Raw genomic sequence first — 57214 nt, 5'->3', positions numbered from 1 at the left:
GCGTATTTATCTGCATTATTATAGCGCTTGATGACGGAGAAGTTCTTGGCCATCAGGAAAGCCGGTCCCTGACGTCCGTCGAGGACTTTCAGTGTAACTTTCTCATTGGCATCCGGGAAAGGACGGCCATTGGCACGAACGACACCCAGTCTCTGCCACTCGGCGGCTGAAAGTGAACCAGATGGGAATTTGCGACCGGCAGGAAGCGCAACTTCATAGCCCCATGTGCGGCCCGGTTGCCAACCATTGCGATGCAGAAGATTTGCAGCAGTACCGAGCGCATCAGGAACCGAATTCCAGATATCGCGCTTGCCATTACCGTCCATGTCGACCGCATAGGCCTGATAGCTCGTCGGGATGAACTGGGTATGCCCCATCGCACCTGCCCACGAACCGGTCAGGTGTCCACGGTCAATATCGCCGGTCTGGAGAATTTTCATCGCGGCAATGAGCTGCGTGCGGCCAAACTTGGCACGACGCTGGTCAGCATAGGCCAGTGTGGCGAGCGAACGGATCGTGTCCATCATGACATCGTCACGCTTGAGGATCTCGCCGTAATTGCTTTCCATCGACCAGATGGCCAGCAGGATATTACGGTCTACAGAGAAGCGCTGTTCGATGCGCTGGAGCCATGGACCCCATTTTTTCGCCATGCTCTGGCCGACAGCCACGGAATGCTCATTCACGCGATTGTCGATATAGTTCCAGACAGGCTCGTTGAACTCTGGCTGAAAGCGCGCCTTGCGCAGCACTTCAGGATCGGGCGAATCGACGCCCCTGAACGCACGGTCGAACGTCGATGGAGATACGCCATTCTGGATAGCTGTGGTGCGGAAACTGGAGACCCATTTTCGGAAATTAGCATTAGCGAAAGCGCTGCCTGTTGTCAGGCCAGACACGAGCATTGCCACCGCAACGGTCGCTGTAATCTTGGCGCGCATTCCTCGTCCCAGAGTGAATGGAAATCGCAGCATTCTGTGTTTCCCTTCTGCAATCATGTTTCTGCCGTGTCGAACGGCGAGTTGCCTGTCATGCCGGGCCTGCTTCAATCAGATTGCATCAAGTTGTTAATACTATCCAGTGTTGAATTTGGGGCCGACCCTTTTCAGGTTCACATTAGAGGCTTCAGGTTAGCATTTGGTTTACCATGCCGAAATCGTCGAAAAAAATGCAGAAAGTTTTGCGGAATTTTTGAATCAAGTAAGATTAAGGTAAGGTCATCGAATGTGATGGGGGAAAAGACGGAACTTCGTCATTCCTTAATGAAAACGCCCTATTTGAAATGCAATGGTTTCAATGCTTTGATAGCACAACCGCGTTAGTGAAAAAAATCGAGGAGACGAATGAGTTCGATCCGCAAAATCCGTAAGGCAGTTTTCCCCGTCGCCGGTCTTGGGACCCGCTTTCTTCCAGCGACCAAGTCCATCCCCAAGGAAATGCTCACCGTTGTCGACAAGCCTGTCATCCAATATGTGGTGGACGAGGCACGCGAAGCGGGTATCGAACATCTGATTTTCGTCACTGGACGCAACAAGGCTGTCATCGAGGATTATTTCGATGCACAGGTCGAGCTCTATTCGACCCTGGCTGAACGCGGCAAGACCGCAGAGCTTGAGCATCTGCAGGAATTGCAGCCGCAGCCAGGCACCACCAGCTTCACCCGCCAGCAAGTTCCACTCGGCCTTGGCCATGCGGTCTGGTGTGCACGCGAACTGGTCGGCGATGAGCCTTTTGCACTGCTTTTGCCAGATATGGTCATGCAGTCGAAGAAGGGTTGCCTTAAGGAAATGGTCGAGCTTTATGAGCAGACCGGAGGCAATGTCATTGCCGTGCAGGAATGCGATCCCGAGGAAGCCCATAAATACGGCATCGTCGGCAAAGGCAGTGCGATCGGCAACGGCTTTGAAATCAACCAGATGGTTGAAAAGCCTGCCAAGGGTACCGCCCCTTCCAATCTTTATATCAATGGCCGCTATATTCTTCAGCCGGAAATCTTTGAACTGCTGAGCAAGCAGGAAAAGGGTGCTGGCAATGAAATCCAGCTGACCGACGCAATGCTGAAGCTTGCCGATGCGCAGAAGTTCTTCGGCTTCGATTATCATGGCCGCACATTCGACTGCGGTTCAAAGTCCGGCTTTATTGAAGCCAATGTGGCTTTTGCCCTTTGGCGCAAAGATATTCGTCCAACAGTCGAAGTGTCGATTGCCGATCTTCTCAAGACGATCAAGCCAGAATAGGCCAACCGCATCGGCCAAAAATCGAAATCGATCTTTGAAAAGCACGATGCGTAGACTAAATAGTTTAGAGCGCCATGCCTCCGAAAGGACGCATGGCGCTCTAAACGTCATTCAGAAAAAACAAAACCCGCTTTCAGAATTGAAGGCGGGTTTTTTTGTTCAATATAGATGGTCGCTCCTTTGGCATGAAATTCGCTTCCTTAAAACGACAAGGCGAGAGCATCATCGGAACATGACAATAACAACTGATCATCTGAAAGCGCTTTCGACGCAGCGCGTGAATGGGCTGGGGCAATTGTCGCTTCAGTTCAAGGATGGCCGTACGCGGATTGCAAAGCTTTATCAGGAGGGGGCAGCCAAGATTCGCATGCCGCGAACGGCGGCTGATCCGCTCGAGGCAATCCTCATCAATACGTCCGGTGGGCTGACTGGGGGAGACCGCCTGAGATGGGATGTGGAACTGAGCGAAAACGCATCTGCTGTTGTCACCACACAAGCTTGCGAACGGATCTATCGTTCCGGCGGCGGCGAGGCTCGCATTGCAACAAGTCTCAAACTCGCAAAAGGCACGCGTCTTGCATGGCTCCCACAGGAAACCATTTTGTTCAACCAGTCAGCAATCACACGCAGGCTTGATGTCGAGATGGAGAAAGCTGCTGAGCTTCTGATAGTGGAAGCAAATGTGTTCGGGCGTCTCGCCATGGGCGAAACGGTTGAGCGCGCCTTGTTTCATGATCGCTGGCGTGTGCGACAGGAAGGGCGATTGGTTCATGCAGAAGAATTGCGCCTTGGGCCTGACGTTGCGGAGCAACTGCAGGCGCGCGCGGTAGCAAATCAGGCGTTGGCAATTGCCACGGTTTTGATGGTTTCGGATGACGCGGGCCGGCATCTTGATGCGGCGCGGACGATTGCCGGTGAGAATGGCGGTTGCAGCATCGTGGAGGCAAATCAGGCATCCAAGCTGATTGTTCGGCTCATTGCGCGCGATAGCTATGAACTACGCAAACGGTTGGTGCCGTTGTTGGTGCTGCTTAATGGAAAGGCAGGGCTGCCTAAAGTTTGGTCAATTTAAGCCGGGTGTGGCTGTGCCGCCTTTCATGAAAAACGATTTGGAACAAAGTTATGAATTTGACGCCGAGAGAAAAAGACAAGCTTTTGATCGCGATGGCCGCCGTGGTCGCACGTCGTCGTCTGGAGCGAGGTGTAAAACTCAACCATCCCGAAGCAATTGCACTCATCAGTGATTTTGTCGTTGAGGGCGCAAGAGATGGGCGCTCTGTAGCCGATCTCATGGAAACTGGAGCGCATGTGATTACGCGTGAGCAGGTGATGAAAGGTGTGGCAGAGATGATCCACGACATTCAAGTCGAGGCAACTTTCCCGGATGGCACCAAGCTAGTCACCGTACACGAACCAATTCGCTAGTGTGGTGGATTTGAAGTTCCGATCATTTGTGTTGCATCCACGTTTAGGAACTTCAAATCCGTAAACCACACTAGGTTCAATATTCTACCAGTATGACTTGGAACCCGAATTTCGGGTTCGCCATACTAGAGCAAGAAGACATAAAAGAGGGAATAAACATGAAGAAATCGATACTTCTTGCAGCAGCAATGGCGCTCACGGCAAGTCCGGCTTTTGCGCATCTGAACCCTGCGGAGCATGGCTCATTTGCTGCGGGCTTCACGCATCCCCTTTCGGGCGCGGATCATATTCTGGCAATGGTGGCCGTCGGCCTTTGGGCTGCGATGCTCGGCGGGCGGGCGCTGTTCGCTGTACCTGCTGCTTTTGTCGGCGTGATGTTGCTCGGTTTTGTTGCGGCACTCGCGGGTCTTCCGGTTCCGTTCGTTGAACCGGTTATTCTCACTTCGGTGGTTGTGATTGGTCTTTTGGTTGCTTTAGCACTTCCGGTTTCGGCTGTTGCTGGTGCCATGATTGTTGGCTTCTTCGCATTCTTCCATGGCCATGCCCATGGTGGTGAAATCGGTGGAGCGGCTTTCCTCTCCTATGGGGCTGGATTTGCTCTCGCGACGATCCTGCTTCATGCCGCAGGCATTGGCGTAGGCCTTGCAGCGGGGCGTTTGATGACCGGACAAAACGGACGCCTTGCATTGCGCGTTGCAGGTGGTGCGACAGCGCTTGGTGGTCTCATGCTGATGGCTGGGTGAGGTGAGCGATGATACCCGGAGAAATCATTACAGTTGATGGCGAGATAGAGCTCAATCAGGGCCAGCCGACGATCACTCTCAAGGTTGCCAATACGGGTGATCGTCCCATTCAGGTTGGTAGCCATTATCATTTCTATGAGGTCAATGCGGCGCTGTCTTTCGATCGCGAACAAGCGCGGGGTTTTAGGCTCGATATTGCAGCGGGAACTGCTGTTCGTTTCGAGCCGGGGCAAGAACGTGACGTCACGCTGGTGCCGATCAGCGGGAAACGCGAAATTTATGGTTTCCGTCAGCTTGTCATGGGCAGGCTCTAATCTAGGAAAAAGGGGAATCCCATGCCAGCCAGAATTAGTCGCGCCACTTATGCGCAGATGTTCGGGCCAACGACCGGCGACAAGGTTAGGCTTGCCGATACGGAGCTGTTCATTGAAGTTGAGAAGGACCTGACCGTTTATGGTGAAGAAGTTAAATTCGGCGGCGGTAAGGTTATCCGTGACGGCATGGGGCAAAGCCAGTTGTCACGCGCTCAAGGCGCGATGGATACCGTCATCACCAATGCGCTGATTCTCGATCATACCGGCATCTACAAGGCCGATGTCGGGTTGATGAATGGGTGCATTGCGGGCATCGGTAAAGCTGGCAATCCTGATACCCAACCGGGCGTGACGATTATCATTGGGCCGGGTACGGAGATTATCGCAGGCGAAGGCCGTATCCTCACAGCTGGCGCAATCGATTCGCACATTCACTTCATTTCACCGCAGCAGGTGGAAGAAGCACTCACTTCCGGCGTCACTTGTATGGTCGGTGGCGGCACTGGCCCTGCACATGGCACCCTTGCCACGACCTGCACCCCGGGACCATGGAACATTGCCCGTCTGATCCAGTCATTTGACGGCATGGCGATGAATTTCGGCGTGTTTGGCAAGGGCAATGCTTCGCTGCCGGGCGCTCTCGAAGAAATGGTGCTTGCTGGTGCGTGCGGTCTGAAACTGCATGAGGACTGGGGAACGACCCCGGCCTCTATCGACAATTGCCTTGCGGTTGCGGACCGGTTTGATGTGCAGGTGGCGATCCACACCGACACGCTCAATGAATCGGGCTTTGTCGAAGATACGCTTGCTGCTTTCAAAGGTCGTACGATCCATTCATTTCATACCGAAGGTGCAGGTGGCGGGCACGCACCCGATATCATACGAGTCTGCCAATATCCGAACGTATTGCCCGCTTCGACCAACCCCACACGGCCTTATACGGTCAATACGGTGGCCGAACATCTCGATATGCTGATGGTCTGCCATCACCTATCGCCCTCCATTCCTGAAGACATAGCCTTTGCTGAAAGTCGCATCCGTAAAGAAACAATCGCCGCGGAAGATATTCTGCATGACATGGGTGCTTTCTCGATCATCTCGTCCGACAGTCAGGCCATGGGTCGTGTCGGCGAAATGATTATTCGCTGCTGGCAAACCGCCGACAAGATGAAGCGGCAACGAGGCGCACTCTCTGAAGATGCACCAGGCAATGATAATTACCGTGCCCGTCGGTATGTTGCGAAATATACGATCAACCCGGCAATTGCGCATGGCATGTCGCATGAGATTGGTTCGGTGGAAGTTGGAAAGCGCGCCGATCTGGTGTTGTGGAATCCGGCATTCTTTGGCGTGAAGCCAGATTTCGTATTGCTTGGCGGTTGGATCGCGACTGCCCCGATGGGCGACCCGAATGCTTCTATCCCCACGCCGCAACCCATGCATTACAGGCCTATGTTCGGCTCGTTCGGCAAGGCGCGCACCAACAGCTCGGTAACATTTGTGTCTGAAGCCGCGATGAGTGCCGGTTTGCGGGAGTCGATTGGCGTCGACAAGCAGATGATTGCGGTCAAAAATACGCGCGATGGTATTGGCAAACGCTCGATGATTTTGAACAATGCGATGCCAGAGATGGAAGTTGATCCAGAAACCTACGAAGTGCGGGCCAATGGCGAGCTTTTGACCTGCGAGCCGGTCGATGTCGTCCCCATGGCACAACGCTACTTCCTGTTTTGAAGGTTTGAAATGTTAGAAGTAAAGTCGATAATCCGCGCTCATGAAGTGATCGATGCTGTCCCTGCGGGACATGTAATCCTCGAACGCGATGAGCGTCATCTGCGCCGCAAAGCCATAGCGCTTGAAGACGGTGAGAAAATCTTTCTGGATTTTGCAGAGCCGGTGGTGCTCGACCATGGCGACCGGTTGGTGCTGGAAGATGGGCGCGAGATCGAAATTCGTGCCGCCCGAGAGGCGCTTTATGAGGTTCGGGGTCGTGATGCACTCCATATAGCCGAACTTGCATGGCACATTGGAAATCGGCACTTGGAGGCACAGATTGAACCGGATCGCCTCTTCATTCTGCGGGATCACGTAATCAAGGCGATGCTTGAAGGGCTTGGCGCCAAAGTCATCGATACCGTTGAAATCTTCAGCCCATTGCGGGGAGCCTATTCGGGCGGGCATTCCGCACATGATCACCAGCATCACCACCATGACCATCACCACCACGATCACGACTGATCAGAACATTGCATTGCTGCGCTTGATGGCCTGGCTTTCGCCGGTCTTTCCGGTGGGCTCGTTCAGCTATAGCAATGGGCTGGAACGTGCGGTTCATGATGGTTTGGTCAGTGGCGTTGAGAGTCTGAGGGACTGGTTGCAATCGCTGGTCAGCTACGGGGCTGGCTGGAACGATGCGGTGCTATTTGCCGAAAGCTGGCGACAGGCTGTTTCAGGTGGCGATCTTCAGGAGGTGGCGGAGCTTGGCGCGGCACTGACAGGTTCACAAGAACGCCACATGGAAACCATGCTGCAAGGCTCGGCATTTCTGGTGGCTGCCAAAACTTGGGATTATGCAGTTTTCAGACGCCTGCCGTCTGAATGCGCTTATCCTGTTGCGGTGGGTGCAGTGTCCGGCGCGCACGGTATTCCGCTGGGATTGGCACTGAGCGCCTACCTTCAAGCTTTTTGCATCAATCTTCTGCAAGCATCCATCCGGCTTTCCGTTACCGGGCAAACGGGTGTCATAAGCCTGATGGCAGCTATGGAGCCAACGCTTGTTACGACGGCGGCAAGGGCTGTTCAATCCACATTGGATGACCTTGGTTCGGCAACATTTCTTGCTGAAATCATGGCCATGAAACATGAAACACAGCATTCGAGGCTTTTCCGCTCATGACACAGAAAAACGGACCTTTGCGCGTTGGTATCGGTGGCCCCGTTGGCTCGGGAAAGACGACTTTAACGGAAAAACTCTGCAAGGCCTTGCGTGAGAAATATTCGATCGCAGTCATTACAAACGATATTTACACGCGGGAGGATGCGCTCATTCTCGCCAAACATCAGGCCTTGTCCGAAGATCGCATCATGGGTGTGGAGACAGGCGGGTGTCCGCACACGGCGATCCGCGAAGATGCTTCAATCAATCTTCAGGCGATTGCCGAGATGAACAAGCGGTTTCCTGATCTGGATATCGTTTTCATCGAATCTGGTGGCGACAACCTTGCAGCAACATTCTCGCCCGATCTCGCGGATCTGACGCTTTATGTGATTTCAGTTTGTCAGGGCGAGGAAATACCGCGCAAAGGCGGACCGGGCATTACGCGGTCTGACTTTCTCGTCATCAACAAGAGCGATCTTGCGCCCTATGTTCATGTTGATCTCGATATCATGAATGGCGACGCTGTGCGGATGCGTGGCAAGCGTCCTTATGGATTTACCGATCTGCATCGCGGCAAGGGCGTGCAGGAGGTTGTGGATTTCATTCTGGAGAATGGCAATCTTTAGAGCCCCATGCGTCGGCACATGGCGATGAAACTCTTAACCGCCTGCGATGCCTCGCTTTTACGGAAAGCCAGTGCCACATCAGATGTGGTTGGAATACCTGTCACATCAATATATCGGATGCCGGGCAACCCTACTGCGCTGAGCGATTTTGGTGCCAGTGCAACTCCCATCCCAATGGAAGCGCGGCTCGCAATCTCGGTAAAATCGAGTGCCTGCGCACTGATATTGGGCTCAAAACCGGCACTATGGCAGGCTTCGATTGTCGTGCCATGAAAGCCTATATCAGCAGGCTGGCGCGGGGTGATGAAAATCTCGTCTTTTAAAGTTGGCAGTTCGATGGTGGATTGGTACGCGAGCGGATGGGTTTCGCTGAGCACTGCAACAAGCGGCTCCTTTCTTACCACAAGGCTCGTCAGTCCGGGCAGAAGAAGAGCGGGCCAGCGTACAAAACCTATATCGAGCAAGCCCTCGGAAATGCGCGTTAGTTGCATCCGCAGCTCCATCTCGACCAGATTGACGGACACGCCGGGATAATCCTCCTTGAATTTGCGAATGGTCTCGAACACGACGCCGGAATACGCAGCAGAGGCGACATAGCCGATGGAAATCTGGCCGATTTCCCCCCGTCCGGCTCGATTGACTGCAATCATCGTCGCATCCACTTGCATGAGGATTTTGACGGCCTCACGGTAAAGCACTTCGCCCGATTGTGTGAGTTGAACAGCGCGGCGAGAGCGGTCCAGAAGCGGCGCTCCCAAAATAGCTTCCAGAGCCATGATTTGCTGGCTCAAGCCCGGTTGTGCGATGCCGAGTTTTGCGGCCGCGCGTTCGAAGTTTTTCTCCTCAACAAGCGCACAGAAATAGCGCAAATGACGCAGTTCAAAGGATTTGGACGTGAGGAGCTTGCTGCGGGGATCGGGCATGGCTGTTTCTTTGAATAATTCAAAACAATGGCGGCTTTGATTATCATAATTCGTACTTATGAAAAATGCGCTCTTGAATTATTGGATAGATTGGGAAAAGATGATTATTAGGGTCCAGTTTAAATTTTGAGGGGATCAAAGTGAAAATTCTGGCCCGAAACCGCCACGCATTATCGGTTGTCATGCTTTCCGGCGCGACGGTTGCCACCATTGTTGGAGCACGTGCGCAGGAAACCACGAGTCCCACCGTGCTTGCGCCGATTGTCGTGAACAGCGGCTCGGAAGATCCCACAGCTCCCGTCAAAGGTTATGTCGCCAAAACCAGCATCAGCGCGACCAAGACCGGCACTCCGCTGGTCGAGACCCCACAGTCTATTTCGGTTATTACGGCGGATCAGCTAAAGGCGCAGGACGCACAGACCCTCGGACAGGCACTTGGCTACACACCGGGCGTGGTTTCAGAGCCCTATGGTTCTGATCCGCGGTTTGACTCGCCGCTGATCCGTGGTTTCGATGGTCGTCAGGCGCAGTTTCTCAATGGTCTCCGCCTGATGCGCACGGCGGGTGCTTCAGCGGTTGATCCTTATATGCTTGAGCGCATCGAAGTTGTGCGTGGCCCGGCTTCGGTGATGTTCGGTCAGGGCAATCCCGGCGGTCTCATCAATATGATCAGCAAGCGCCCGACCTTTGAGAAATTCGGCGAGATCGGTGTGCAGGCTGGCAGCTATAACACCTACGGCACCTTCTTCGATGTGGGTGGCCCGGTTATGGAAAGTGACCAGTTCGCCTATCGCTTCACAGGCATGGTGCGCAAGGCTGGCACGCAGACGGACGATCTCGACAATGATCGTTACTTTATCGCGCCTGCATTCACGTGGAAGCCCGATGAAGACACTAAGCTCACGATCCTCACCAGCTTTCAGCATGACAACCCAAGCTCACCTTCGGGGCTGCCACCACAGCTTACGCTGAACGCGACCAGCTACAGCCTGCCGCGAGATTTCTCTGTTGGCGATCCGAGCTATGATGATTCAAGTCGTAACGTCGTCAATCTCGGCTATGAGCTTGAGCATCGTCTCAATGAAACGTGGACCTTCCGACAAAATACGCGCTACACCAATCAGCGCTGGGATTATACTGCGCTTGGTATGGCGTCGACTGGGCTTGCCAAGGACGGTCGTACCATCAACAGGACTGCAACTGTTCAGAACGAGCGTTTGAACACGTTCAACATCGATAACAATCTTGTCGCCGAGTTCGATACAGGTCCGGTGGAACACAAATTCCTTGTTGGCATCGACTACCGCTACTTTGACAACAATGCTGGCACCCAGTTCTGGAGCGCGACGCCACTCGACGCCTTCAACCCTGTTTATGGCGGCCCGATCAAGTATCTGACGGCAAAGCCAACCGTGAACACGCTTGTCGATTCCCGTATGACACAAGTCGGTATCTATGCACAGGACGAACTCGTCTATGAAAACTGGCGCGCGACTGTTGGGTTACGTCAGGATTGGGCATCGACACGCGGCACCTCGACCAACCGAAACACCAATATATCGCGACCACTTGATCAGGATGATCAGAAGCTGAGCGGTCGCGCAGGCCTCGGTTATGTGTTTGACAATGGCATCGCGCCCTATGTCAGCTATGCAACCTCGTTCGAACCTGTTGCTGTCTCGGCGACTGCTGGCGTGCTACAGCCGACCACCGGGAAGCAATGGGAAGCGGGCGTAAACTACCAGCCAAATGGCTGGGATGGTTATTTTGCAGCAGCCGTTTATGACCTGCGTCAGCAGAATGTACCAAATACCGTCTCTCTGCCCAACGGTACAACCACTACTGAACAGATCGGTGAAGTACAGGTTAAGGGGCTGGAACTTGAAGGTGTGGCCAGTCTTGCCCAAGGCCTCGACCTGCGCACAGCTTATACATACATGAAGGCGGAAATCGTTGGCGTCAAGGATGACGGAAATCGCCCCGCAAACGTTCCAGAACATGCGGCAAGCGTCTGGCTGAATTATGCCTTCCAGGAAGGTTCAGCGCTTGAAGGTTTTGGTGTTGGTGGTGGTGTGCGTTATATCGGCCAGCGTTATGGAGATACCGCAAACACCTATGATCTGGATGCGGTCACTTTGACTGATGCTGCGATCCACTATCAGAAGGATGGCATCAGAGCGTCGCTGAATATCAAGAATATTGCGGACAAGAAGTATGTCGCAAGTTGCAGTTCATTCGGATGTAACTATGGTGACGGCAGAACCTATATGAGCAAGCTGACATTTACATGGTAACAGACCCGCAGCGCGGATCGATATTCTCTGATTTGAAACTAAGCCGCCGGAAAGCTCTTGGCCTTCTGGCGGTTTTGGCTTTGCCGAATGTGGCGCGCGCCAATCCATTTGCACGCATTGCGGCAATCGATTGGGCCATGCTCGAATGTCTGGTGGCATTGGGTGTCACGCCGATTGCAGCAACCGAGCTGATCCGGTTTCGTGAAGATGCGGTTGAGCCGCAATTGCCTGCTTCGGTTGTCGATCTTGGTCTGCGTGGCTCACCGAATTTCGAGCTGCTCTATCTGCTCAAGCCTGATCTGATCCTGAGTTCCCCTTTCTATACCCGGCATGAAGAGGCGATGAAATCGATGGCGCCGATCATGACGTTGCCGTTTTACGTGCGCGGCGAGGGGCCCTATGAGAAGTCGCTGCAAGCTGTAACGGCGCTAGGCGATAAGCTTGAACTCAGCGCCAAAGCTTCAAGTGTTATTGAGGCTCAGGCGAAGTTTATTGCCGAGACCAAAGAGACGTTAAAGCCTTTTGCATCGCGCCCGACCTACCTGATCAATATTGGCGATGCGCGCCATTTCCGCGCTTTCGGCAATGACAGTATGTTTGGTGATGTGCTGGAACGGCTTGGTCTGCCAAACGCCTGGACGGATCGCTCGCGCTTTACATTTGCGGCCCCCGTTCCGCTGGAAAATCTGGCAGCAAACCCTGATGCTCGCATCGTCATTATCTCGGATATTCCAGTTGAATCGCGCAACAGCCTGCGCAACAGCGTGATATGGCAGTCGCTTAAGCCGGTCCGAGAAGGCCGGGTTTATATGCTTGATAATATCAATCCCTATGGCGGCATAACTGCGGGGTTGCGGTTTGCCCGGCTTCTGAAAGAAGCCTTGCAGGCAAGTGGGGAGACATCCCTGTGACCATTGGCAAACTCACTTCGAGCGCCGTAATCGGCGTTGCTATTGCTCTTGGATTGTTTCTCTGGAACGCCAACGCCTTTCTTCCATTTGGCGAGTGGCCTGCGCTTCCATTTGATCCGCAAAGTATGAGCACCGAGCAGGTCATTCTGGCCTATGCATTGTTGCCACGCGCATCGGTGGCGATTTTTGCTGGTGCAGCTCTGGGGTTGGCTGGTGCCTTGTTACAGCGGCTTTTGAACAATCCGATTGCGGACCCCTCGACCCTGGGTGTGTCATCGGGTGCGCAGCTGGCGATCGTAACTGCAACGCTTTTCTTCCCAACCGTACTTGATCAGTTTCGGTGGATAGTGGCGCTTTCCGGTGCAGGCGTGGCCACTGCAATCGTGTTTCTGCTAGGCTGGCGCAATCGGCTTGAGCCGGTCACGATGGTCGTTTCCGGTCTTCTGATTGGCGTCACGTGCAGCGCAATCTCCGCAGCAATGACGCTATCGCAGGGCCAGTATCTCATGTCGCTGGTGACATGGAATGGTGGTTCGCTGAGCCAACAGGATTGGTCATCGACCATTGCGCTTGCGCTGCAATTCTTTGTCTGCCTCATTGCTGCAATCATGCTGAGCCGCCCGCTGACACTCGCAGGCCTTGGCGATAGCAGCGCTCGCTCGCTGGGCGTTCCGTTGGCATGGCTTCGCGTGACGGTCGTTGCGGTTGCCGTGATTCTTAGCGCGAGTGTTGCTGCCAATGTCGGTCTTGTCAGTTTCATCGGTCTTGCGGCGCCAGCAATCGTGCGTGGCTTCGGTGTCAGAAAGCCGAGTTCCATTCTGCTGGCCTCGCCCTTTGCAGGCGCGTGTCTCCTCTGGATTTGCGACGGTGCGGTGCAGCTTTTCGGCGCTAATCTTGGCGAAACTTTCCCGACAGGGGCAGTTACCGCGCTCATCGGCGGGCCTTTGCTATTGTGGCTTATTCCGCGTGTGCGGACGGCCTCGTCGCAACAGTCTTCGCCTGCGCAAATCGTCAAGCGTGCATCCAATGTGAAACTTGTTGTGCTACTCGCAGCACTGCTGGTTGCTGCCTTTCTTGCTCTCGCACTGGCGCGGACACCGCAGGGCTGGTTGCTTCTGACGGGCGAAGACTTCGGTGAGATTTTACCTTTACGCTGGCCCCGTCTTCTGGCCGCCGCTGCTGCCGGAAGCCTGCTCGCCATGGCAGGCGCAGTTCTGCAGCGCCTGACCGGTAATCCGCTTGCAAGCCCTGAAGTGATCGGCGTCAGTGGTGGTGCAGGCATTGGCTTTGCCATAGCACTCACAATTTTTGCGGCACCGAACAATGCGCAACTGCTGCTTTGCGCTGGTATCGGCGCATTGATTGCCATGCTTGTGGTCTTGAGCTTTGCGAGCCGCAGAAGGTTGTCATCCGCACGCTTGCTCCTCGCTGGTATTTCGGTTGGTTCGCTCGCTTCAGCCATTCTGAGCATCTTCCTTTCCATCGGCGATCAGCGCTCATGGCAAATCCTTTCATGGCTTAGCGGCTCATCGGCCACGGCAACGCCTGAAAGTGCGATCTTTCTTGTTGTGTTGACGTTTGGTGTGATTGGGCTGGCATTGCTTGCTTCCCGCTGGCTGACGATCCTGCCGTTGGGACAGACCATTCCGATCTCGCTCGGTTTACCCGTGCGTGGGGCGCGGATGCTCACAATTTTTCTGGCCTGTATTGCAAGTGCGGCTGCATCATTGCTGGTCGGGCCTTTGAGCTTTGTGGGTCTGATGGCGCCGCATATGACGCGTCGTATGGGCTTTGATCAGGCCCGTTCGCATGTGATCGCCTCGGCGGTGCTTGGTGCGCTATTGATGGTGATTGCCGATCTTGGTTCGCGCAATGCGACCTTCCCCTATGAATTGCCTCTTGGCCTTTTCGCAGCTCTGGTCGGTGCACCCTACTTGGCCTGGGCATTAGGCCGAAAGGGATAGTCTGATGAGCACGAAAGCGCCGCTTTGGATCGATTCACCAGAGCGCTACGGACTTGTGAGCCGTGCTCTGCATTGGGCCATGGCCTATATTCTGCTCTGGCAGTTCGTGATGATCCTGTCGTGGAAACTGGTTGGCCCATCGCCTGTGCTTGATGTGATCAGTGGTTTCGGTCCGGGGCATGGGACTGTCGGGCTTCTGACGATTGTGTTGGTTGTTGTGCGGGCCGTCTGGACTTTTATCAATCGCAACCAACGTCCTCCGCATGCAGCAGGACCCATGGGTAAATTGGCGCGTGTCGCACACAATGCATTCTATGTACTGTTGTTTGCCATTCCAGCACTCGCGCTGTTTCGCGCTTATGGCAGCGGCAAGGGACGCGAGCAGTGGGGCATCAATATCGTGCCTGCGACTGGAGAGAAAGTGGAATGGATGATGGCACCTGCAAACGCGCTGCACAGCCTGCTTTCATGGGGTCTGTGCATTTTGATTGTCGCGCATATATCGGCCGCGTTGTTTCACCGCTTGGTGCTTAAAGACGGTATTCTTTCGCGAATGGCTGGCCCGATGCGATCCAAAATCAAAGTTTTGCCGCTAGGAAATCGATAAAGGCGCGGATGCGCGCGGCAAGGTGAGGGTGGCCGGGAAAAACCGCATGGATTTTCTCAGGCTCGGCAGGCGACCATGCCGCAAGCACCTCCACCAGCTGCCCCGATGCAAGATCATCCGAGACGGTATGTTCACCCGTTTTCATCAGTCCGCCGTCTTCGATGCAGATACGTCTCAGGATCGTGCCGTCGCTGCCGAGAAAGTTTCCAGAAACCACCTGTCGAACGATCTGGCCGGTTTGCGGGTCCGCGAACTCCCACTCGCTTGGCTGAAAATTATAGCGTAGGCAATTATGCGCTTTGAGGTCTTCTGGCCTTTGAGGCGTGCTGTGTTTTTCCAGATAGCCCGGGGAGGCCACCACGAGCCGTCGCATCAGTGTGATGGGACGGGCTTTCAAAGCCGAATCCTTCAACGCACCTGAGCGGATTGCCAGATCGGTGCGTTCCTGCCAGAGATCGATAATGCTGTCGTTGAGCGTTATGTCGAGTTCGACCTCTGGATAAAGCTTCAGAAACTCCGGTACCAGTGGCATAATCACGGTAGCACCGAAGCCGACCGTCGAACTGACCCGTAATGGGCCACGCACTGCCGCTTGTGCACCATCGGTAATCCGAGCTTCCATCTCCGTGAGTTTGTCCAGCAGGCCGCGCGCTTCCGCCAGATAGACCTCGCCTTCCGGTGTGGGTGTCAGGCTTCTTGTGGACCGCACCAGCAATCGCACCTGCAAGCGATCTTCCAGCCGTGAGACGAGACGGCTTACTGCGGACGGCGTCATGTTGAGCTGGCGGGCGGCAGCAGAAAAACTACCCGTCGCTACAGCACGCGCGAAGACTTCCATTTCACCGAAGCGATTATCCAAACGATCACCTGTGAATCTAATGAACAGCTGTATTTGATATTATCAGTCTTATCATTTGGTATCCAGAGAGCGATATCAGGGCAACAACAATTTCAGGAACCCCTCCCATGCCTGTTGCTCTTATCGCGCTTACGATCGCGGCCTATGCGATCGGGACAACCGAATTTGTGATTGTCGGTCTTCTGCCGACGGTCGCTTCGGATTTGCATATCACTCTTCCACTCGCCGGATTGATCGTCAGCGTTTATGCGCTTGGCGTTACCTTCGGCGCTCCGATCTTGACCGCTCTGACTGGTCGTCTTGAACGCAAGCCACTGTTGCTTGGCCTCATGGCACTGTTCATTGCAGGCAACATGGTTGCAGCCTCGGCACCAAGCTATGAAATCCTCATGATTGGACGCGTGCTTTCGGCGTTTGCCCATGGTGTCTTCTTCTCAGTCGGTGCAACCATTGCCGCCGATCTCGTGCCTGAAAACAAACGCGGTTCTGCCATCGCCATGATGTTCATGGGTCTGACGGTTGCAATCGTAACCGGCGTGCCGCTTGGCACCTGGATCGGCCAGAATTTCGGCTGGCGCGCAACCTTCTGGGCTGTTTCGGCAATTGGTATCGTCGCACTTGTCGGTATTGCGGCACTTCTGCCGCGCACTCTTCAAAAGGCTGAACCTGCATCGCTCATGGATCAGCTGCGTGTGCTTGGCTCAGGACGCCTGCTGATCGTCTACGGCATGACCGCGCTCGGTTATGGCGGCACATTTGTGGCATTCACCTACCTGACGCCGATCCTGCAAGATATTACCGGCTTCTCGGAAGGTTCCGTCAGTTACATTCTGATGTTCTATGGCATTGCAATTGCTATCGGCAACATCGTCGGTGGCCGCATTTCAAATGACAATCCGGTTCGTGCACTGACCGTACTGTTTGTGTTGCAGGCGATTGTGCTGGTGCTGTTCAGTTTCAGCGCGGTTTCGCCGCTCTTCACGCTGATTACACTTGCCGCTCTCGGCTTCTTGCAATTCGCGAATGTTCCCGGCCTGCAGCTCTATGTCGTGCAGCTCGCCAAGGAACACCGTCCCGGTGCTGTCGACGTCGCTTCTGCACTCAATATTGCTGCCTTCAATCTGGGCATCGCGCTTGGCGCTTGGCTGGGAGGTCTGGTGGTGGAAAGCCAGCTTGGCCTTATAGCCACCCCATGGGTTGGTGCAATTCTGGTTGGCGGTGCTTTGGTTCTTACAGTTCTAAGCGGCGCGCTTGATCGCCGTTCCGAAACCCGCATCGCTACCGCATAAAAATCAAGGGAAAAACAAACAAATGCATAACGTAACAACAAATGGTGCCACCATTCCCGCCCTCGGCCTAGGCACTTTCCGTATGCCCGGCGAGGATGTGCTTCGCATCGTCCCATACGCGCTCAAGGCTGGCTTCCGGCATGTCGATACCGCGCAGATTTATGGCAATGAAGCCGAAGTTGGTGAGGCAATTGCGACGTCCGGCATCCAGCGCGGTGACATCTTCCTGACCACAAAAGTCTGGGTTGATAATTACAAGCACGATGCTTTCATCGCGTCTGTTGATGAAAGCCTTGCCAAGCTCAAGACCGATTATGTTGATCTGCTGCTTCTGCATTGGCCTAATGCGGCTGTGTCGCTTGCCGAGCAGATCGGTGCGCTCAACGAAGTGGCAAAGGCTGGCAAGGTTCGTCACATTGGGGTATCGAACTTCAACACTGCACTGATGGCAGAAGCGAAGGCGCTTTCCGATCTGCCGCTGGTGACGAACCAGATCGAATATCACCCGTATTTGAGCCAGCGTGCCGTGATTGAAGCGGCTCACGCTGCAGGCATGTCGATCACCGGCTATTATGCGATGGCTGACGGCAAGGTGTTTAGCGATTCAGTCCTCAAGGACATAGCTGCAGCGCACGGCAAGTCGGTCGCGCAGGTGGTTCTTCGCTGGCTGGTCCAGCAGGATAATGTGATAGCGCTGTCCAAGACGGTTAGCGAAGCCCGCATTCGGGAAAATCTTGCCATTTTCGACTTTGCATTAACTGAGCCGGAAATGCAGGCGATCCACGCGCTTGCCAAGCCCGAGGGACGCATTGTCAGCCCGGATGGGCTCGCCCCTCAGTGGGACTAAAAACAGCAAGGACGGCGAAAGCCGTCCTTTTTTCTTGTTCGTGTTTAGCGTTGCACTTTCATGCCGACATAAATGCTGTTGGCATGATATTCACGATCCGAGATTTGACTGGTCTGAAACTCGTGACGCAGTCGCGCATCGATGCCGACAAAACGATTGATCCAGTAAGTCGCGCCGACCTGAGCGCCGATTGTATAGTCGGTACCTGTGCCATCCTTGTTGTCGCGGACATTAAGATCAAGCTTACCGTTGAAGCTCAGGTCTGAACGCACCTTCCGCGTGACTTCGAGGCTCGCAAAATGCAGAAGCGCACCAGAAACGCCCGGTGTCGTAGAGGTATCGACCATGGTTTGCGCATAAAGTTGCACATCAGTTCCGCGTAAAGGCGACCAGTTGATGGAAGCTGCAAGCGATGGCCCACTGACATCGCTCAGTCGGGAATCATCGCTATTGGCGCGCATGAAACCCGCAGAGAATTCACCGTTGAACTTTTCACCCCGGTCGAACATCAATCCGCCGCGCACCGCATATTGTGAGCCACTGCGTTCATAGCCGTTGCTGTCCTGGCGTTCATCGAACATGCGCTTGCCCAGCTCAACTTCGGCAAAGGGCTTGAGTGCGGGTGAAATGGCAAAGCCACCGCGCAGCGTTATGCTGGCATAGGTGTTGTCGCGATCTTTCTGACTGACGGTGCCACCCGAAGATAGTTCTGCATCGCCATACATTTCATGTTCGACACGACCCGTTGCGCGACCAAAAAGCAAACCGGTGTCGCGTTCAATACCAAGGCTACCATTGATGGTGTGAACAAGCGGGCGTTTGAGAGCATCGGTTACACCGTTAGGGCTTGATGCACTTTCGCGGCGCAGTTTGTAGCCCGCACCCGCATTGACTGTTGTCTGGTCACTGAGATCAAAGCGAAGATTGCCCTGAACATCGACGCGTGGCTCCGACACGTCCTGACCGGAGATCGACTTGCTCAAAGTGCCTGAAGCGTCCAGCGCTGCCTGATGACGCCCCCAATCGGATTCTGCATTGAGGCGCAGCGTTGTTTCCGAGAGGATGGCGCTCGAACCGGTTGAGCTGTTATCGCCATTTGTTGTCGCGCGAATGCCCTGTTCAAGTGTCGGGCGCAGCACGAATGTGCCTACTCGAACACCTAAGGGTGCAAAGGGATCAGCTTCAGGCGTTGCACGGCGACCTTGCTCTGGAATGGCGGGCAGGTTTTCGCGACGTGCGCGACCGGTGTCATTCTGTTCTTCCGTTGTAACCGCACCGACGCGCATATTGTCCGTCGAAAGGAAGGGCTGAACTTCCCCGTCCGCAACTGGTGCTGCCTGTGCTGGTTCGGTGGACTGTGGCTGGGCAGTGCTGTCGGCAGGTGGCGTGTAGGAACTATCCGCGAAATCAGCTGATGCGGGCGCGTTCGGGTCGACTGGGTCAATATCGCGATTTGCGGTCTGGTCGGGTGAAGAAACGGAGAGGTTATCTTCATCTGTGCTGCCGCGCAGCTGGGTATCCTGAGAAAAGGCCGTCGAATTGCTGATTACCAAAGCACACCCAGCCAGCAGCAGGCATCGCAACCTGCGGGCAAAAGGCGATGATCCGCCGGATGGGGAATTGGCAAAAAGCATATTGTCTTCAAACCGTTGCAACGTGGTAAGTGAACGGTAAACGGACATGGTTAATTCTTTATTGATAATTGCCTTTTGAGTGTTGGTAATGTGCGGCAACAAATGCTTGGACAAGCAGCAATGAAGGCGCTAACCGTTTGCGTCATGACAAAGCTCGATACGACACAAGAAGCCGCGCCTGCGGAGGATTTGATTGCCTCGGCTCTGCGCACGATCCGGACCGAAAATGCGGGCCTTGTGGCGCTCGAAGAAGCGCTGAACAATGGCCTCTCTGCCCCGTTCGCGGAAGCAGTCAGGACGATTGTTGCCTCAAAGGGCCGTCTGGTTGTGACTGGTGTTGGCAAAAGCGGCCATATCGGCACCAAGCTTGCTGCCACGTTTGCCTCCACCGGGACATCGGCCTTCTTTGTGCATTCGGCAGAAGCCAATCACGGTGATCTTGGGATGGTTGGCCGTGATGATGTGATCCTCGCCCTTTCATGGTCGGGCGAAACGGCTGAACTCAAAGGTATCGTCAATTATTCGCAACGCTTCCGCATTCCGCTGATTGCCATTACGGCGGGCGAAGAATCCGCGCTTGGAAGGGCTGCAAATGTCGCTTTGATTTTGCCAAAGGCACAGGAAGCCTGCCCGCATGGTCTGGCGCCGACGACATCGACAATGATGCAGCTTGCCATTGGTGATGCACTGGCCATAGCACTTCTTGAAGCACGCGGTTTCAGCCCGACAGATTTCAAGACTTTCCATCCGGGCGGTTCGCTTGGCGCGAGCCTTACCCATGTTCGCGAGATCATGCATAAGGGCGAACGTCTGCCGCTGGTCACAGTAGGCACATTGATGCCAGATGCCATGAAAGTTCAGGCTCAAAAGAGCTTTGGCTGCGTGATCGTCGTCAACGACGACGGTACGTTGGCTGGAATTGTCACCGATGGTGATATTTCGCGCAATCTGAGCCGCAATCTTTCGGAACTTTCTGTCGATGATATCATGACACGCAAGCCCCGGACGGTAGATCAGAATCTGCTTGCCAGCGCTGCCTTAAGCATACTCAACGAGCACCATATTGGTGCACTGATTGTGGTTGAAGACAATCGACCGATTGGCCTCGTGCACTTCCATGATCTGCTGCGCATTGGGGTGGCTTAAAGCATTTCCGGCAAAAGTGGGAACCGGTTTTGCGTTCGGAAATGCGTAAAAACAAATAGTTATAGCGGTTCGAACGATTCAATATTAGAGCGCACCCCAAAAAGTGTGAAACGGTTTTCGGACAAAGATGCGCGTTAAAACAGATAATTAGAGCGCCGATCTGATCCAATCAGATCGGCGCTCTAACTGGAACCGCTTAAAGGTTAGGGGAATAGGGCAGTTTGTTTTGCTGTGGATGCGATCACATCCCGTAGCATTTAAACAACAGGCTGGATTCTTAGCCTTACTGCCTTAAATTGTCACTTCAACTTCCAGAGTAATCGGATCAAAGGACACGACGCGCACTTCTGTGCCTGCGGGGAGGTCAGGGCCTCTGACGCGCCATGTCGTGTCGTTGATATGGATACGCCCGCGTCCATTGACGATAGGCTCATTCAAAGTCGCACGCTGACCGACAAGCTGGTCGCCACGACGGTTGAGCAGCGGCTCTTCCTGCTGATCATTGAAGCCGAAAAAGCGTCGGCCTGCCAGCACGAACGCAATGGCCAGAATGAGAAACAGCACAGTCTGCACTTGCCAGCCAAAGCCGATAATTGAGCCGAGCAGGAAGGCGAGCCCACCTGTGACAAGTGCGGCAAGGCCGAACCAGATGAAGAAAAAGCCTGGCGCCATAATTTCCAGAATGAGCAGGACAAGTCCTAAAACGAACCAGCCCCAAAGCCCAAGCTGTGACAGGAAATGAATAATCATGACGCCCTGCCTGACTAACTGCGATTGGTGGTTGGTACGCTGCGCGAGCGCGGAGCAGATGCAGCAGGCGTTGGATCAACCGGATTGTTGCTGGGGCCAAAGACCTCCTTGGCGATTGCTCCGATACCGCCCAGAGAGCCAATAAGTGCACTCGCCTCAAGCGGCATCAGAATGACTTTCTGGTTCTTGGCGCTCGCGATATTGCTAAGTGCCTCTGTGTATTTCTGTGCCACAAAGTAATTGAGCGCCTGAACATTGCCATTTGCAACCGCTTCGGAAACCATTGTGGTCGCCTTGGCTTCAGCTTCAGCCAGACGTTCACGAGCTTCAGCTTCGCGCTTTGCTGCCTCAAGCTTGCCTTCTGCTTCCAAAATCTGCGACTGCTTCTGACCTTCAGCGCGCAAAATCTGCGCATTGCGGTCACCTTCTGCTTCAAGAACCTGTGCACGCTTGTCACGTTCGGCCTTCATCTGGCGGCCCATCGAACTGATAATATCGGCAGGTGGATTGATGTCTTTGATTTCGACGCGGGTCATTTTCAGACCCCAAGGGTGTGCGGCTTCATCGACAACACGCAGCAGGCGATCATTGATTGCATCACGGTTAGAAAGCAGTTCGTCCAAATCCATCGAACCCATAACACTACGAATATTGGTCATGGTGAGGTTGAGAATTGCATATTGCAGATCCGATACCTGATAGGCGGCCTGAGCCGCGTTCAGCACCTGATAAAAGGCCACGCCATCAACACCGACAATGGCATTGTCGCGTGTGATGACTTCCTGTGTCTGCACATCAAGCACCTGCTCCATCATATTGAGCCTTGCGCCGATCCGGTCGAAAAACGGAACGATCAGGTTAAGGCCCGGCATAAGCGTGCGCGTGTAGCGGCCAAAGCGTTCCACCGTGTAGTTGTAACCCTGCGGCACCGTCTTGATCCCTGCAAACAGCGTTGCCAGTACAAGTGCGGCCAAAATCAATAGCGTGATATCAAAACCAGTCATTATGTAGTCCCCTTAGTAAAGGCATAAGTAAACATACTGACTTATTCACCTATTGCCCTATTGCCTTGCAGCGGTTCCAGTTAATATTGAATGGTTGGAACCGCTGTAACTATTTGTTTTTACGCATTCCCGAACGCAAAACCGGTTCCCACTTCTGCTGGAAATGCTTTAAATCAAACCCAGCCCTGCAATTCGCGTCGTACGAGCGTTTCGATAACTTTCATGCCCTCAACGCTGTCGTTGAGGCATGGAATGTGGCTGAAATTTTCGCCGCCTGCCTCATGGAACGCTTCGGCAGCTTCGTGGCCGATTTCATCGACGGTTTCCAGACAGTCTACCACAAAGCCAGGATTGAGAACGGCAACTGATTTGACGCCTTGCTTGGCCAATTCTTCCAGCGTCTCATCGGTATAGGGCTGGAGCCATTCTTCCGGCCCGAAACGGGACTGGAAGGTCGAGCGGAACTGCTTGTCATCCATACCGAGGCGTGCGCGCAAAAGCCGTGATGTTTCAAGGCATTGTGCGCGGTATGGATCGCCCTTGTCAGAATAGCTTTTCGGAATGCCGTGATAAGATGCGAGGATCACTTCCGGTTTGAAATCGAGCGTTGCCAGATGCTTCTCAATCGACTGTGCGAGCGCCTCGATATAGACGGGCTCCACTTCATAGGAAGGGATGGTGCGCACGGCTGGCATGAAACGCTTTTTCATCAGCACTTCAAAGAATTTGTCATTCACAGTGGCGGTTGTTGTCGCCGAATATTGCGGATAGAGCGGGAACATCACGATGCGTTCGCAGCCCTGCTTCAACAGACGATCGGTTACTTCTTCAATCGAAGGTTGGCCGTAGCGCATGGCCCATTCAACAATGACATTTGGATGGTCTTTGAGTGCAACAGCGAGTTTTTCGCCTTGCGCACGCGTATAGGTACGCAAAGGCGATTCATTCTTCTCGCGGTTCCATATACGATCATAGAGCGCGCCGGAGCGCTTCGGGCGAGTATTGAGAACGATGCCATATAGAATCGGATACCAGAAAAGGCGCGGCCATTCGATGACGCGACGGTCGGAAAGGAACTCGGCCAAATAACGCCGCATCGGGACGTAGCTTGTGCCATCGGGCGTGCCAAGATTGACAAGCAGAACACCCACTTTAGGTTGCTTCGTACCGCTGGTGCTCAGATTGGCGGTCACTTTATCCGTCTCACTCATATTCCGACTCCTGCTTTGCCGGAAAACTAGACAAAAATAGGCAAATTACAATCCTAACAATAGGCACGGCAGTCGAATTGTCGGGTAATCGATAAAACAACCCATAAAAAAAACGACACACGCTAAAAGCGCATGCCGTTATTGTTGTCACTCCGGTGCGTCTTACAGCGGTTCCAGTTAATACTGAATCGTTGGAACCGCTGTAACGATTTGTTTTTACGCATTTCCGAACGCAAAACCGGTTCCCACTTTTGCTGGAAATGCTTTAAGCGCGACGGCTCAGCGAGAAACGCGAGCCCGCCGACGAAGTGCAGTTGAGCTGGTTTTGTGAAACGAGCGCACAATTCACCCGCGAAGAGGTGCCGCGCACGATCGAACGCATATCGATCTCAACCAGCTGAGGCGACTGATAGCGATAGTTACCCTCTGCCAGCTTTTCGTTGGTGTCGGTTGAGCGGGTTTCGAAAATGCCGCCGTTGAAAGAGGAAACGATACCGTTTGGATCAGCCCATTTGCCATCGATACCGGCCGGTGCACGATCAACGACAGGGACATTACCACCACCGCCAGGGCCGGTCGCAACACATCCTGCAAGCGCGAGCGATACGATTGCCGTAGAGCCAATGATGCGGAAGCGTTTCATGTCCATCTTCTCCGTTAGAATGTTTACCGTGTGATGTATGGAAATTTACACGAATACAAGCCCCTTTGCAGAGGATAGCAGGAATGTTGCGAAACTGCCGCATTCGAGATTGCCCGACATAGAGGGTGTCGTTTTTACCTGACACGCTTTATTCTTGGTTTTTCAACATGTCTCCCAAAACCGATCTCCAGTTTTGAGAGATATGTTTTACGCCGGGCAATCCAATTTACAGCGGCTCCAGTTAAGACTGAATCGTTGGGACCGCTGTAACTATTTTTTGCGCATTATCCAACGCAAAACCGCTTCGCACTTTTTACTGGAAATGCTTTAATCAGCGTACCAGAATGTTTCGGAACTGCCAGGGGTCCTTGGTGTCGATATCTTCTTCAAATAGTTTGCCCCGGCCTTCAAGCGGCGTCCAGTCGGTATAGTAGCCCTTGACAGGACCAAGATACGGCAGCTGGACTTCGAGGCAGCGACGGTAATCGATTTCGTCGGTTTCAACGATACCACTCTCAGGATTTTCCAGTGCCCAGACCATGCCGGCTAGAACCGAGGATGATACCTGCAGCCCTGTTGCATTCTGGTAGGGGGCAAGTTTGCGCGCTTCTTCGACGCTCAGCTGCGAGCCAAACCAATAGGCGTTCTTGTCGTGACCATAGAGCAGCACACCAAGCTCATCCGAGCCGTCGAGAATTTCGGATTCATCCAACACATGCTGTGCTGGTTGTGCTTTGCCGTTAGCGCCGAACATTTCATCCAGCGACAGGATAGCGTCGTTGCAGGGATGATAAGCATAGTTACAGGTTGGGCGGTATTCGAGCTTGCCCTTCTTGTTGCGAACAGTGAAAAAATCCGCAATTGAAATTGCTTCATTGTGCGTAACGAGCAAACCAAATTGCGCACCATGGGTTGGGCACCATGTGCGAATGCGAGTGCTGCCGCCCGGTTGCTCAAGGAAGATAGCTGCCTTGTTGCCCTTCTTCTGCTTGCGGGCATTCTTCGGCTTCCAGTTTTCATGGCTGCCCCAGCCAAGTTCGGCAGGCTGCAAACCTTCCGCTATGAAGCCTTCGACGGACCAGGTGTTCCAAAATGTATCGAACGGCTTTGGTTCTTTGGCGCGCTGAGTATCGCGTTCGGCAATGTGAATGCCCTTCACACCGGCCTTTTTCATTAGCTTCGCCCAGCCCTGACGATCATCAGTCGCCGGTTCTTCAAAGTCGAGCTTGAGTTCGGTTGCGAGATCGATCAGCGCTTTCTTCACAAACCAGGACACCATGCCGGGATTTGCGCCACAGCAGGAAACGGCTGTCGGACCGCCCGGATGTTTACGCTTTTCGGCGCGGACGGTTTCGCGCAATGCATAGTTCGTGCGCGAGGCATTGTCGGCCTCTGCGTCGAAATAAAAGCCCAGCCAAGGTTCGACGACCGTATCAATGTAAAGCGCACCCTGTTCGCGGCTAAAGCGCAGCAAATCAAGCGAGCCGGTATCAATCGACAGATTGACGATGAATGGCTGACCACCTCCGTCCTTCAAAAGCGGGCCGAGGACGTCCTTGTAATTTTCAGGTGTGATCGCTTCGTTGATGAAGCGGATCTTCTTTTCGTCGAGAATTTTACGGTTTTTCTCGGATGGGTCGATAACGACCATACGGGATTTGTCGAATTTGAAGTGGCGTTCAATCAGCGGCAGGGTACCGCGCCCGATCGAGCCAAAGCCGATCATGATAAGAGGGCCGGTAATTTCGCCATAGACTGGCCATTTCGCTTTCGCCATTTTCTTTCTCTCTCCTGCTGCAAGGGTGCAGCGCTTGGCATTGTCACGAGTTGGACAATGCTAATTTGCCACGATAGCACAGGTTCATAGAAAGAAAGAAACGTCACAAGCCTATGACATGAATACGTGTTTAACGAATTTACATCGTGACCAGTTGCGCGCGGATCATTCCTCGCAAGGAGTTGCCAATAAGAATGTTGCGGGCATTGGCAAGTTGACCGACCTTGATTGTACCTTCCTGAACAACTCCATTGTTCAGAAGTTCGCGTCGCAGGACACCATCAAGAAGTCCGCAGGAAAGTGCAGGGGTGACGCATGTGGTGCCCCCGATATCGAGAAAAATGGAGGTGATTGTGCCTTCGCAAACTTCATCACGATCATTGAGGAGGATCACTTCATCGACTTCCGCTGTCGAATATTCTTCCCGGGCCGCGATATAGGCCTGACGTCGTGTCGTCTTGTGGCGAAGTAACGGATCATCATGGTTGAGACGTGTGCGTGCAACCGCAATGCGCCAGACACTCTGAGGCTGCAGCGGCACGTAAGGGAGAGATGCAATCGTAACCATCCCATCAGGCGCCAGTGTAAGCCGCAGTTTGAGTGGGTTTTCACCTGCACCGATTTCTGCGATTTTTTGATGCACGGTCTCCATTTTGTAATGGAAACCGAGCTCACGCGCTGAGTTCTCAAGTCGCGCCATATGCAGATCGCAACGCAGGATGCCGGATAACGGCTCCCAGCGCATTGTTTCGATCAGTTGATAATCGGGTTGCGCTTTGCTGGCACTTGCCCCGTCGCGAACCGCGCTTTCAGAAGACATTCCTCATACTCCGCTTGCGCTGTGGAATCGAAGACCACGCCGCCCCCGACATTGAAAATTGCATGATTTTGGCTGTGAAGCGAGAGCGTTCGGATGGCGACATTGAATCGCATCCGTCCGCTCGGTTCAATCCAGCCCAGTGAACCGCAGTAAATATCGCGCGGACTGGTTTCCAGTTTACGCAGAATTTCCATGGCGCTGATTTTGGGCGCGCCAGTGATGGAACCGCATGGAAAAAGCGCTTTAAAGAGCGAGCGTAGTGAAACATTGGACTTCAACTTTGCCCGCACACGGCTGATCATCTGATGAACGGTTGGATAGGTTTCCACCCTGAACAGTTCCGGCACATCAAGCGATCCTACTTCGCTCACCAGTGAAATGTCATTGCGCAAGAGATCGACAATCATGCGGTTTTCCGCCTGATTTTTTGGATCATGCATCAGAAACTGGCGGTTGGCCTCATCTTGTTCAGAGGTTGCACCGCGTGGCATGGTGCCCTTCATGGGGTGGGTTTCTATCCAACCGTCATCATCGATTTCAAAGAACAGTTCCGGCGAGCGCGATAAAACAATCGGACCGCCCAGATCGCAATAGGTCGCATAACGGACAGGCTGCCGCTTTGCGAGCGCGTTGAACAGCACGAGCGGGTCGCCATCCCATTCAGCATAAACGGGGAAAGTCAGATTGCCCTGATAGCAATCGCCTTCTCGTAAATGCTGGTGGAGCCGATCAAACTTTGGCGCATAGTCTTCAAATGACCATTGGGCGACCGGCTCGCGGAGATAAGTGATGTTGTCGCCTCCGCGATGATGCAAGCCTGTATCTGCCGGACCATCAAAGACACCAAAGCACAGGAGTGGCGCTTTCCGGCCATCGGGCAGCAGCGGCTTTAGTTTTGGTTCAAGCAGATATCCGGCCTCATAGGAGAGATAGCCTGCAAGCCATTTTCCGTCTTCATGGGCGTGTTGCATGGCTTCCCATGCTGCGTCGAACTCTTCGGGTTCATCGGCGCGGATGATTGCAGAAGGGGTCGTGAAGAAAACTTCACGACCCGCTTTGTCATCTCGAAAGAGAATAAACGGCTTGTCTGAAACCGACAGTGTCACGTCAGTGCTCAGTCTTCCATGGCTTCGAGTTCATCGATGATGCCTTCGATCACCGAGAGGCCCTTACTCCAGAAATCCGGATCGGTTGCATCCAGACCGAATGGTGCCAGCAGTTCCTTGTGATGCTTGGTGCCACCGGCTTTGAGCAGATCGAAATATTTCTGCTGGAAGCCCTTTTCCGAATTCTGATAGACGGCATAGAGCGAGTTTACCAGACAATCGCCGAATGCATAAGCATAGACGTAGAACGGCGAATGGATGAAGTGCGGGATATAGGTCCAGAAGGTTTCATAGCCCGGATTGATGCGGACGGCATCGCCGAGACTTTCGCGCTGCACATCCATCCAGATTTCACCGATACGCTCTGACGTCAGTTCGCCTTCGCGACGCTCGGTGTGAACGCGGCGCTCGAACTGATAAAAGGCGATCTGGCGCACAACCGTATTGATCATGTCCTCGGCCTTTTGTGCCAGCATAGCCTTGCGCTCGCGCTTGTCCTTGGTGCGCTCAAGCAATGAGCGGAAGGTCAGCATTTCGCCGAACACCGATGCGGTTTCCGCGAGCGTCAGCGGCGTGGACGCCATAAGCGCGCCCTGTCCACCAGCCAGCACCTGATGCACGCCATGGCCAAGCTCATGAGCGAGCGTCATGACGTCACGCGGCTTGCCCATATAATTGAGAAGCACATATGGATGAGCAGAAGGGACAGTTGGATGTGCAAACGCACCTGGCGCTTTGCCGAGGCGAACCGGCGCATCGATCCAGTTTTTGTCGAAGAAATCTCGAGCAATATCGGCCATTTCAGGCGCAAAGTTGCCGTAGGCGGAAAGCACGGTTTCGCGTGCCTCGTCCCATGAGATTAACGCCTGCGGCGTTTCAGGCAGGGGCGCATTGCGATCCCAGTTTTCGAGCTTTTCAAGGCCGAGCCACTTGGCTTTCAAGGCATAATAGCGATGCGAAAGGCGCGGATAGGCGTCTTCGACCGCCTTGGCCAAGGCATCCACCACCTCGCGCTCAACGCGGTTGGCAAGATGGCGGCTGTCGGCAATATCTTCAAAACCACGCCAGCGGTCGGAAATTTCCTTGTCCTTGGCAAGTGTGTTGGTGATCAGCGTGAAGGTGCGCAGGTTTTCGCCAAAGGTCTTGGCCAGGGCCTCCGACGCCTTTTTTCGGACTGCACCATCCGCGTCCTGAAGCAGATTAAGCGTCTGCTCAATCGCCAGTTCTTCGCCATCAATATCAAAACGCAGGCTCGACATAGTTTCATCGAACAGACGGTTCCAGGCGCTGTAACCGGTGATCGACTTTTCATGGAACAGCTGCTCGAGCTTGTCTTCCAGCTCATACGGCTTATCAAGACGCAGATCTTCCAGCCATGGACGGTAATGACCGATCGCCGGATTGGCGGCTATAGCCTTTTCCAATACCGCATCGTCAATACGATTGATTTCGAGACTGAAGAAAATGAGCGGTGTGTTGGCGTCTGTCAGCTTCTGTTGCACATCGCCGAAAAGCTTCATGCGCTTTGGATCGGTCGTGTCGCCGTAATAATAAAGGCCCGCGAAGGATGCGATGCGGCCCATCAGTTCGCTTAGCGCTTCGTATCCCTTGATTGCATCGGCGAAGTCACCGCCATCGGATTTCGCAGCCTCAATTCCGAGTTTGCCTTTCCAGCGGGTTTCAAAGCTTGCAGCATCCTTGGCAGCTTTTTCGAGATCGGCTTTCAGCTCGGCGCTATCGGCAGAAGGATAAAGGTCGGCCAGATTCCATTCCGGCAATTTGCCGAGATCCGGCTTTTTGGCGGCACCGGTGTCACCGGCTGGCAGATGAAGAGCAGCGTCAAACATGGCTGGCTTTGAAAAACGGTTCATCGCATTGGTCATTGGCATTCTCCTGTTGCCCCCTTCTCGCATGTCTTTTTCGTGACGCCAAGAGGGCGCGCATGAGCTCAAAGGCCTGACTATTCTGAGGATGATGCGTGAATGTCTGGGCAACGGGCTTGCTTTCATGAGGAACGATGCCCCAAATGACGCGCCTGAAATATGACACATACTAGGCTCAGGACCTGATAATTTGATGGAAATGGCACCAGAAATGACAAAAGCTGCAAGGAGAAACGCGAAGAACGGGGTGGTTGCCTCGGCTGAGCGGTTCGACACAGCAGATAGCCAGTCATCTCGGTGTCCGGACGATGTTGTCCATCCGTCCGGCTACTTCGTCGAAAAGGCTAGAAAATGAACCACATTTCCGTCGCCTTTTCTCCTTGTATGCAAACGGATGGCCTCACACCATTTTCGTCAAATTAACAGGTCCTGAGCCTCAATATTGGGATGTTCCGGCACATACACCACTGGTAGTGAAGCACCCATGAGTACGCGTATTCTTATAGCGGATGATGATCCGATCCAGCGCCGGAGCCTCGAAGCGGCAGTCTTACGTATGGGGCATCGAACCATCCTTGCAGATGGTGGCATAAGTGCGCTCAACTTTATCGGCAATCGCAAGGATATAGCTCTCGTTCTTCTCGATCTGACAATGCCGGATATGGATGGCTGTGCTGTGCTCGCGAAAATGCGGGAAGCAGGTATCAATATTCCTGTTATTGCTCTTGTGCAGAACGATGACATGGAAAAGGCCATGCAGGCGATCAGGCTCGGCGCGGTTGATTTCATGACCAAGCCTGTCGTCTTGGAACGTATGCAGGTTTCCGTCGCCAATGCTTTCAAGCTTGATTCGCTGACGCAGGAACTCAAGCGGACCCGCTCTTCCCAAAAATCCCATATCCTGCTTTCGGAGATGGTGACAAAGAGCCCGGAAATGGAAAAGGTGGCAGCCCTTGCACGCCGCGTGACGCCACTCGATACGCCATTACTTATCGAAGGAGAGGTCGGAACGGGCAAGGAAACGCTGGCTCGTGCCATCAGCAGCGGCGGTACACGCTGGCAGGGCCAGTTTGTGGCTATCGATTGCCGCTCTCTTGCGAAGGGCAATGCCGATCAAGTTTTGTTTGGACAGCTTGCCAGTCAAAGTTCTTTGAAATCAGACAACGCACCGATCCAGATCGCAGGAAAGGTTGTGGAAGCGCAGGGCGGAACATTGTTCTTTGATGAGGTGAGTGCTTTGCCTTATCGGACCCAGCTTCGCCTTTTTGAGCTTATGCAGGCATCGCAATATGCGATCGCTGCAGAGGGCGATGTACCGCTTTCCGATACCCGCATCGTTGCGTCGAATAGCCATACCTTGGCCGAGCTTGTGCATATGGGTCGGTTTCATCCCGGTCTGTATCATCTGATTTCGTCGTTTTCGATTGAAATGCCGCCGCTGAGAAATCGTCTCGAAGACATTCCAATTCTGGCGCACCAATTTCTGATGCATTTTGCGAGCGAAGAGCGGCTTGGACATATCACGGGCATTACGCCCTATGCCTTGGAGAGCCTCAAGAGCTACGATTGGCCTGGCAATGTGCGGGAGCTGAAGAACGCGATCTATCACGCAGTCCTTTTGTGCGATGAACATGCGCTGACGGTCCGCGACTTCCGTCATATGGGCGAAGGAAGAGCTGCCGCGTCTGGCAGGAGTACGGCATTAAATCCGATGTCCGGTGACAGCCTCCCGATTCAGATCAAAGAAAATTCTGGTGTTGGATCGATCAGCGGCATCACGCTTGAAGGGGAAGTTCGCACGCTTGCGGCTACCGAAGAGGAAATGATCCGCTTCGCAATCGCGCATTACGACGGCCAAATCAGCGAGGTCGCGCGCCGTTTGGGCATCGGAAGAACCACACTTTATCGAAAATTGAAGGAATATGGCATCGATGTGGCATCTATAGCCGGCAAGGGTCGCTTCGATGCAGATGACGATAATGATGCCGATCAGGACCGTGTTGTAAACGGGTAAAATACCCTTAACTTATTGAAATTTAGTAACTTATCAAACATTGCCTGTCGGTGTTGCCAGAATGTAAGCATCGACGAAGATTGTTAATAGTTTTTTTACCATGACGAAAATAGATGCGCCTGTGTGGCTTTTTTGCCATGGTGTTTCCTCATTTGTTGTTCACTAAGCGTCCATTAACCATTAAATCCGACAATCAGGGCTCACGCATATTCGTTTCTACGATCTCTGATACGGCCCTTAGGGCGGACAACACGGTAAGGCGATATAATTCAATGAGCAGGATATCGACCATTAAAGCGCGCTTGACGAAAGTCTGGACTGGACTGTCTGCTTCCGTATGTCGAGCTCGTTCTTCTGTTTCCGTATCTTTGGTTGCAGCCGCTGTCGTGACAGCACTCGCGCCGGCGCAAGCCTCGGCAGAAACGCGCACGCTCAAGCTTTATTATGTCCACACCGGCGAGAAGGCCGAAATCACCTTCAAGAAGAACGGCCGTTTCCTGCCTGATGGTCTGAAGAAGCTGAACGTGTTCCTGCGTGACTGGCGTCGTAATGAGCCGACCAAGATGGACCCGCGCCTGTTCGATTTGGTCTGGCAGGTTTATCGTTCTTCCGGTTCCAGCCAGTATATCACTGTCGTTTCCGCCTATCGTTCGCCTGCAACCAACAACATGTTGCGCTCGAAGACCAGTGGTGTTGCCAAGAAGAGCCAGCATACGCTGGGTCGCGCTATGGACTTCTTCATTCCGGGTGTTCCGCTTGCCAAACTGCGCGGCATTGGTATGCGCTACCAGATCGGTGGCGTCGGCTATTACCCGCGTTCCGGTTCGCCGTTCGTACACATGGACGTGGGCAATGTCCGTTCCTGGCCTCGCATGAGCCGCCGCGAATTGCTGGCGCTGTTCCCGGATGGCAAGACTGCTCACCTTCCAGCCGATGGCAAGCCATTGCCGGGCTATGAGCAGGCACTTGCGATGATTGAAAGACAAAAAGCCGGTGGCGGCAGCGTCATGATGGCCAGCAACTCGGCACCACGTAAGAGCAAGACGCTGTTTGGCGCGCTGTTCGGTGGTGGTGGTGCTGACGAAGAAGAAGATAACGGCAATGATTCCGCGCCAGCTCCGGCGACGGTTCGTCCTGCCCGCGCTGCTCCTGCTCGACAGGCTCCAGCGGTCGTGCCGCCTGCTGCTGTTCAGCAGCCTGAAGCCATGGTTGCGTCCTTGCCGACCCGTGAGGCGCCGGTGCCGATGCAGGCTCCGCGTCCTGAAGCCGTGGTCGAAGTGCCACAACAGGCTGAGGAGGTGCCCGTCGCTGCCCTCAATGTTCCGATTCCGGCTCGTAAACCGGCCAATGCTGCTCAGGACGCGATCGCACTTGCGGCCGCCCAGCCTGCTGACGCGACAATGCAAGAAGTCGCCGACGCTACTCCCAACCCACTCATGACCGGTTTTGTTCCAATTCCGTCCATGCGTCCACAGCAGGAAACAGCGACGCAAATTGCTGCCGCCGCAGTCCCTAGTGCCCGGCCTGAACGTGACCAGCTGAACCCGCAGGATGCAATTGCGCAGATTGTGAATAACGCTCCTGATAACGCAACAACTGTTGCCGATGCTGGAAATGCAATTCAGCAGGGTGCAGCCGCAGCTTATCCTGTGCCAAAGGAGGCCCCGCGCGCCAATACGCAACTGGCCATGGTCTCCAAAAAGGATGAAATCGGTGAGCTGATTGCGCCGCCGGATGACGATTTCGATACGCAGCCTCTCGCCTCTGCAAAACGTGAACCTGCAAAGATTGAGCCTGTTAAGACGGCTTCGGTTGCGAGAACTGTACCGGCTCCAGCGCGTCAGCGTGTTGCGGCCAGTGGTCATGGAACCAAAAACAGTGCTCGTTCTTCGGGTAAAGGTGATCGCCATGTAGCCAAGGCAAGTGCGCGTCCAAGCCCGGTCGTGCAGCCTGCAGCAATGCCAACTTCTGCTGTGGCTATGTCGACGGAATCTGTTTCGCAAACCGCACCAGCAACCAATCCGGTTCTGCGCAACGATGCAATGCGCTCGGCACCTGCAATGGTTTACACGACTGGCTTCCAGCGCGGCGACCTGCCAAGCGAACGCGCAAATAAGTTCACCGGCAATGCCGTTACATTCCTAACGGTAGCGAAGTTCACCGAAACGAACTGATCGTTCGAGAGACAAAGAAAAGGGGCCTTACAGCGGTTCCAGTTAATATTGAATCGTTGGAACCGCTGTAACTATTTGTTTTTACGCATTTCCGAACGCAAAACCGGTTCCCACTTTTTCTGGAAATGCTTTAAAGGCCCTTTTGTGTTTCTTCTATTTTTGACGATCAGCCTTTCAAGCCAGCGGCTTCGCTTGCAAGCTTCGTGATGCCGTCCCAATCGCCCGCTTCTACCAATTCCTTTGGTGCAACCCATGAACCGCCGACGCAGATCACATTTGGCAGCGAGAGATAGGTTTTGGCATTGGCAAGGCTGATGCCGCCTGTCGGGCAGAAGAAGGTGCCAGCCAATGGAGATGACATCGCTTTCAGGAAAGATGCGCCGCCTGCCTGTTCTGCCGGGAAGAATTTGAGATGCGTGTAACCTTCTTCGCGCAGCGCCAGCATTTCACTTGGTGTGATTGCCGCTGGCAACAGTGGCACGTCGCTGTCGTTGGCTGCAGCAAGAATATATTTCGTTGCGCCGGGGCTGACGATAAAGCGTGAACCTGCCTTGGCTGCATCTTCATAATGCTTTGCATTGAGAATGGTGCCAGCACCGACAATAGCCTCCGGCACTTCTGATGCAACGGCGCGGATGGCGTCGAGTGCTGCAGCCGTGCGCAGGGTGATCTCGATTGCAGGTAACCCACCTTTAGCAAGTGCGCGCGCCAGTGGAACGGCGTGCTCGACCTTATCGATCAGCAACACCGGAATAACTGGCTGGCCTTGCAATACGGGGACGAGAAGATCGGTTTTCTGCGGCATGGGCTTGCTCTTCTGCTTGGAGATTGAATGGCTAAAATCGATTTAAAGTGCATGGCCTTGTTTGTCTACCGTAGCTGCTAGAATGATGCGCATCAAAACCGATGCATGGGGATACTCAGGCGGCTTTCAGCATGTGGCTTAAACTTCGATTCCAACGTCCAAACGCTGCGGCCATGCGACTGTCATATTGGTTGCGCGCAAATGCTGGTCCATTGTAGCGACGGGCAAAATTGGGCCAGTCACATGTTTGAAGTGTCTCTTTCAACCCGGCCTTTTCAATAAAACGCAGCATCAACTGAATTTGGCCTGTAACACCGCTGCGTGCTTCTGCCACGAGTTCATCGACATTGCGATAGCCAAGCCATTCCCAATGTGCGCCCATCACTTGGCCCAGACCCCAGGATGTAGATTCAAGCGCCGCCTTCTTTTGGATAGACACGGCTCTTTCAAGCAGAAGCCAGCGTTCCCGCTGTGTCTTGGGATTGCGAATGCGCCCCGCCTCATAAGCTGATAGCCCTGCCTGACGCGCCTGATCGCGAATACGACCTGAAAGCCTGCGGTCGAAATAATGCCCTTCGAAGCGGATGGCCGGTTCCTTTTTACCATTGATATCAAAAAGGGCACGGCCACCGCTTTCCACTTCTGCGACGGCCAGAAGGGCAGCCGGTTCGATCTCCATTTCACCGGCCAATGAAATGATTGCTGCGAAAGTCTCAGTGTCGAACATTTGGTTTCTCCTCTTGCAACCCGTGTTTATCGAGGCCGGATTTTCGCTCGTCTTGAGAGGAGGGGGATAAATAACTTGAATTTGCCGCGTTCGAGGACTAGTTCGAAGGAAATTTGGAAGAGATCGAACGATGAGCAATCTGCCTTTTACTGTTGCTGCCCTCTATTGCTTTGCGCGTTTGCCGCAATATGAAAGCCTGCGCGAGCCGCTGGCCGAACTTTGCTGCGCGAACGGGATCAAGGGGACACTGCTGCTTGCAGGCGAGGGCATCAACGGTACGGTCGCAGGAACAAAGCCTGCGATTGAGAAGCTTGTCGCTTACATCACTGCGATCCCTGAGCTTGCCAATCCGGAACTCAAATATTCACATGCCAGCGAGATGCCTTTCTATCGCATGAAAGTGCGGCTGAAGCGCGAGATCGTTACCATGGGTGTCGATGGTATTGATCCGCTGAAAAGCGTTGGCACTTACATCGCGCCCAAGGATTGGAACGCGCTGATTGCCGATGAAGACACTGTTGTCGTCGATACGCGCAATGATTACGAATATGCGATCGGCACGTTCGAGGGCGCGCTTGACCCGAACACCAAGACATTCCGCGAATTTCCGGAATGGGTTGAGCAGAACCGCGACAAGCTGGAAGGCAAGAAAATCGCCATGTTCTGCACCGGTGGCATTCGTTGTGAAAAAGCGACCGCCTTCGTCAAAGGTCTTGGCTTCGATGATGTGTTCCACCTTAAGGGCGGCATTCTGAAATATCTCGAGGAAGTGCCGAGCGAAGAAAGCATGTGGAACGGTGAGTGCTTCGTGTTCGATGAGCGCGTAGCAATTGGTCATGGCCTGACCGAAAGCGACATAGAGCTTTGCCGCGCCTGCCGTCGCCCGATCACGGCTGAAGACAAGCTCTCCCAGTTCTTCGAGGAAGGCATTTCTTGCGCTGGTTGCTATGACGAGCGCACGCCGGAAGACCGTGCCCGCTTTGCCGAGCGTGAAAAGCAGGTCAAGCTCGCCAAACTGCGCGGCTCAAGCCACAAGCATATCGGCCGCTAATAATATGAGATGATGCGGTTCTTTTGCCGCATTGTTCCCGTCAGGACTAGCCAAAGCTAAAACACCTCTTTAAGGTGGCCTCGTTTCCAGAACGATATGAATTCGTTATGGAAATTTGGGCGGCTTTTGCATGGACGCCCGTGTGAAAAGGGTCTGACGGCATCCGGGTCGCGTTTGCCTCCATCATACCCATCATCGCAAGTGAGAGCATCAAACGAAAACTGATGCTCGAGTAAAACAGCGTCGGATTTCTCCGGCGTGTGATGATGTTTGCCCGAAATTGCGGGCACTATGGAGGCCAACAATGAAAAAACTTATCGCCGCGTTTCTTATTACGGTTGCAGTCGGTACTGCCTCGGTTGCTCATGCTGCCGAGAAGGTTACGGTGTTTGCTGCAGCCAGCATGAAAGATGTGATCGAGGAAGCAGCCAAGCAGATCAAGGCCAAGGACGGCACGGAAGTCGTCGCTTCCTTTGCTTCGTCGTCTGTTCTGGCAAAGCAGATCGAGCAGGGCGCTCCGGCACAGATTTTCATTTCCGCTGATCTTGATTGGATGGACTATGTTGAGAAAGCCGATCAGATCGACAAGGCTTCGCGTAAAGTGATTGCCGGCAACGCGCTGGTGATTGCGACGCAGAAGGAAACGCCAAAGGGCGAGGCCAAGGAACTGTTGAGCGCTGGTCGTTTCGCAATGGGTGATCCATCAAATGTGCCTGCAGGCAAGTATGGTAAGGCAGCTCTTGAAAAGCTCGACATCTGGAAAGACGTCGAAAAGAACGGCGTTTTCACAGAAAATGTCCGCGTCGCACTGCAGTATGTGAGCCGCGCGGAAGTGAAGGCAGCGATTGTCTATGCGTCTGATCGTGCTGCTGCACCTGAACTCGTTGAAGCCTATCGCTTCCCGGCTTCGAGCCATGCGCCAATCCTTTACCCTGCTGCATTGATTGCAAAGAACGAAAGCGATGCTGCGAAGGCATTTTTGGCTTTCCTTGAAAGCGATGCCGGACAGGCTATCATCAAGGACAAGGGCTTTGTTGGGGCCGCGGAGGCTGCTCAGTAAATGATGGAAGGTAATGTCTGGCAGATTGTTGCTCTGTCGCTCCGGGTTGCCGGAATAGCCATCATTGTCGCTCTGCCAGTCGCCTTTATCGTTGCGTGGATACTTGCCCGGTTCAATTTTCCGGGCAAGTCGTTTGTGCAGGCCATCGTCACCATGCCGCTGGTTCTGCCGCCGGTGGTGACGGGCTACCTGTTGCTGGTTCTGTTTGGATCACGCGGAGCACTTGGTGCGCCCTTGCAGGAATGGTTCGGCCTTTCCTTTTCCTTCCGCTGGACCGGTGCAGCCCTTGCTGCCGGTGTCATGGCGTTTCCATTACTCGTTCGCCCTATTCGCCTTTCGATTGAGGGGCTTGATCGCGGGCTTGAAGAAGCGGCACGCACGCTTGGCGCCAACCGGCTCGTTGCATTCTGCACGGTTATTCTGCCGCCGTTGCTGCCTGGCATTCTTGCCGGTGCCGTCTTGGGCTTTGCCAAAGCGCTGGGCGAGTTTGGCGCGACTATTACCTTTGTTTCCAACATTCCCGGCGAAACACAAACACTCTCGCTGGCGATTTATGCCTTGATGCAGACGCCAACAGGGGATGCGGAGGCTTTCCGTCTGATAGCAATTTCGGCAGCCATTTCCATTACCGCTGTGATCTTGTCCGAGTGGTTGCAGCGCAGGCTTGCGGGGGAAGCGAAATGAGCGGTCTTGAAGTTTTTGTCGCTGGCCGCAATGGCAAGTTCGAGGTCGAAGCCGATTTCTCCGCTCGATGGGGTGTAACAGCCCTGTTTGGTCATTCAGGTGCCGGGAAAACAACGCTTCTAAAGATGATTGCCGGGACGTTGCGTCCGGAAAGTGGCCGTATCGCAGTCGGTGATTTCACGCTGTTTGATGCCGAAAAGGGTATCAATCTGCCACCTGAAAAACGCCGGATCGGCTATGTTTTTCAGGAGGCGCGTCTTTTCCCGCATATGAGCGTGAAACGCAATCTGACCTATGCACGTTGGGCTGGAAAACGGCAAAGTATCCGCAGCTTCGATGAAGTGGTGGCACTGCTGGGCATTGCGCATCTTCTGGATCGCCGCCCGGCGACGCTTTCTGGTGGTGAGAGGCAGCGCGTGGCGATTGGTCGGGCGCTTTTGTCCGATCCGGCATTGCTGTTGCTTGATGAGCCGCTTTCCTCGCTCGACCATGCGCGCAGGCAGGAAATATTGCCTTTCATTGAACGTCTTCGCGATGAAAGCCACGTGCCGATTGTCTATGTCAGCCACGAGATTGATGAAGTTGCGCGGCTTGCAGACGAAATCGTCCTGTTGGCGGGCGGCAAAGTGCAAGCAAGTGGCGAAGCCGCTGAAATTTTCCCGCTGATCGATGGTGACGGCGAGGGCGCTGGCGTGCTGCTTGAGGGTACGGTTGCAGCATATGATGACCGTTACAAACTGGCTGAGATTGATCTTGGCGGAACGACATTTCAGTTAAGCGACGCGGGGCTTAAACAGAACATGCATGTGCGTCTTCGGGTCCGCGCGCGAGACGTTTCCATTGCACGTAATGCGCCGGATGCGATCAGCATCCGTAATCTGCTGCCGGTTTCCATTGTGGCGATTGAAGCGGGAGAGGGCCCGAATGCCCATTTAGCACTCGACTTTCAGGGCCGTCGTCTTGGTGCGCGGCTGACGCGGCGTTCGGTCGACGATCTGGGCTTGGCGGTAGGCGATCAGGTCTTCGCGTTGGTCAAGGCTGTTTCAGTGGATCGCGCCGCAATAAGAGAAAAATGACGCAGAGACAATAATCCGGTTTTAGTCACGCGCCTTTTATGCTCCTTGTGTTGATAAATGGGAGCATTGAAATGACTGATTTGCAGAACTGGACCCCTCGACCGAGGCCTGAACGTAAAACGCTCGAAGGCCGCTATGTCCGGCTTGAACCGCTGGATGCGAGCAAACACGGCGACGAGCTTTTTGCAGCCTCTTCCGTAACGGATGCAGATCAGCGATTTACGTGGTTGTTCGAGGTCCCGCCTGCAACACGCGAGGCGTTTGAACCCTGGCTTGAAAAAGTTTCAACAAGTGAAGATCCGCTGTTCTTTGCAGTCATCGATAAGGCAAGCGGCAAGGTCGCGGGCCGTCAAGCGCTGATGCGTATCGATCCTGTTCATGGCGCAATCGAGATCGGGAACATCTATTGGGGGCCGCTCATTTCGCGTAAACCGGCTGCAACCGAAGCGCAGTTCCTATTCATGCAGTATATTTTCGATGAGCTTGGCTATCGGCGCTATGAGTGGAAGTGCAACGATAACAACGCGCCTTCCAAGCGTGCAGCGGAGCGTTTCGGCTTTAAATTTGAAGGCACCTTCCGTCAGCATATGGTGACGAAGGGTAACAATCGCGATACATCCTGGTTTTCCATCATCGACAGTGAATGGCCTGCGCTGAGACACGCCTATCAGGCATGGCTTGCGCCGGAAAACTTTGATAGTGAGGGGCAGCAGATTAGAAAATTAGAGGATTTTCGTATTGGTGGCTGAACCGAAGAAGAGCAATCCGGCAATTGCTGCGGCGATCATCCTGATAAGCTTTGGCGTGCTCGCCTATTTCGTGCCGAGTATCATGATCGCGCTCGGTAAGCGCTCGCATGTGGCGGCGGCAATTTTCGCGATACTCTTTGTACTTGGTTTCTTTGGCATATTCTGGCTGCGCTCGCGCCGCCAGAACAGAGATTAACCCACGAGCGACGCGCTGAGCAGCAACGCGCCAGTCAGCGCAATAAACAAGGCGGCACCCACTTCAATCACCGCCTTCAAGCGGCCTGACATGGCGCTGCTGCCTGCGAAACGCAATGCCGTGTTCTTGGCGGTCACGGCAAGTGTGGCGAGAAATGCGACGGTCAGGAATGTGCCGAAAGCCATCGCAAAGACCGAGAGCAATCCGCCAACCAACAAACCATTGAGAAGTGCGAAGGTAAGCACGATCAGTGCGCCCGAGCAAGGACGCAGGCCGACCGAGAAGATCGCTGACCAAGCAGTTTTCCAGTTGAAATCGTCGCCAAGTGTCGATGGATCGGCAATATGGGCGTTGCCGCAGTCAGCGCAGATATCGCCTTCGCCGATAAAGACGTGATCCGCTGTGGCGTTCGCGGGCTTGTAGTTGAGCTTGACCGTGCTGCTTGATGCGAGCGCTCGGGTGCTTTGCGAAACGCTGCCTTGCCAAGCCAGTCCACTGGATGCACGACCGCTGGCCATTGCCGTTTGAGGCGCTGCTGCAAAAAGAGCGCCTGTCGGTGACGGCTCGGCACTGTCTCGCTTCTTGAACAAAAGCGGCAGTTTGCGCGCCAACAGCCACAGACCGAAGAACAGCACCAGCGCGAAGCTTGTAATCTCCATATAGCGTGCGGTCTGGTTCATGGAAATTCCGGTGCCGCGCAATACGAGCCATGCCAGTGCTACAACGAAAACTGCCATGAGTGCCTGCAGAAGCGATGAAATGAACGACAGGAAAATGCCGCGTCGAAGTGCAGTTTCATTGGCGATCATATAGGACGAAATCACCGCCTTGCCGTGACCGGGGCCTGCCGCATGGAAAATGCCGTAAACGAATGACAATCCGATAAGCACTGATGCCTGCCATGGATCATCGCGCATTGCTTTAAGCGCGGTTGTCATGGCGAGATAAAATGTGCGCTGCTGTTCGTTCATCCAAAGAATGATATGTGCGAAAGGTCCGGTCGGTTTCATGGCGACTTCATTGGCGCCGATCCCCAGAGACGATTGTGCCAAGGCATTGGCAGTGATCATCACAAGGGTAGCGGTAAGAATGAAACGGACCGTTTTCTGCATCAGGCTGTCTATCCTTTTGGCGCGCAGGTCACTTCAAGACGGGTGGCAAAAATCTTTGACATATCTGTGCCAGCTGGATCGTTGAAGAAGGCGTCAGTCAATGTCGCCTGGTTCTGGGCGAGGGCTTCGTCCGGATTGGGGCGGATGACTTTGGAAGTGCATCCCTCCGGCAACCCTTTGATGACCAATTCACTATCATTCACATAATCGATAGCCGTGTAAAATGTCGGATCGTAAACCCCGAAGCTCACCGTATGGCCGGGTTCAAGCTTCAACGGTTTTTCAGGCTTACTCGTGAACACAATCAGGAGGTGATTGTCTGTAAAATCTGCCGCCAAATCCTGCGGGCGAGCCATTTTGACGTCTTTGCCATCGGCAAGCACAGTCTGGAAGTATTTGAACTCGGCTATGGAGCTGTTAATGACATGGCCAAGATCAATCAGTTCATTCTTGTCGAGCTGTAAATCACCGTTCTTGTCAAACTCCATCAGAACGGTCGAGGAAAATACATCATCGAAACGCCAGATATGGGCGAGCTTTTCTACCGTGCCATCCGGCTTAATCGTCAGCTCCAGCCTTGCGTCGGCAAAGACATGTGGATGAGCCTGAGCAGCCACGGGCGCGAACACTGCCGTCAGAGTTACGGCAAGGCCTAGAGGGCTTTTCAGCCATGTGCGCAAATCAGGCATGAACGAGTTTCCGTGAATGATAGTGCATCCCAAAAGTGTGAAGCGGTTTTCGGATAGATGCGCGCGAAAACAAAAGCTCAAGGGCAAGGCATAAGGGTGAAGGCGGCGAAAGTGGGACCAAACCCATCATTTATTTCGACTTGCTTATAGTTTTGTATTTTCGCGCATTTCGCGTTCCTTGAACCATTGGGTCAGGAAGTCGACAAGAGCACGGATTTTGGCCGGCAGATAGCGACGATGCGGATAAACCGCATAAATGCCGCCGTCCTTGACGGTAAATTCGTCCAAACATGGGATGAGCCGGCCGCGTTCGATCTCTTCCTCGGCGATGAAGGCTGGCAAAGAACAGAAACCGAGCCCGGCAATAGCGGCTGTTTTGGTGGCGACGGGGCTATTCACTTCAATCGGGCCATGCACGTTGACGGTCATCATTGAGCCGTCCGTATTGCGGAAATGCCAATTGTTGCGTGAGCGTGCATTGGTATCGATGATGCACGGCTTATCCGCAAGATCTTCGGGACGCTCCGGCTTGCCCACGCGCGCGATCAACTCAGGAGCGCCACATAACACTGAATGGAATGGCGAAAGCCTTTTCGCAATCAGAGAGGAGTCCTGCAGGCGCGTGATGCGAATTGCGAGGTCAAAACCTTCTTCCACCAGATCTACAAAGCGATCATCGAGCCGCACATCGAGAACAATGTCCGGGTGTGCGAGACAGAAATCAATCAGCGATTGCCCGATAACCGCGTCAGCAAAGGTGCGGGGGGCAGAGAGCTTTATGCGTCCGCGTGCATCGGAGCTGGTTTCGCTGACGGCATCCTGAAGCGCGTCAATCTCGCGAATGATCTCGATGGCGCGGTGATAATAGGTGTGACCGGCTTCGGTGAGCGAAAACTGGCGCGTCGTGCGGTTGAGAAGGCGTGCACCAAGTTCGTCTTCCAGTTCGCGCACATATTTGGAAAGCAGTGCCTTTGAACGTCCAATTTTTCGTGCAGCAGCGGAAAAGCCTTCCGCTTCGACCACGTCGATAAATGCACGCATACGTGTGAGGGTGTCCATGGCTCAGCCTTGTGTCTGAATAAGAATGTTTTTAGCGAGTGTAATCAGCCCGCGATCACTGCCGCGGGGCCCGATGAAAGAAATGCCCATCGGCGCGCCGTGAACCGTGCCGAGTGGCACCGTGATCTGCGGTAAGCCTGAAAGAACGGAGAGGCAGAGCAGGCGCAGCGCCTGTTCGCGATAGGCCTGCAGTGTCTCAAATGGCTCTTTGGCAAAAGGCGCGGCACCTGGTACGGTTGGGAGCGCCAACACCGCATTGTCACCGATGATTGTTTCCAATTCCTGGGTGAAACGCGTGCGGCGGATGCGATGGTGCGCCAGAGCTTCATCGGTGATTTCTGACCCATAAGCAAAACGGTCGGCGACGCCGGGTCCAAGCTGGCGATCGCCTGACGAAATCCATGCGCCATGAGTTGCCCAGGCTTCTGCGCCCTGTATCTGGCGGAAAGTGATATACAGCTCATCTATTGAAAGTGTCGGTTGGCTCGCCGCTTTGAGGCTTGCAAAATGCGGACGCACTTTAGCGAACATAGCTCTGTATGCGTCGGTTTCCGGATGGTCGAGCAGCAGATGCTCCAGCAGCGGCATATAAAGAAGCTGCGAGAATGCAAATGCCTGCTCGTCCTCGCCGAGGAGGACTTTGCCGACGCTTTCATAAAGAGCGATATCGCGTGCAAACCAACCGATCGTATCGAGAGACGGCGCAAGCGGCATGATGCCTTTAAGCGGAATACGGCCATGAGTGGTGCGCAGACCAATAAGACCGCAGAAGCTGGCTGGTGCGCGGATTGAGCCACCCGTATCGGAGCCAAGTGCTATATCTGCCAAGCCACTTGCAACAGCTGCCGCCGAACCGGACGATGAGCCACCCGTAACCCTTTCAGGGGCAGACGGATTGATGGGGTAGGGGTAATGTGAGTTCTGTCCCATCAGTGAAAAAGCCAGCTCGTCGGTCTGGGATTTGCCGATGAAGGCCGCACCTGCTTCAAGCAGCTTTTCAACCGTCGGTGCCGATCTGGTTGCGACAAGTGATTCGGCTAAAATCTGCGGATTTCCGCAACCTGTTTTCATTCCTGCGACATCATAAATGTCTTTGACTGCCAAAGTTGCGCCCTGAAGAGCGCCATTGACCGAAGGTGCAGGTGCGATTTCAGCTTTTGTGATGAGGGCGTTGAAGGAATCGAGGCGGGCCATTGTTCACGACTTGCTGCCGAAATCAGCATTTATGGTTAAAGAAAGGGAAATTAACGCGGTAGATTGTTTCACTAATGTTGAACAATGGCAAGCGCACAGAGCGGCAAGTCAGGGGTAAAAATAATTTTGGCCCAGCCGATATTTGTCATTGAATGGACACATGTTTGCGCTTATATCGCCCTTGCCCAAAGTCGCACGTGCCTGTGGGTGTCCGCCGATCCTCGAATGGTGAGGAATTCGGTACGGTACCTGGACCTAACCGCTCCAGTTGATCTGTAGGCCAACCGCCAGATCAAGGACATCTTGAAGCAACGACGGTGCGGGCCTTTCTAGTGTCTTTCGGCTGTCCAAAAGCCGGAATTACTGAAGAGGCACACCTTCATTGCCAAAAGTGCGGATGCGGTTCTCCAATTCCAATCCAAGGCAGACAAAGCGGAGTAACGCGGGTTTAGCGTTGTTCCACCGCCGCATGAGTTTTCGCGTGACCTCAGCATCTCCAAAGGCTGGCCTCACCGCGGATGCGCTTATGCATACTTTGTCTCTTAGAGAATCTCGTGGCCCATGGTGGGCTCGGTCAGATTCCCTAAGTGTTTTTTCTGCGCAGTCTTTTTCGGGATTGCGCTCTAGATGCGGCAGATCAAGCCGCGCGGGAGAACGACCATGGCAACGCAGCGTATCATTGACTTCCTCAACACCCGCCGTCCCGATGGCCCTTGCCTCGTCGTCGACACCGATGTCGTGCGCGAAAACTATCAGAATTTTGAAAAGGCATTGCCTTATTCGCGCATTTTCTATGCTGTGAAGGCAAATCCTGCCCCTGAAGTGCTGCGTCTTCTTGCATCGCTTGGCTCGTGCTTCGATACGGCATCGGTTGCCGAAATCGAAATGGCATTGGAAGCCGGTGCAACGCCAAACCGCATCTCTTATGGCAACACCATCAAGAAGGAGCGCGATGTTGCGCGCGCTTTCGAGCTGGGCATTCGCCTCTATGCAGTTGATTGCGTTGAAGAAGTCGAAAAGGTTGCTCGTGCTGCTCCAGGTAGCCGCGTGTTCTGCCGCGTTCTGACCGACGGTGAAGGCGCTGAATGGCCGCTGTCGCGCAAGTTCGGTTGCGTGCCTGCCATGGCTATCGACGTGCTGCGTCATGCAAAGTCGCTCGGCCTCGACTCCTATGGTGTGTCGTTCCACGTCGGCTCGCAGCAGACGGACCTCACCGCATGGGATCGTGCACTTGGCGATGCAGCATCGGTATTCCGCACACTGGCTGACGAAGGTATCGTTCTGCGCATGGTCAACATGGGCGGCGGGTTCCCGACACGTTACCTCAAGGACGTACCGACCGCTCAGGCTTACGGCATGGCGATTTTCGATGCGCTCTCGAAGCATTTCGGCAACCGCATTCCGGAAACCATCATTGAACCGGGCCGCGGCATGGTTGGCAATGCAGGCGTGATCAAGACCGAAGTGGTTCTGGTTTCGCGTAAGTCGGACAACGACAATGTGCGTTGGGTCTATCTCGACATCGGCAAGTTCGGCGGTCTGGCCGAAACCATGGACGAGGCGATCCGCTACCAGATCGTGACTCCACATGATGGTGGCGAAACCGAACCTTGCGTGCTGGCCGGCCCAACCTGCGACAGTGCGGACGTTCTTTATGAAAAGACGCCGTATCCGCTGCCGGTTTCGCTGACCATCGGTGATGAAGTTCTCATCGAAGGCACAGGGGCTTACACCACCACCTATTCGGCGGTGGCATTCAACGGCTTCGAACCGCTCCGATCCTACGTCATCTGATCAATCGGGTTTTCCCGGTCGATCCTCTCAATCTGCCTGGCGCTGCAAAGCGCTGGGCAGGATGTGCGGCTGCCCATGCTTGGGGTGAGATGTCATGAATGCAAATCTGGAAATTCAGGAAAATATCGTAACCGGCCTTTCGCAGCGCCTTCAGACAGCTTTCGCTGTCGTCGGCGAAACTGGCGAGCACGTTGTTGCGCGTGAAGCACTGCTCGACCGCGCAATGGGCGAAGGTCGTCGCAGAAAGTCTTCTGAAAAGCTGCGTCGCGGTCGTCAACCCGCCGAAGGTCTGGCGTTTGCTGCCACTGGTGCGGACGGATCGCTCGCGGGCACGGTGCGGCTATGGAATGTCCATGCCGGGCTTGATGGTTTCGGTTTTCCGGTTTCAGCTTTGCTGCTCGGCCCGCTCGCGGTTGATCCGTCGACTGCAGGTTGCGGTATCGGTTCGGCATTGATGCAACACTCGATTGCCGAAGCCAAACGGCTCGGTCACGGTGCTGTTCTGCTTGTCGGTGATCCAGAATATTATGAACGCTTCGGCTTTTCAGCGGAAAAGACCGGCGAACTTGCCATGCCCGGGCCGTTCGAAAAGCGTCGCTTTCTGGCAATTGAGTTGAAGCCTGGCCATCTCGATGGAGCACAGGGAATTTTGCGCGCCAGCGGCCGCAAACTGCCGCGTGTTGAAACAACTACGCGGCAGACAGCCTGACGCATAGTCGTTAGATTTACTCTAAAGCGTGTCACGCTTAATGGCACCCATAACGCTCGCTCTAGATTCCTTAAATTGCCGCATGTTCGCGAACGCTAAATGAATCCATTTGAGCGGCGACATGCTTTAGGACAAACGCACCAGTCGTCCGAAGTTGCGGACGGCTGTAATAGCAAGGCCTGCCAGAAAACCTGCGATCAGTCCTGCAATCACAATCAGCTTGCGCGACGATCCGGCAGGATCGAGCGGCGGGCGTGCCTCAGAAATTACACGTACGTTGGTAGTCGTAATGCCTTGCTGCTCGGTGGTTTCGCGCGAGCGTAGCAGGAACGCTTCATATACGGAGCGCAGCGTTGAAGCTTCGCGGTCCAGTTCCCGCAATTTCACCCGATCATCATTGCTGTTGGCCTGTTGCGACTTGAGTTGTGCCAGGCGTGTGCTGAGATCACGCTCCTGCTGGGCAGAGCGCTGCACTTCAACTTGCAAGGAAGCGCGGATGCGGCGTAGTTCGGCATCGATATCGTTCAGGACAGTCTGCTTTTGCGACTGCAACTGAATGAGTTGCGGGTGGCGTGGCCCAAGTTGAGTGGACGCCCCGTTCGCATTCTGGCTGGCCAGCGCAAATTGTGCACGCAGTGCCGTCAGCGTGTTGGAACGCAAATCTTCCGGTAAGGTACCGGAAATAACGCTGCCCGTTGTCGCATCGTTGAGAACCTGCACACGCGCCTGAAGACGCATGGTTTCAGCGCGCTGATTGGTAAGCTGGTCATTCAGGCGTGTGAGATCATTATCGCTGATCAACTTGCCATCAACATCGACAAGATCACGCGACGCGCGGAAATCTGCTGTAGCCTGTTCGGCTTTCTCAACGCTTGCACGCATATCGGCGAGGCGTTTCGAAAGTTCTTCTGCATTGCGGCGGGCGGCGTCCGACTGAAGAGAGTCCAGCTCTGTCTGGAACACGGAGCCGACGAGATTGGCAATCTCGGCTGATTTCTCAGGGCTGCGTGTTTTGACCGAAATCGAATAGATGAAGGTCTTGGCGTCGCGCCCGATCGTAAGGCTGTCGTAGAGATTATATAGAACGCGGGTTTCAAGTGCCTGACCCTCGCTCGCGGTATTTGGCTTCATCATGCTTTTAAGCTGCGCGAAAAAGCCAGCAATGCCTGTGGGTACAAAACTGCCGTTGAATTCCGGATCTTTGGTCAGATCGGCCTGATGAATGACCTTGAGCAAAACACTGCTGGAATCGAGCAATCGCGCCTGACTTTCAGCAATCGCCAGCGATGCATCGGTTGGTAATTGTCCCGGGGTCAGTTCGGTGCCCACGGTCTTGATGCTGCGCGGGTCGACCAGAATGTCTGTCGATGCCACATACATTTGTGGAATCGTCATGGCGTAGAGAGCTGCTGCAATGCCGCCGATCAGCGTTGTTGCGATCAGCAATTTGCGCGAACCTTTGACGACTTCAATCGCTATGCGCGGATCAATAAGTGGCTTCCATTCGGTGTTCGACGCTTCGCGCTTAGCGGGCCATGTATCGTCCGTGACAATTGCTTTCGGTTCCGATGTGCTGACTTTGGCCACCTCATCCTTGGACGAATTGGCGCTGTGTTCGCGCTCTGCAATCTTGCGTTCAAGCTCTGCCTTGATCGAAGCCATGCGGCTGCGAAGCTCGGAGACCTCTTCTTCCTTGGCGGCCTTATTTTCCTGCTGCGAGCGGAAAAGTTCTGCGCGTTCCTCAGGAGTGGCGGGTGGGGTCCACGGTGGAGTTATGGGCGGGGTAATAGATTGAGGCTCACGTTTGGACGCGTCTGATTCTTCGCGGCTCGTCTCAGGCGCGTCTGAAAATGCAAGAAGAGGCTTTTCTTCTCTTCCTTTATTGCGCTTGTCGTCACCGCTCATCGTCAAAGATGTCCGTACCCCAGAATAGTCTTCATGCTTCCGACTATAGGTTTTTTATGGAGAACAAATGGTTAAAATGCGTATCGATAATCGCGTTAGTGCTTTTTAATTAAGTCTTTTTCGTTAAGTATCGGTCTACGGTCGACATACACGGCTTAACAAGCAACAGGTAATATAAAGACGAGGCCCTTGGGTGATCGCGAAAGCATTCAAGAAATTATCGGGTAGCCGCGGTGCCGTGGTGCGGGACTATTTCTCGCTCTTCTCTGGTTCTGCCGGAAGACTGGTTGTTTCGCTTCTTTATTTTATCGCGCTTGCGAACACATTGCCGACGGGAGACTTCGGTATTTTTGCCACATCGTCGGGTACCGGTGTGGTGCTGTCACGGCTCGTTTCGCTGGGGTTCAGCTCGCCGCTTTATCGTATTTCTACCGTGAAACCGCTTTTGCTTGGCACATATACAGCCGGCTATTTGGCGGCGGTTCTTGTCTCCCTACCGCTTTTTGCGATCTGTTCGTGGCTGGTTTACTTCGTCTTCTTCAGCCGCGACATTTCATTTTTGCCGTTTGCCATTGTCGTCATTGCCGAAGCGCTTCTGTGGCGCTCGACGGAGATGATCATCATCGTCAATAATGGGCTGCGGCGGTTCGGTATTTCAGCTTTGCTGGTGATTTTCGGAACCGTAACGCGTGCGGTTGCTGCAGTCTTGTTCATGTTTCTGGCGGCAACGCACGATGTCGCGCATTGGGCATGGTGGTATCTGGCTGCAAATGCCGCAGCACTGATTGTGGCGCTTCGATTCTATCCACGGGTGAAATTGCGCTTTGAGCCGCGCCTTTATGCCCGGCGCATATCTGATTCCATCGCTGTGATGGGCGCTGAACTTCTGTTCTATATTCAGAGCGAGCTCGATAAGCTTTTGGTGCTGAGCATCGGCGGACCAACAACGGCAGGCATCTATGCGATCATCATGCGCCTGGTCGATTTGACTGCACTGCCGATCCGTTCCTTTAATATGATGCTCGTACAGAAGCTTATGCGTACGCCCGATATGCTGGCGTCGCTGCGTATCAGGGCTGGGCTGGAGTTTGCGGTCTTTGCCATATCGGTAGCAGGTTTGGGCGCAATGGTGATCTTCCTGCAATTTTTCCCAAAGGCACTTGGCGCAAGCGTTGCACCAATTGTCGGGCTGTTGCCTTTGGTGTTGCTGGTGCCGGGTTTCCGCAACTTGATCGAGTATCAGACCGAGATTCTCTACGCGCGTGGTCAGTCTGGTCTGCGTACATTGAACATGGTGCTGATGACTGCAGCCAAGGCTTTGTTCGTGTGGCTTCTGCTGATTTATTATGGAAACAGCAATGACTGGATTGCCGGCCTCAATTTCGTATTTGCGGGGATTTATATCCTGTCGCTGGTTTTCACCTATACGAGCATCAAGCGGCCCGCGAAGCGGGTCTAAAACCCAGAGCGCCGCAATTCGGCGCTCTGGGTTTTGACGATCTCAACCACCTATGATGCGGCGAATATCATTGACCGACAGGCTGAGGAAGGACTGCATGCCGATGGCGACCTGATGCGGTTCCATTTCGGCAATGAAAGTTCTGAATTCTTCTTCCGTTGGCGGTGGTGCAAACCACTGCATGCGGCAGAGATCGTGTGTATCGTGAAAGTGGCCCGCGCCTTCCAGAACATCATCGACATAATGGCCGTAGATGAAACATTCGGAGAAGCGGCGGACGTTGCCGATAGCCGCTACCCAATGCTGGCCGGTATGTTTCTCGATACGCTCACACATGCCGACGACCGAATCCCTGCGCCATGAAACGAGCTGGCCGATATAATCATTCAGTGCGCTTTTGCCGTTCGGGACACCAAGAAGTTTTCCTGCATTTTCAGCCCAAACAGGGTGTTCCGGCCATTCGGGATTGGCAAGCGCATTGGGCCGGTAGAACAGGCGCAGTTTGTCACCTTGCCAGAGCGTGCTGCAATCAAATGCACGCACGAAAGCAGTGTCGGAATCGGTGTAGAGAAGACCGTCTTCTTCCACCTTGCTTGCCAGTGCAATACGGCGCAATTGCTGCACATGCCATCCGCGCAATGGCTTGGTTTTGAACGACAACCAGACGCGACGACGTCCGAGATAGGTCGGATCGGGAAATGCGCGCAGCCATGAGGGCAGCAGATCGCGTTCATCAATCACGATGCGATTGGCGCTTTCTATCTGCCGGAACAGTGCCACATCTTTGCTGTCGACAAGTATGTAATGCTTGGTGAAACCGGTGACATGTTTGTCCATGGTTTCACACAGGAGCTTGCAACGCTCAAAGTCCTGATCCCAGCTTGCGGTGACGATAGCTGTCTTCAAGGTTTACCCCCTGACAGCTTTTCCTTGGCCACACGCCAGAGAAAGACCGGATTGCCGACGAGATAGCGCTTTGCCAGACGGCGCGGTTCTTGCAGCAGGCGGTGTACCCACTCCATCTTGAGTGTGCGGACCCAATGTGGTGCGCGTTGTACGCGGCCGGTATGCAGATCGAACAGAGCACCGACTGCGCTTGCAATCGTGCAATGTTCCGCTTTGATGTATTTATCGATGAACAGTTCCTGCCGCGGGACGCCCATGGCGACGAGCAGAATATCGGGATGATAATCGGCCAGCTGACCGAGAATGCCATCAAGATCGGCTGGTTTGAAATAACCGTCTGAAATAACGCGAAAATCATGTTGCGGTATTTGCTGTTTGAAAAGTTCTGCTGCTTCAGCAGCAACACCCGGACCGCCGCCCAACAGGGCGACCTTCATTGGACGCTTGATGTGCTGCATCAGGCCCGGAATAAAATCTGTGCCGTTGAGATTGGCTGGGAATTTCGCACCATAGGCTGCTTTGCTGGCAATATCGACGCCGATACCATCAGGCAGAATCAGGAAATCTTTCAGCGCGGCCATATAGGCTGGGTCTTCATGTGCAATATTGGCATTGTTGGCATTGAGCCAGCCCTGCTTCATGAATTCACGGTTCTCGATCCGTTTTTCAAAATAGGCGAACGAACTGTCCCAGTCGAAACAGACAACCTTGATGCCGAGAATATTTCGATATTCGAGTTTTGCGGGTGCACTATTCGTCATGTCAGTTTGCTTTTCCTGTCACGTCCTGAAGTTTCTTTAAGCCTCGGGCGATCGCGCTGTCCATGCCTTTGATTTGTGCCTGTTTGAAGGCTTTGCCATCCAGTTTTTGACGGTCCCCATCGTTTATTGCTTTTAGACGCTCAACAACAGCTGCCGCAAATTCCCCAGGCTTATCAGCAATCGTGCAATTTGCGGGAATATTGCCGATTCCACGAACCGAATGTGCAGTCGCGACACTTGGCATGCCAAGTTCAAACGTCTCGATGGATTTGAGCTGAACCCCAGTGCCGGCCCGGCTGATCAGCGGCACAAGCTTTCCACTTTCTACAAACTCGGTTGCATCCGGCACTTTGCCGACGAAATTGACGCCCGGCCATGCCGCAATCAAATCAGCCGGTGTATTACCAGCGATGGCTATTGAAATGTCTTTCGGCAGCAAAGGTTTTACTTCGCGCAGAAACCATTCAAGCCCGATGCGGTTCGGGTGCCATGTCCATGTTCCGATCAGCGCCAGATCGTATTTCGCTAAAGGCGCCTTTGTAGCCGCATTATTCCCCGGCATGACAAGCGGTAGTGTTGCAAACTTATCGTTGTTAAGGCCCAGTGCCGGACCGTCGTCTTCCGCAAATGTGAAAACGAAACTTGCCTGTTTGCACAGTCTGTTTTCCAACTTTTTCAGAATGCGTGCTTCGCGGCCGAACAGGAATTTCTGTACTTTACCTTTGGCGTCTGCGGCATTTTCTTCCGCAGAGCGATATTCGACATTATGCGCAACGAACAGCGATGGCTTGTTCTTGAAAATTTCTTCAAACGCTCCGGGCAGCGTGACACCGTTGAGAACATAGGCATCAAAGTCACCAAGTTCGGTGATTGCATTATGCAGCTCGATAGCAGGGATCACGCGCAGTTTTGCTGAGGAAACCGTCAGCCCTGTGAGGAAGGATTTCAGCACCCATCCGATCTTGCGCTTGATGCCTGCACCTTCCGTGCGTACTTCCACTTCGCCAAGGACGATTGTGTCGGCACTTTCAGCAGCTTTATGTCCCGGCCACGTAAAACCCAACACGGTCACATGCGCGCCTGCGCGACGAAGGCCATCAATGACGGCTGCGTTGGCAACTTCATATCCGGTTGAGGCGACGGCATGGGGAACAAGTGACGTCACGAAGACAAGACGAAACGGTTGCAATTCAACTCCTGACGGCTCTTAATGAATGTTTATTGAAGTTAGTGTCTACAGCCATGCGGTGAACTTTTCTTTAAGCGTTTATCAATAGTGGCAAGATAAACATAAAATCATAATTCTCTGAAATAATCGGAAGCTGAGATGCCAGATTTACCGGATCATATTGAAGTAATCGCTAAAACACCTGGTCTCGCCTATGACGAGATCGACATCGTCGTTTCGCTCCCGACATTTATGCGGCCCGAGCATCTGATACGCACGCTCGACACGCTGAATGCGCAGACCACCAAGCGTAAATGGGCTGTCGTTGTGATCGAGAACGAAACCGAAAAGAAGGAAGGCGCAACCGTTGCTGCCCCGCTTTTCGAAGCCGGCAAATATCGGGGTATGCTGATCGGTGAATCCCATCGCGGCAACTGCAACGCCTATAATGCTGGCTGGCTGACCGCGACCAAGTTTTTCCCGAACTTTCAATACGTCATCGTGATCGACGATGACGAGCTGGCTGATCCTGACTGGATCGAAAACATGGTTTCGACCGCTGAGCGTTATGACGTCAGCCTGGTTGGCGGTCCGCAGTATCCGATTTTTGAAAAGCCGAATTCGGAACAGTGGGCAAAGCATCCGGTCTTCCTACCGCATTATACTAAGACAGGCCCGGTTCCGATTATCTATTCGTCGGGCAATCTGCTGATTGCGCGCCCTGTGCTTGAAGCGCATGGTTATCCGTTTATGGATCTGAAGTTCAACTTCACCGGCGGCGGCGATTCTGACTTCTTGTCCCGCTCAATCGCTAAGGGCTTCAAAGTTGCCTGGTGTGCGGAGGGTATCGTGCGCGAAACCATTCCGGCACGTCGTCTCGAAAACGACTGGATCAGATCACGCGGCTTGCGCAACGGCGTTCTTTCGACCTTGATTGAACAGCGCAAGCGCAAGGACGAACCATTCGGTCAGGTGCGCGTGTTCCTGAAAAGCCTCGCGCTTCTGGCTTATTCGCCGATCAAGGCTGTGAGAAGAGGTGTTGCCGCTGGTTTTGCACCTGTTGGTACCTACTTCATCCATATCGGTCTGGGCCGGGTGATGGCGCATTTTGGATATTTGAATGAGCAGTACCGCAACCCGGACAAGAACTAATCCAAGTTCGTCCGATCCGATGCGGGTGACGATGCGCCAGATAGCGCTCGTCACCGCGACGGTTATATTCTGCATTCTGTTGATTTCTTTTCGCCCGTTTTCACCGGCTGTTCCTGCTGATGGTCAGCAGGCGGGTGATGCCGTCAATCAGCTTGGCTTTGGCCTCGTCGGGGCCATAGCATTGGCGTCGCTTGCAATGTTCGCCGAACCTGGCAAGGTTTTGCGGCTTGTCAGCCTTGGTTGGCTGCTGATGTTCGGCCTTTTGTTGGCTTCAGCTTTCGTTAGTCCCGATCCATCGACCGCCATTCGTGGCATCATGCTGACGCTGATCGGTGTGCTGGCCATCGTCGCTGTCCTTGCCCTGCCGCAAGATGCCGATGGTTATTCGTGGATGCTGCTTGTTGTGGCGTCGATCGTTATTTTTATCTCCTATGCCGGTGTGGTGCTTTTGCCTAATCTTGGCACCCACGGTGTAGATGCTGGCGAGCCGCAGAATTCATTTCTTTGGCGGGGTGTCTTCACCCACAAGAATATTGCCGGGCCTGTCATGGCGATTTTCGCTTTTGCGGGTATTTATCTTTGGCGGCGCGGCTGGCGGTTCAGCGGTGCGCTGATTGCGTTATTTGCATTGTTCTTTGTGGCGCATACAGGTTCGAAAACCACTGCCGCATTGGTTCCATTCGCCATGCTTTTGGTCATCGGTCCCGGCATGTTTGGTATGCGCGGACTGGCACCTCTGATGATCTTTGCCATTCAGGTTGTGTTTGCGCTTTTCACCATTGGCACAGTGCTATTTGAGCCGTTGCATCAGATTGTTTTGCAATTCTCGGTCGATCCGACATTTACAGGACGCACCTCGATCTGGGCCTTTGCGATTGATGCGTTGCACAACCGTCCATGGATCGGATTTGGTTATGAGAGCTTCTGGGGGGCTGAGCGGGTCAAGGAAGCCGCCAACCCCTATTATCTCGACTGGGATGTGCGCGGCATCGTGCATGGCCATAACGGCTATCTCGATATCACGCTTTCGATGGGGCTTATCGGTCTGATCTGCGCAATAGTCGTGATCATCATCATGCCGCTGGTCAACTATATGCGATGCAGGCCAACTCGCGAGAACCTGCTTCTTGCTGATTTCTTCCTGATGTTTGTGTTTTTCGGCACGCTCAATGCGATGCTGGAAAGCTTCTTTTTTCGCCGCATGGATCCTGTGTGGCTCATGCTTATCTTTGCGATCTTTGGTCTGCGCATGACGGCCAAAGTCACCATTCCCAAGCGGGCTATCTAGAGCGTGTCGCGCTTGTTCGTACCCGCTGCGCTGACTCTATCTTCTTGTTTTCACGCATGTCGTTGTCGGAAAACCGGTTTCCACTTTTCCGCGACATGCTTTAGCCGGAGTTACCATGAATATCGCTATCATTGGCACGGGCTTTGTCGCCGATTACTACATGACCACGCTGCGCAATTACCCGCAACTCAAGCTGCTCGGTGCCTTCGATCGATCGCCGGAACGGATCAAGGTGTTTGCCGCACATTATAATGTGCGTGCTTATGAGAGCTTTGAGGCCGTGCTGGCTGATAAAGACGTGCAGATTGTCTTGAACCTCACCGCACCGGAAAGCCATTTTGCCATTTCGCGCGCAGCGCTTGAAGCTGGCAAGCATGTCTATTCCGAGAAGCCTTTGGCAATGGATTTCAACGATGCCAAAGCGCTGGTCGATTTTGCTGCCGCCAATGGTTTGACGCTTGCTGCGGCACCCGCCAATGGCCTCAGTGACGCGCAGAGGCTCGTGTCAAACTCAATGAGCGAAATTGGCACGCCGCGTCTGGTTTATGCTGAAATGGAAGACGGTCCGGTATTTCGCGATAAATGGGCGACATGGCGCTCACAGTCGGGCGCACCATGGCCGGGTCTGCATGAGTTTGAGATTGGCTGCACGCTGGAACATGCGGGCTATGCGCTCTCATGGCTCGTGTCGCTTTTCGGCCCAGTTGAAAGCGTGACGGCTTTCTCTTCGATCACCTTCCAGAATAAGGGGCCGGGCACCGAACATCTGCAAATGGCACCGGATTTTTCCGTGGGGTGCCTGCGCTTTAAATCTGGCCTTGTTGCGCGTCTGACTTCGGGCCTCGCAATGCCGAAAGATCGCAGCCTGACGATTGTGGCCGATAAAGGCTCGATTACGGTCGATGATCTCTGGGATAACCGTTCTGCGGTTCGGCTTGAATCGACGACCAGAAAACGCTCCATTCTGTCGCGTGTGTTTGGACGTCTTGAAGCCAAACTTGGTAAGACACTCGCATGGAAACCGGCAGTTGGCAGCAAGCTTACCTATCCAAAAGGCGATACGGTGAGCCTGCCGTCATTCCCATCGCAAATTGATTTCATGCGTGGTGTTGCCGATCAGGCGCGCGCCATCGAAACCGGTGAGACGGCCTTTTTCTCAGGCGCTGTGGCATTGCACATTACCGAAGTGGCTCTTGCACTTAACAATGCTGGCGAGAATGCTGCGCCTTATAAGGTGCAGAGCAGCTTCTAATCGGGTTTCTTTGCAAGCACAGTGCTGACGATGTTTGCGACGGCAGCACTGTGTTCAAGCGGCATGATTGGACTGGAAATCTCGCCACGTGATACGGCATCGCGCACGGCTTGCGCCTGAAACTGAAGCCCGTTGCCTGCAAAGCTGTGATGCTCGACCGTTCTTCCCGGCAGTGGCAAGCGATTGAGAACCTTGCCGATTAATCCGCCTGGACCTTTGGGGCCGATGGCAGAGCTTATTGCTTTTGCAGAAAAGATTGTGAGGCGCTGTGCTTTGAGGAACGGTGCGTGCAGCAGAATTGCTCCGCCTGTGCCCTCAATCAGCATCTGGTTTTTACCG

Annotated in this window: 53 protein-coding genes (2 of these 53 cut by a window edge); 30 read left to right on the top strand and 23 right to left on the bottom strand. The window is 53.9% G+C overall.

What is annotated here, in order from left to right; translation table 11 throughout:
- On the bottom strand, positions 1-974 hold the 5' portion of the coding sequence (locus tag QBD00_RS09880; RefSeq protein ID WP_318579339.1) for a lytic murein transglycosylase. It extends 265 nt beyond the left edge of the window; the window shows 974 of its 1239 coding nt (coding positions 1-974); the start codon lies at positions 972-974; its stop codon lies beyond the left edge, outside the window.
- A 369-nt stretch (positions 975-1343) separates the two neighbouring features.
- Here QBD00_RS09880 and galU point away from each other — a divergent pair, with 369 nt between their 5' ends.
- The 9 genes from galU (at position 1344) to ureG (ending at position 8223) form a co-directional block, all read left to right on the top strand.
- Positions 1344-2237, top strand: coding sequence for a UTP--glucose-1-phosphate uridylyltransferase GalU (gene galU, locus QBD00_RS09875; protein WP_151093067.1), 894 nt, complete (start codon positions 1344-1346; stop codon positions 2235-2237).
- A 232-nt stretch (positions 2238-2469) separates the two neighbouring features.
- Positions 2470-3309, top strand: coding sequence for an urease accessory protein UreD (locus tag QBD00_RS09870; RefSeq protein WP_318579338.1), 840 nt, complete (start codon positions 2470-2472; stop codon positions 3307-3309).
- Between the two features lie 50 nt (positions 3310-3359).
- The gene (locus QBD00_RS09865; RefSeq protein ID WP_318579337.1) at positions 3360-3662 is read left to right on the top strand and encodes an urease subunit gamma; all 303 of its coding nucleotides are present in this window, start codon (positions 3360-3362) and stop codon (positions 3660-3662) included.
- Positions 3663-3820: 158 nt separating this feature from the next.
- Positions 3821-4405 carry a HupE/UreJ family protein gene (locus QBD00_RS09860; protein WP_318579336.1) on the top strand — a complete coding sequence of 195 codons (585 nt, stop codon included), beginning with the start codon at positions 3821-3823 and terminating at the stop codon, positions 4403-4405.
- 8 nt (positions 4406-4413) lie between these two features.
- The gene (locus QBD00_RS09855; RefSeq protein ID WP_151093059.1) at positions 4414-4719 is read left to right on the top strand and encodes an urease subunit beta; all 306 of its coding nucleotides are present in this window, start codon (positions 4414-4416) and stop codon (positions 4717-4719) included.
- Between the two features lie 21 nt (positions 4720-4740).
- Positions 4741-6453, top strand: a complete 1713-nt coding sequence (ureC, locus tag QBD00_RS09850; RefSeq protein WP_318579335.1) for an urease subunit alpha — start codon at positions 4741-4743, stop codon at positions 6451-6453.
- A 9-nt stretch (positions 6454-6462) separates the two neighbouring features.
- Positions 6463-6957, top strand: coding sequence for an urease accessory protein UreE (gene ureE, locus QBD00_RS09845; protein WP_318579334.1), 495 nt, complete (start codon positions 6463-6465; stop codon positions 6955-6957).
- Entirely contained in the window at positions 6929-7615 is a 687-nt protein-coding gene (locus tag QBD00_RS09840) for an urease accessory protein UreF (RefSeq protein ID WP_318579496.1), read from the top strand. Before ureE ends, QBD00_RS09840 begins: the two co-directional genes overlap by 29 nt.
- The gene (ureG, locus tag QBD00_RS09835; RefSeq protein ID WP_151093053.1) at positions 7612-8223 is read left to right on the top strand and encodes an urease accessory protein UreG; all 612 of its coding nucleotides are present in this window, start codon (positions 7612-7614) and stop codon (positions 8221-8223) included. The genes QBD00_RS09840 and ureG overlap by 4 nt, the downstream gene beginning before the upstream one ends.
- Here ureG and QBD00_RS09830 read toward each other — a convergent pair.
- Positions 8220-9146, bottom strand: coding sequence for a LysR family transcriptional regulator (locus QBD00_RS09830; protein ID WP_318579333.1), 927 nt, complete (start codon positions 9144-9146; stop codon positions 8220-8222). The two genes, ureG and QBD00_RS09830, sit on opposite strands and share 4 nt — an antisense overlap.
- A 182-nt stretch (positions 9147-9328) precedes the next feature.
- On the opposite strand from QBD00_RS09830, the gene QBD00_RS09825 reads away from it, so the two are divergent.
- Genes QBD00_RS09825 through QBD00_RS09810 form a run of 4 tightly spaced genes read left to right on the top strand, consistent with a single transcriptional unit; the run spans position 9329 to position 14922 of the window.
- Positions 9329-11440: a TonB-dependent siderophore receptor gene (locus tag QBD00_RS09825; protein WP_412535012.1), complete on the top strand. Its 2112-nt coding sequence runs from the start codon at positions 9329-9331 to the stop codon at positions 11438-11440.
- Positions 11434-12351: an iron-siderophore ABC transporter substrate-binding protein gene (locus QBD00_RS09820; protein WP_318579331.1), complete on the top strand. Its 918-nt coding sequence runs from the start codon at positions 11434-11436 to the stop codon at positions 12349-12351. Before QBD00_RS09825 ends, QBD00_RS09820 begins: the two co-directional genes overlap by 7 nt.
- Positions 12348-14315: a Fe(3+)-hydroxamate ABC transporter permease FhuB gene (gene fhuB, locus QBD00_RS09815; protein ID WP_412535008.1), complete on the top strand. Its 1968-nt coding sequence runs from the start codon at positions 12348-12350 to the stop codon at positions 14313-14315. The genes QBD00_RS09820 and fhuB overlap by 4 nt, the downstream gene beginning before the upstream one ends.
- A gap of 4 nt (positions 14316-14319) precedes the next feature.
- Positions 14320-14922 (top strand): cytochrome b, encoded by a 603-nt coding sequence (locus tag QBD00_RS09810; protein WP_318579330.1) that lies wholly within the window; start codon positions 14320-14322, stop codon positions 14920-14922.
- On the opposite strand, the gene QBD00_RS09805 is transcribed toward QBD00_RS09810, so the two are convergent.
- Positions 14894-15781 (bottom strand): LysR family transcriptional regulator, encoded by an 888-nt coding sequence (locus QBD00_RS09805; protein ID WP_318579329.1) that lies wholly within the window; start codon positions 15779-15781, stop codon positions 14894-14896. The two genes, QBD00_RS09810 and QBD00_RS09805, sit on opposite strands and share 29 nt — an antisense overlap.
- A gap of 107 nt (positions 15782-15888) precedes the next feature.
- Here QBD00_RS09805 and QBD00_RS09800 point away from each other — a divergent pair, with 107 nt between their 5' ends.
- Entirely contained in the window at positions 15889-17070 is a 1182-nt protein-coding gene (locus tag QBD00_RS09800) for an MFS transporter (protein ID WP_151093041.1), read from the top strand.
- 22 nt (positions 17071-17092) lie between these two features.
- Positions 17093-17917, top strand: coding sequence for an aldo/keto reductase (locus tag QBD00_RS09795; RefSeq protein WP_318579328.1), 825 nt, complete (start codon positions 17093-17095; stop codon positions 17915-17917).
- Between the two features lie 44 nt (positions 17918-17961).
- Here QBD00_RS09795 and QBD00_RS09790 read toward each other — a convergent pair whose 3' ends face one another.
- A complete protein-coding gene (locus QBD00_RS09790) occupies positions 17962-19599 on the bottom strand; it encodes an outer membrane beta-barrel protein (protein WP_412535007.1) in 1638 nt (545 codons plus the stop codon).
- Positions 19600-19695: 96 nt separating this feature from the next.
- Here QBD00_RS09790 and QBD00_RS09785 point away from each other — a divergent pair, with 96 nt between their 5' ends.
- The gene (locus QBD00_RS09785; protein WP_151093204.1) at positions 19696-20697 is read left to right on the top strand and encodes a KpsF/GutQ family sugar-phosphate isomerase; all 1002 of its coding nucleotides are present in this window, start codon (positions 19696-19698) and stop codon (positions 20695-20697) included.
- Positions 20698-20988: 291 nt separating this feature from the next.
- Here the strand turns inward: QBD00_RS09785 and QBD00_RS09780 are convergent, their stop codons facing one another.
- The 8 genes from QBD00_RS09780 to QBD00_RS09745 form a co-directional block, all read right to left on the bottom strand.
- Complete coding sequence (locus QBD00_RS09780) at positions 20989-21447, bottom strand: NfeD family protein (RefSeq protein ID WP_318579327.1); 459 nt, start codon at positions 21445-21447, stop codon at positions 20989-20991.
- 14 nt (positions 21448-21461) lie between these two features.
- A complete protein-coding gene (locus QBD00_RS09775) occupies positions 21462-22451 on the bottom strand; it encodes an SPFH domain-containing protein (RefSeq protein WP_151093035.1) in 990 nt (329 codons plus the stop codon).
- A 173-nt stretch (positions 22452-22624) separates the two neighbouring features.
- The gene (gene hemH / locus QBD00_RS09770; protein ID WP_191792946.1) at positions 22625-23662 is read right to left on the bottom strand and encodes a ferrochelatase; all 1038 of its coding nucleotides are present in this window, start codon (positions 23660-23662) and stop codon (positions 22625-22627) included.
- A 265-nt stretch (positions 23663-23927) separates the two neighbouring features.
- The gene (gene omp10 / locus QBD00_RS09765) at positions 23928-24305 is read right to left on the bottom strand and encodes an outer membrane lipoprotein Omp10 (RefSeq protein WP_151093029.1); all 378 of its coding nucleotides are present in this window, start codon (positions 24303-24305) and stop codon (positions 23928-23930) included.
- Between the two features lie 331 nt (positions 24306-24636).
- Complete coding sequence (locus QBD00_RS09760; protein ID WP_151093027.1) at positions 24637-26082, bottom strand: homospermidine synthase; 1446 nt, start codon at positions 26080-26082, stop codon at positions 24637-24639.
- 139 nt (positions 26083-26221) lie between these two features.
- Positions 26222-26902 (bottom strand): aminotransferase class IV family protein, encoded by a 681-nt coding sequence (locus QBD00_RS09755; RefSeq protein ID WP_318579326.1) that lies wholly within the window; start codon positions 26900-26902, stop codon positions 26222-26224.
- The gene (locus QBD00_RS09750) at positions 26836-28002 is read right to left on the bottom strand and encodes an aminodeoxychorismate synthase component I (protein ID WP_318579493.1); all 1167 of its coding nucleotides are present in this window, start codon (positions 28000-28002) and stop codon (positions 26836-26838) included. The genes QBD00_RS09755 and QBD00_RS09750 overlap by 67 nt, the downstream gene beginning before the upstream one ends.
- Before the next feature lie 14 nt (positions 28003-28016).
- Positions 28017-29879, bottom strand: a complete 1863-nt coding sequence (locus QBD00_RS09745; RefSeq protein WP_318579492.1) for a M3 family oligoendopeptidase — start codon at positions 29877-29879, stop codon at positions 28017-28019.
- 496 nt (positions 29880-30375) lie between these two features.
- Here QBD00_RS09745 and QBD00_RS09740 point away from each other — a divergent pair, with 496 nt between their 5' ends.
- On the top strand, positions 30376-31905 hold the full coding sequence (locus tag QBD00_RS09740) for a sigma-54 dependent transcriptional regulator (protein WP_318579325.1): 1530 nt from the start codon (positions 30376-30378) through the stop codon (positions 31903-31905).
- 272 nt (positions 31906-32177) lie between these two features.
- Complete coding sequence (locus QBD00_RS09735; protein ID WP_318579324.1) at positions 32178-34079, top strand: DUF882 domain-containing protein; 1902 nt, start codon at positions 32178-32180, stop codon at positions 34077-34079.
- 166 nt (positions 34080-34245) lie between these two features.
- On the opposite strand, the gene QBD00_RS09730 is transcribed toward QBD00_RS09735, so the two are convergent.
- Together QBD00_RS09730 and QBD00_RS09725 are read right to left on the bottom strand one after the other, a co-directional pair.
- The gene (locus QBD00_RS09730; RefSeq protein ID WP_264232006.1) at positions 34246-34884 is read right to left on the bottom strand and encodes a 2-dehydro-3-deoxy-phosphogluconate aldolase; all 639 of its coding nucleotides are present in this window, start codon (positions 34882-34884) and stop codon (positions 34246-34248) included.
- Between the two features lie 115 nt (positions 34885-34999).
- Positions 35000-35611, bottom strand: coding sequence for an N-acetylmuramidase family protein (locus QBD00_RS09725; protein ID WP_151093017.1), 612 nt, complete (start codon positions 35609-35611; stop codon positions 35000-35002).
- A gap of 130 nt (positions 35612-35741) precedes the next feature.
- Between QBD00_RS09725 and QBD00_RS09720 the strand changes: the two genes are divergently transcribed.
- From QBD00_RS09720 to QBD00_RS09695, 6 genes are all read left to right on the top strand, one after another.
- Positions 35742-36662 carry a rhodanese-related sulfurtransferase gene (locus tag QBD00_RS09720; RefSeq protein WP_151093015.1) on the top strand — a complete coding sequence of 307 codons (921 nt, stop codon included), beginning with the start codon at positions 35742-35744 and terminating at the stop codon, positions 36660-36662.
- 304 nt (positions 36663-36966) lie between these two features.
- Positions 36967-37722 carry a molybdate ABC transporter substrate-binding protein gene (modA, locus tag QBD00_RS09715; RefSeq protein WP_318579323.1) on the top strand — a complete coding sequence of 252 codons (756 nt, stop codon included), beginning with the start codon at positions 36967-36969 and terminating at the stop codon, positions 37720-37722.
- Entirely contained in the window at positions 37723-38406 is a 684-nt protein-coding gene (gene modB, locus QBD00_RS09710; protein WP_151093011.1) for a molybdate ABC transporter permease subunit, read from the top strand. It abuts the gene before it with no gap.
- A complete protein-coding gene (gene modC / locus QBD00_RS09705) occupies positions 38403-39482 on the top strand; it encodes a molybdenum ABC transporter ATP-binding protein (protein WP_318579322.1) in 1080 nt (359 codons plus the stop codon). The genes modB and modC overlap by 4 nt, the downstream gene beginning before the upstream one ends.
- A gap of 71 nt (positions 39483-39553) precedes the next feature.
- Positions 39554-40231, top strand: a complete 678-nt coding sequence (locus QBD00_RS09700) for a GNAT family N-acetyltransferase (protein ID WP_191792952.1) — start codon at positions 39554-39556, stop codon at positions 40229-40231.
- Positions 40224-40427: a hypothetical protein gene (locus QBD00_RS09695; protein ID WP_151093005.1), complete on the top strand. Its 204-nt coding sequence runs from the start codon at positions 40224-40226 to the stop codon at positions 40425-40427. The genes QBD00_RS09700 and QBD00_RS09695 overlap by 8 nt, the downstream gene beginning before the upstream one ends.
- On the opposite strand, the gene QBD00_RS09690 is transcribed toward QBD00_RS09695, so the two are convergent.
- The 4 genes from QBD00_RS09690 to QBD00_RS09675 all read right to left on the bottom strand — a co-directional run bounded on the left by QBD00_RS09690 (position 40424) and on the right by QBD00_RS09675 (position 44481).
- Entirely contained in the window at positions 40424-41539 is a 1116-nt protein-coding gene (locus tag QBD00_RS09690) for a nickel/cobalt transporter (protein ID WP_151093003.1), read from the bottom strand. The genes QBD00_RS09695 and QBD00_RS09690 overlap by 4 nt on opposite strands.
- A gap of 8 nt (positions 41540-41547) precedes the next feature.
- Positions 41548-42228, bottom strand: a complete 681-nt coding sequence (locus tag QBD00_RS09685; RefSeq protein WP_151093001.1) for a DUF1007 family protein — start codon at positions 42226-42228, stop codon at positions 41548-41550.
- A gap of 144 nt (positions 42229-42372) precedes the next feature.
- Positions 42373-43287 carry a LysR family transcriptional regulator gene (locus QBD00_RS09680; protein ID WP_095445398.1) on the bottom strand — a complete coding sequence of 305 codons (915 nt, stop codon included), beginning with the start codon at positions 43285-43287 and terminating at the stop codon, positions 42373-42375.
- A 3-nt stretch (positions 43288-43290) separates the two neighbouring features.
- Complete coding sequence (locus tag QBD00_RS09675) at positions 43291-44481, bottom strand: amidase (protein ID WP_318579321.1); 1191 nt, start codon at positions 44479-44481, stop codon at positions 43291-43293.
- 660 nt (positions 44482-45141) lie between these two features.
- Here QBD00_RS09675 and odc2 point away from each other — a divergent pair.
- Both odc2 and QBD00_RS09665 read left to right on the top strand, forming a co-directional pair.
- Entirely contained in the window at positions 45142-46275 is a 1134-nt protein-coding gene (gene odc2, locus QBD00_RS09670; protein ID WP_095445400.1) for an ornithine/lysine decarboxylase, read from the top strand.
- 94 nt (positions 46276-46369) lie between these two features.
- Positions 46370-46984: an N-acetyltransferase gene (locus QBD00_RS09665; RefSeq protein ID WP_318579320.1), complete on the top strand. Its 615-nt coding sequence runs from the start codon at positions 46370-46372 to the stop codon at positions 46982-46984.
- Positions 46985-47110: 126 nt separating this feature from the next.
- Here QBD00_RS09665 and QBD00_RS09660 read toward each other — a convergent pair whose 3' ends face one another.
- On the bottom strand, positions 47111-48889 hold the full coding sequence (locus QBD00_RS09660; protein WP_318579319.1) for a GumC family protein: 1779 nt from the start codon (positions 48887-48889) through the stop codon (positions 47111-47113).
- 193 nt (positions 48890-49082) lie between these two features.
- Between QBD00_RS09660 and QBD00_RS09655 the strand changes: the two genes are divergently transcribed.
- Positions 49083-50348, top strand: a complete 1266-nt coding sequence (locus QBD00_RS09655; protein ID WP_318579318.1) for a lipopolysaccharide biosynthesis protein — start codon at positions 49083-49085, stop codon at positions 50346-50348.
- Positions 50349-50390: 42 nt separating this feature from the next.
- Here QBD00_RS09655 and QBD00_RS09650 read toward each other — a convergent pair whose 3' ends face one another.
- The 3 genes from QBD00_RS09650 to QBD00_RS09640 are packed head-to-tail and all read right to left on the bottom strand — an operon-like array spanning position 50391 to position 53204.
- A complete protein-coding gene (locus tag QBD00_RS09650; RefSeq protein ID WP_095445404.1) occupies positions 50391-51254 on the bottom strand; it encodes a DUF6492 family protein in 864 nt (287 codons plus the stop codon).
- A complete protein-coding gene (locus QBD00_RS09645) occupies positions 51251-52015 on the bottom strand; it encodes a WecB/TagA/CpsF family glycosyltransferase (RefSeq protein ID WP_191792956.1) in 765 nt (254 codons plus the stop codon). The genes QBD00_RS09650 and QBD00_RS09645 overlap by 4 nt, the downstream gene beginning before the upstream one ends.
- 1 nt (position 52016) lies before the next feature.
- On the bottom strand, positions 52017-53204 hold the full coding sequence (locus QBD00_RS09640; protein ID WP_318579317.1) for a glycosyltransferase family 4 protein: 1188 nt from the start codon (positions 53202-53204) through the stop codon (positions 52017-52019).
- A gap of 138 nt (positions 53205-53342) precedes the next feature.
- On the opposite strand from QBD00_RS09640, the gene QBD00_RS09635 reads away from it, so the two are divergent.
- From QBD00_RS09635 to QBD00_RS09625, 3 genes are all read left to right on the top strand, one after another.
- The gene (locus tag QBD00_RS09635; RefSeq protein ID WP_318579316.1) at positions 53343-54335 is read left to right on the top strand and encodes a glycosyltransferase family 2 protein; all 993 of its coding nucleotides are present in this window, start codon (positions 53343-53345) and stop codon (positions 54333-54335) included.
- A complete protein-coding gene (locus QBD00_RS09630; RefSeq protein ID WP_318579315.1) occupies positions 54304-55623 on the top strand; it encodes an O-antigen ligase in 1320 nt (439 codons plus the stop codon). The genes QBD00_RS09635 and QBD00_RS09630 overlap by 32 nt, the downstream gene beginning before the upstream one ends.
- Before the next feature lie 115 nt (positions 55624-55738).
- Positions 55739-56875, top strand: a complete 1137-nt coding sequence (locus QBD00_RS09625) for a Gfo/Idh/MocA family oxidoreductase (protein WP_318579314.1) — start codon at positions 55739-55741, stop codon at positions 56873-56875.
- On the opposite strand, the gene QBD00_RS09620 is transcribed toward QBD00_RS09625, so the two are convergent.
- A protein-coding gene (locus tag QBD00_RS09620) for a Gfo/Idh/MocA family oxidoreductase (protein ID WP_318579313.1) crosses the window boundary here: on the bottom strand, positions 56872-57214 show its final stretch. Its footprint extends 713 nt past the window's final position; the window shows 343 of its 1056 coding nt (coding positions 714-1056); its start codon lies beyond the right edge, outside the window — the gene reads right to left on this strand; the stop codon is at positions 56872-56874. The genes QBD00_RS09625 and QBD00_RS09620 overlap by 4 nt on opposite strands.

Origin of the sequence: Ochrobactrum sp. AN78, assembly GCF_029909885.1 — a bacterium.
GTDB lineage: Bacteria > Pseudomonadota > Alphaproteobacteria > Rhizobiales > Rhizobiaceae > Brucella > Brucella quorumnocens.
The sequence above is the reverse complement of the archived record's forward strand: the minus strand, read 5'-3'. Positions and strand labels throughout refer to the sequence as shown.

Excerpts from the sequence above, each read along its gene's own strand:
- QBD00_RS09760 (WP_151093027.1), bottom strand. The coding sequence starts at position 26,082 with ATGGCGAAAGCGAAATGGCCAGTCTATGGCGAAATTACCGGCCCTCTT.
- QBD00_RS09745 (WP_318579492.1), bottom strand. The coding sequence starts at position 29,879 with ATGAACCGTTTTTCAAAGCCAGCCATGTTTGACGCTGCTCTTCATCTG.
- galU (WP_151093067.1), top strand. The coding sequence starts at position 1,344 with ATGAGTTCGATCCGCAAAATCCGTAAGGCAGTTTTCCCCGTCGCCGGT.
- QBD00_RS09675 (WP_318579321.1), bottom strand. The coding sequence starts at position 44,481 with ATGGCCCGCCTCGATTCCTTCAACGCCCTCATCACAAAAGCTGAAATC.
- ureC (WP_318579335.1), top strand. The coding sequence starts at position 4,741 with ATGCCAGCCAGAATTAGTCGCGCCACTTATGCGCAGATGTTCGGGCCA.
- QBD00_RS09730 (WP_264232006.1), bottom strand. The coding sequence starts at position 34,884 with ATGCCGCAGAAAACCGATCTTCTCGTCCCCGTATTGCAAGGCCAGCCA.
- QBD00_RS09860 (WP_318579336.1), top strand. The coding sequence starts at position 3,821 with ATGAAGAAATCGATACTTCTTGCAGCAGCAATGGCGCTCACGGCAAGT.
- QBD00_RS09755 (WP_318579326.1), bottom strand. The coding sequence starts at position 26,902 with ATGTCTTCTGAAAGCGCGGTTCGCGACGGGGCAAGTGCCAGCAAAGCG.
- ureE (WP_318579334.1), top strand. The coding sequence starts at position 6,463 with ATGTTAGAAGTAAAGTCGATAATCCGCGCTCATGAAGTGATCGATGCT.
- omp10 (WP_151093029.1), bottom strand. The coding sequence starts at position 24,305 with ATGAAACGCTTCCGCATCATTGGCTCTACGGCAATCGTATCGCTCGCG.
- QBD00_RS09790 (WP_412535007.1), bottom strand. The coding sequence starts at position 19,599 with ATGTCCGTTTACCGTTCACTTACCACGTTGCAACGGTTTGAAGACAAT.
- QBD00_RS09740 (WP_318579325.1), top strand. The coding sequence starts at position 30,376 with ATGAGTACGCGTATTCTTATAGCGGATGATGATCCGATCCAGCGCCGG.
- QBD00_RS09795 (WP_318579328.1), top strand. The coding sequence starts at position 17,093 with ATGCATAACGTAACAACAAATGGTGCCACCATTCCCGCCCTCGGCCTA.
- QBD00_RS09645 (WP_191792956.1), bottom strand. The coding sequence starts at position 52,015 with ATGACGAATAGTGCACCCGCAAAACTCGAATATCGAAATATTCTCGGC.
- QBD00_RS09830 (WP_318579333.1), bottom strand. The coding sequence starts at position 9,146 with ATGCCCGATCCCCGCAGCAAGCTCCTCACGTCCAAATCCTTTGAACTG.
- QBD00_RS09685 (WP_151093001.1), bottom strand. The coding sequence starts at position 42,228 with ATGCCTGATTTGCGCACATGGCTGAAAAGCCCTCTAGGCCTTGCCGTA.
- QBD00_RS09680 (WP_095445398.1), bottom strand. The coding sequence starts at position 43,287 with ATGGACACCCTCACACGTATGCGTGCATTTATCGACGTGGTCGAAGCG.
- QBD00_RS09800 (WP_151093041.1), top strand. The coding sequence starts at position 15,889 with ATGCCTGTTGCTCTTATCGCGCTTACGATCGCGGCCTATGCGATCGGG.
- modB (WP_151093011.1), top strand. The coding sequence starts at position 37,723 with ATGATGGAAGGTAATGTCTGGCAGATTGTTGCTCTGTCGCTCCGGGTT.
- QBD00_RS09870 (WP_318579338.1), top strand. The coding sequence starts at position 2,470 with ATGACAATAACAACTGATCATCTGAAAGCGCTTTCGACGCAGCGCGTG.
- ureG (WP_151093053.1), top strand. The coding sequence starts at position 7,612 with ATGACACAGAAAAACGGACCTTTGCGCGTTGGTATCGGTGGCCCCGTT.
- QBD00_RS09635 (WP_318579316.1), top strand. The coding sequence starts at position 53,343 with ATGCCAGATTTACCGGATCATATTGAAGTAATCGCTAAAACACCTGGT.
- QBD00_RS09820 (WP_318579331.1), top strand. The coding sequence starts at position 11,434 with ATGGTAACAGACCCGCAGCGCGGATCGATATTCTCTGATTTGAAACTA.
- odc2 (WP_095445400.1), top strand. The coding sequence starts at position 45,142 with ATGGCAACGCAGCGTATCATTGACTTCCTCAACACCCGCCGTCCCGAT.
- QBD00_RS09865 (WP_318579337.1), top strand. The coding sequence starts at position 3,360 with ATGAATTTGACGCCGAGAGAAAAAGACAAGCTTTTGATCGCGATGGCC.
- QBD00_RS09690 (WP_151093003.1), bottom strand. The coding sequence starts at position 41,539 with ATGCAGAAAACGGTCCGTTTCATTCTTACCGCTACCCTTGTGATGATC.
- QBD00_RS09725 (WP_151093017.1), bottom strand. The coding sequence starts at position 35,611 with ATGTTCGACACTGAGACTTTCGCAGCAATCATTTCATTGGCCGGTGAA.
- QBD00_RS09700 (WP_191792952.1), top strand. The coding sequence starts at position 39,554 with ATGACTGATTTGCAGAACTGGACCCCTCGACCGAGGCCTGAACGTAAA.
- QBD00_RS09625 (WP_318579314.1), top strand. The coding sequence starts at position 55,739 with ATGAATATCGCTATCATTGGCACGGGCTTTGTCGCCGATTACTACATG.
- QBD00_RS09810 (WP_318579330.1), top strand. The coding sequence starts at position 14,320 with ATGAGCACGAAAGCGCCGCTTTGGATCGATTCACCAGAGCGCTACGGA.
- QBD00_RS09785 (WP_151093204.1), top strand. The coding sequence starts at position 19,696 with ATGACAAAGCTCGATACGACACAAGAAGCCGCGCCTGCGGAGGATTTG.
- QBD00_RS09775 (WP_151093035.1), bottom strand. The coding sequence starts at position 22,451 with ATGACTGGTTTTGATATCACGCTATTGATTTTGGCCGCACTTGTACTG.
- QBD00_RS09735 (WP_318579324.1), top strand. The coding sequence starts at position 32,178 with ATGAGCAGGATATCGACCATTAAAGCGCGCTTGACGAAAGTCTGGACT.
- QBD00_RS09660 (WP_318579319.1), bottom strand. The coding sequence starts at position 48,889 with ATGAGCGGTGACGACAAGCGCAATAAAGGAAGAGAAGAAAAGCCTCTT.
- QBD00_RS09825 (WP_412535012.1), top strand. The coding sequence starts at position 9,329 with ATGCTTTCCGGCGCGACGGTTGCCACCATTGTTGGAGCACGTGCGCAG.
- QBD00_RS09665 (WP_318579320.1), top strand. The coding sequence starts at position 46,370 with ATGAATGCAAATCTGGAAATTCAGGAAAATATCGTAACCGGCCTTTCG.
- modC (WP_318579322.1), top strand. The coding sequence starts at position 38,403 with ATGAGCGGTCTTGAAGTTTTTGTCGCTGGCCGCAATGGCAAGTTCGAG.
- QBD00_RS09840 (WP_318579496.1), top strand. The coding sequence starts at position 6,929 with ATGACCATCACCACCACGATCACGACTGATCAGAACATTGCATTGCTG.
- QBD00_RS09855 (WP_151093059.1), top strand. The coding sequence starts at position 4,414 with ATGATACCCGGAGAAATCATTACAGTTGATGGCGAGATAGAGCTCAAT.
- hemH (WP_191792946.1), bottom strand. The coding sequence starts at position 23,662 with ATGAGTGAGACGGATAAAGTGACCGCCAATCTGAGCACCAGCGGTACG.
- QBD00_RS09630 (WP_318579315.1), top strand. The coding sequence starts at position 54,304 with ATGAGCAGTACCGCAACCCGGACAAGAACTAATCCAAGTTCGTCCGAT.
- modA (WP_318579323.1), top strand. The coding sequence starts at position 36,967 with ATGAAAAAACTTATCGCCGCGTTTCTTATTACGGTTGCAGTCGGTACT.
- QBD00_RS09780 (WP_318579327.1), bottom strand. The coding sequence starts at position 21,447 with ATGATTATTCATTTCCTGTCACAGCTTGGGCTTTGGGGCTGGTTCGTT.
- QBD00_RS09720 (WP_151093015.1), top strand. The coding sequence starts at position 35,742 with ATGAGCAATCTGCCTTTTACTGTTGCTGCCCTCTATTGCTTTGCGCGT.